This window comes from uncultured Shewanella sp. (genome assembly GCF_947497935.1).
GTDB lineage: Bacteria > Pseudomonadota > Gammaproteobacteria > Enterobacterales > Shewanellaceae > Shewanella.
This window is the reverse complement of sequence record NZ_CANMIO010000005.1, coordinates 230,686-288,356: the sequence shown is the minus strand read 5'-3', so window position 1 is coordinate 288,356 and position 57,671 is coordinate 230,686. Positions and strand designations below refer to the sequence as shown.

Here is a 57,671-nt window from a genome sequence, read left to right as displayed (position 1 = left end):
GCAGCACGACTGCAACTTTGGAAGCAAAGTTCTTGTGTGAAATAGTCTTGATATTTTGATTATTGAATAACACTTCTCCACTATCTGGACTCATGTACTTATACATGCAGCGTAAAAGTGAGGATTTTCCTACGCCATTAGGTCCCAAGATCCCAACGAACTTGCCTCTTTCGATGGTAAAACTTAAGTTGTCTAGCACCTTTTTAGTCGATGTTGACCAACTTAGTTGCTTAACTTCCATATGGGAGTTGTTTTGAGCGGTAATTTGCATTACTGGGATCCAATGTAGCGCCGATACAATCGGCGCTATCTGTTTTAATCTAAATTAAAATGCTTGGTAACTAACACTTAAGAACAGTTGACGACCTGGACTGAAGTAATTTCTGTCAGAAATGATCTCTTCATCCAGTAGGTTGTTGGCTTTGAGTCTTAGCTGCCATGCCTCAGCAATTTTGTAGCCGATGCTTAAATCGACTTGATGGTAAGGATCTAGGTAGTCATTTGATGCTTTACGTTCACCTTGATAGTGGTAGTTAAGTAAAACATCGACTGCATCCCAGCTGTAGCTCATTGCATAATCAAACTCATGTTCACTTCGACCATCAAGTTGTTCATCACCTTCTTTGTCGATCGCATCAACATAGCTATAACCCAATTGATGCTCAATTCCCCAAGTGTTGTAGTTGAGCGATAATTCGACTCCGGTGATCTCTGCGCTTTGAATATTGGCAGGCTTCCAAATTTCATAGCCGTTTTCATCTAACTCAGGTGTTGGTGCCCATTGAATAAGGTTGTTAATGGTGTTGTGGTATAGGCTGATATAACCGCGGAGGTTATCGTTTGAGTAGTGAAGGGTAATATCATAGTTTTCTGATGTTTCAGAGACTAAGTCTGGGTTACCGGTTCCTGGCCAGTATAGGTCGTTAAAGGTAGGTGCTTGAAATCCAGTACCTGTACTAACAGCAAGGCGCCATTGGTCGTTAAATTGGTAAGCTGCACTGCCGCTATAAGAGGTTTCGCTGGCGATGTTTTCAACATCGTCATAGCGAACAATACCTTCAAGCAATAACTTGCCATATTGGTAGCGTGCAAGGGCGTAAATACCTGTGATATCACGCTCATCAACGGCGTAATCACCGATAATTGACTCTTTAGTCCAGTCAATACCACCAATAAAGGTCAAGTTTGATGTGGCTAGATATTTGTTGCTCCAATTGACTTGATCCCGTGTTGTTTTATAAAGCGTTACCGGGTAGTCATCTACGTCAGAACGGAAGTTTTCATTTTTATCTTGAGACTGGGCAAGTGCTAATTTAATGGTTAGCTTTTCGTTTTCAAACTTCGCACCAAGGCTCCAAAGGTAATTGTCATAATCAGCTTCATTGGCGCGGCTGTTATCATATTCATAATGGCCTGTTTCTAGCTGTCCATTCCAGTTAAGCGACCAAAGCTCACTTAACGTTTGCTCACCGTTAATGCTTACGCCAATACGGTCATAGCCGTCATCATCATCTTCAGCGTCATTTTTAACGTTATAACCTTCGCTTTGCTCGTGGTTAACGCTGATACTGGTGTGGCCATCACCATGGCTAATGCCTGCACCTGCAGTGGCGCGCATATATTCATCGCTGCCGTATTCAGCTGATGCAAACCATTCACCGCCTTCAAGTTTACGGGTGAAAATTTGAATCACACCGCCAATTGCATCGCTACCCCATATTGCCGCTCTCGGGCCTTTAACGACTTCGATACGTTCGATGTTCTCAGGTGACAATGCGTTGAAGCTAACGGCGCCAAGCGTTGCCGACCCAACTCGTACACCATCCACTAGGACTAACACATGGCTAGAATTAGTTCCGCGCATACTAATAGAGGCAGACTGACCCGCACCGCCGTTTCGAGTCACACTCACACCTGGTAGTGTTTCTAGTAAATCTGCTACAGATTTAGGACTTAATCTGTCTATTTCTTCACGTTCAATCGTATTCACAACCGCGAGTTGTTGCTCTTGTGCGGTGTCAAAGCGATCGCCAGTGACAGTTATCGTCTCGATATCAGGATTAGCTGGGATTGCTGCCTGAGCAGAAAATGTTTGAAATATAGCAATGCTTAGTACTGATAGTCGCAGTTTAAAACTCATGATTAACCTTTTAATTATTTTTTGAGTTAGAAATTTGCGGGAAAATGCGTCGTATTAAGTCTTGAATGACTCTTTTTATCGACGAATAGAAAATATAGGTGTGCTTATTATGCGGAAACAGCAACCTGCATCGTCTATTTGCTCAAGAAACCCGCTTGAGTCAATAGTGCTTATGGGTCGGTCTCCTGGCTTACAGCATCTAGAAGCATTCCTTCCCGGTTACACCAGTGGTAATAATGCTTCGCTCTGTTTACAGTTGCAGGTACAGCCGTGGAGTCTCACCACGTTCCCGATTAAGTCGCATGACGCCCTTAAGTGGCCGAGAATATAGCGATTAAATGAGGGGGGAAACGAGGTAAAGATCACACCGAAAATGGAAAACGAAAAAGACTGTTATTTTCCACAGTCTTTTTATTAGCAGTTTGACATAAGATATCAACTGGGTTTTTTTACTTCTTATTTCAGTATGTTACTACTGACTCGGTAATTGAACATGATTTGAGCTCATGAGCTGATAGCCAAAGAGTGTTAGATTGTTGATTCTCAATCTTAGAGAAGAGGCTGTCCTGTCGGCTTAAAGATAAAGAGATTTAGATAGGGTAAGAAAGGCATAAGCTGGCTAGCATAAGGTGAGCTGAATACATTGAGTCAGGTTGTAGATATGAATAGGTGTCTTCTATCCAAAAACGAGTCCAAAGACCTTCGAAACACTGACACCGGTTTTCCTCAGTTTGTACAAAATATACTGGCTTACTAGAAGTTTGTAGGCTTTAAAATGAAAAAGGCTAACTCTTTGTGAGATAGCCTTTTTATTTCTAGCTAGGTGTTGGCATCGGATTAAATTGCTGAGTGCACTACACCTTGTTTTTGAACGTAGCGTAAGCGCGCAGCAAACAAAACCGCCGCAGTTGTTAAGCCTGCTATTAGGCCTATCCAGAAACCTTGAGCACCCATATGCGGCACGATAATATCGGTGCGTGCTAAGGTATAACCTAAGGTCATTCCCACGCCCCAGTATGAAACCAGCGTGATATAAAATGCGCTGCGAGTATCTTTATAACCACGTAGTGCACCAGCAGTAACCACCTGTACCGAATCAGATAACTGATAGATAGCGGCGAAGAACATTAGGCTGCCAGCTAAGGTGATCACGTCTGGATTATCGTTATATAGAAGCGCAATTTCATTTCTAAATAAGATGGTGATCACTGCCGTACAAGCCGCGAGTGAAAACGAGATAATCAATGCGAGCTTGGTAACTAGCGCTGCAATTTCAGGCTTGTCTTGGCCTAAGTAATAGCCGACACGAATCGATACTGCTATGCCCAAAGACAGCGGTAACATAAATACGATTGATGAAAAGTTAAGTGCAATCTGATGGCCTGCTACCACCGTTGCGCCCAAAGGGGCTAATAGTAGAGCAATGATTGCAAATAAACTCACTTCAAAAAACAGCGCCATAGCAATAGGGAAGCCATGTTTTGTCATGTCAAACATGACTTTTAGGTCAGGCATGTGAAAAGATTTGAATGGAGCAAGTTCTGTAAACTTTTTATGTAGCTGCATGTAGATGATCATGGCGATAAACATTGCCCAGAACACTAACGCCGTTGCGATACCACAGCCTGCACCTCCCATTGCTGGCATACCAAAATGACCATAAATGAAGATGTAGTTAGCCGGGATATTGACTGCGAGTCCCACAAAACCTATCACCATAGTCGGTAAGGTATAAGAAATGCCTTCGCTACAGCCTCTTAAGACTTGATAGAGTACGAATGCAGGTACGCCCCACATGAAGCCGTTTAGATAACCGACACCGAGTCTTGCCATTTCAGGTTCGAGATCCATCATGGTAAAAATATTCTCTGCAAATGAGAGGATAAGCACCACAACAATACTACCAATTATGGCAATATAACTTGCTTGAAAAGCTAATGGTTGAATTGCTTTTTGATTATCGGCACCATGATGGTGAGCAAACACTGGTGTAAAGGCCATTAATAAGCCTTGAACAAACAATAATGCTGGTAGCCAAAGACTGGCACTGATCGCAACTGCGGCCATATCGACCGCGCTAACACGGCCAGCCATAACGGTATCGATAAATCCCATCATGGTTTGTGTGACTTGGGCAATAAGCACTGGTAGCGCTAATTGGACTAAGCGTTTGGCTTGAAAGCCAGAATGGTTCATGGGTACAGCCCTTAATATACTAACGAGAGATAAGATGTTTACAGGTATAGTTCAAGCAACATGCGAAGTGTTGGCGATAGATAAGAAATCAGGCTTAAACACGCTACAAATCGCAATTGGGCCGGATTTGCGCGAGGGACTTTCACTAGGGGCAAGTGTCGCAAATAACGGTGTATGTTTAACAGTCACAAGAATAGAAGATGATAGGGTGTTTTTCGATGTAATGGAAGAGACCCTTAAGCTAACTAACCTATCAAAACTGAGAGTTAGTTCACAGGTTAACATAGAGCGTTCATTAACTTTCGGTAGTGAGATTGGTGGTCACATTTTATCGGGTCATGTTCACACTCAGGCAGAGGTAGATTTGGTGAGTGTCACTGATGAGCATTATGACATTCGTTTGAGAGTTGAGCCTAAGTGGATGAATTACATTCTGTATAAAGGTTTTGTGGGTGTAAATGGTTGCAGTTTGACGGTAGGAGAGGTGACCGCTGACTCCTTTATGCTGCATTTAATTCCTGAAACGTTAAAACTGACCAATCTAGACAGCTATGTTAAGGGCGATAAAATTAACATAGAGATAGACAGTCAAACCCAAGCCATTGTCGACACCGTTGAGCGAGTACTTGCCAAACGTTTCGACAATAACTGACGCTTGCTTCCGTATCAAAAAATGATGAGCAGATCTGCTTAATAGATTTGCTCATCGTCTGAATCAATGAAAAACTCAATTTTATGCTGCGCTTCATCCATGTGTAATCTCATATGGATTGGATTACAGCATACTCGACAGTCCTCGTAGTAATCCTGATCACCACAAGTTGCATCAATATTGATATGTTGGTGATGCCCACAATGGGGGCAACTAATCGTCTTGTTGATGAATCGCATATTTACGCTCCCATAAAACCTACAGCGCTTCGCCCTCCATCTACGGCAATTACTTGGCCTGAGATATAAGGCGCGCTCACTAAATGAGAAATAAGCCTGGCAATATCGTCAACTTGACCAAGCTTAGCCAGCGGGATAGCACTTAACACGGCTTGTTGCGATTGTTCGCCGGATTGCTCTGGCCATAAAATAGCGCCGGGTGATACGCCATTAACACGTATATTGGGAGCGAGTTCTTGAGCCAGTGACAAGGTGGCCATTTCAAGTGCAGCCTTTGATATAGAGTATAGTCCATGATCTTTTAGTGGGCGCTTGCCGTGGATGTCCAAAAGGTTAATCACACAGCCATTATTTGCTTCAAGTAACGGGCTGAGTTTTTCTGCTAACAGATAAGGTGCGATAAGGTTAGTGGCAAGCAGTTGCTGCGCTTTAATAAAAGAGGTTTTTCCTATTGGAGTCGGGTAAAAGCAAGAAGCATTATTGATAAGGACAGAGAGATTAATAGAGGATGAGTTTATTTGTGCGACGAGTCTGTCGATTGCATCGCTATTGGCTAAGTCGGCCTGCATTATCATTGCAGAGTCGGCGCGCTTAGTGTTTAGCTTGTCGCATAGTCTCTGGGCTTGATCTGTCGATTGCCCATAGTGGATCACTATATTGTAACCATCATCATGGAGTTGAGACGCAATCGCGAGTCCGATCCGTTTTGCTGCTCCAGTCACTAATACCCAAGTTGTCATATTTTGCCCATTTTCTTTACAGATAGAAGAGGTGGCTAAAATAGAACGACGAGTCAGCTATTAGCCTTTGTTAGGACATCATAGCCATAGGTGTGAGTGAATAGAAGTCGCAAGTATCATTTTCCCCATGTTACAGACGACGGGTTTCTTGCTCTAAGCGAGTCAACTTACTGCCTTGAAGTGAATTGAATTCAACAAGTTCGGCGTCTGTTTCTACTTCCTTTAGGGCTGAGCTTTCTTCTAACAAAGACAGTGTCATCTGTTCCAAGGCATTGTTGAGTTCAGTTTCTATCTGAGTAGCAATCACTTTTTTATCTATATCAGCTTGTGTTACGGGTTTAACTTGGTTTATTTCGGCTTGAAAAAGCGCCGCGGCAAACATCAATGTATTAATCATTTCGACCTCCTTATTTAGGTGAGGTCATAGTAGTTGGCTAACGTGAACAAACTGTGACGTTAAGTGACTATTTTTATTACATTAGACCCTAAATACTTTAGTGTGTTGATAAGAAAAACTAATGTATCGGAAAACTTGCATCATACAGTCCCTATCACTTAGAATTGACAGCTTGCGCGCTGGAAAACACAGACTACTGTAAGGTCTAGTCCCAGTGGCGTAAAACCATACTTAATTTTAAAGCCAAGTGGCCCTACGTAGGGGTCACCACTGGAAAAGGAATAATCATGCCTGTTATTACACTTCCTGACGGAAGCAAACGCGAGTTTGCTAACCCTGTTTCTACTTTAGATGTTGCTGCCGATATTGGTCCTGGTCTTGCTAAAGCGTGTATCGCTGGTCGCGTGAACGGCGAGCTAAAAGATGCGTGCGATATGATTGAGACCGATTCAGATCTTTCAATCATCACAGCTAAAGATGAAGAGGGTGTTGAAATCCTTCGTCACTCATGCGCTCATTTGCTTGGTCACGCTATTAAGCAACTTTTCCCTGAAACCAAAATGGCTATCGGCCCAGTTATCGATAATGGTTTCTACTATGATATCGACTTAGATCATAAGCTGACTCAGGAAGACATCGATGCGCTAGAAAAGCGCATGGCTGAACTTGCTAAAACTAACTACGCGGTAGATAAGCGTGTTGTTAGCTGGCAAGAAGCGCGTGATACGTTTGAATCACGTGGTGAAGTTTACAAGATGGCTATTTTGGATGAGAACATTCCAAAAGATTCTACGCCAGCACTTTATCACCACGAAGAATACATCGACATGTGTCGTGGTCCACACGTACCAAATATGAAGTTCTGTCAGAACTTTAAGTTGATGAGTGTAGCGGGCGCATACTGGCGCGGTAACTCTGACAACAAGATGTTGCAGCGTGTATACGGTACCGCTTGGGCAGATAAGAAAGCGCTTAAAGTTCACCTTAACCGTCTTGAAGAAGCGGCTAAGCGTGACCACCGTAAAATTGGTAAGCAGTTAGATCTGTACCATATGCAAGAAGAAGCGCCAGGTATGGTGTTCTGGCATAACGACGGTTGGAGTCTATTCCTAGAGCTTGAGAAGTTTATTCGTCAAAAGCTAGGTCAATACACTTATCAAGAGGTAAAAGGTCCATTGATGATGGACAGAGTGTTGTGGGAACGCAGTGGTCACTGGGACAAGTACTCAGAAGCCATGTTCACAACAAGCTCTGAAAACCGTGAATACGCCGTTAAGCCTATGAACTGTCCAGGTCACGTGCAGATCTTTAACCAAGGTCTTAAGTCATACCGTGACTTACCATTACGTATGGCAGAGTTTGGTTGTTGTCACCGTAACGAACCATCAGGTTCCTTACATGGCCTAATGCGCGTTCGTGGCTTCACTCAAGATGATGCACATATCTTCTGTACCGAAGAGCAAGTGCAGCAGGAAGTAAGCGCGTGTATCAAGATGGTTTACGATACATACGAAACATTCGGCTTTAACAGCATCGTAGTTAAGTTATCGACTCGTCCTGAAAAGCGTATTGGTGATGATGAGATGTGGGACAGAGCTGAAGAGGCGCTTAAGCAAGCTCTTAAAGCAAATGACATCGAATTTGAAATTTTACCGGGTGAAGGTGCGTTCTACGGTCCAAAGATTGAATTTACTTTGCATGACTGTCTAGACAGGGCGTGGCAATGTGGTACAGTGCAGCTCGATTACGCGTTACCTGGTCGTTTAGGTGCAACTTATGTTGCTGAAGATAACAGTCGTCAAACACCTGTTATGATCCACCGTGCGATTTTAGGTTCATTAGAGCGTTTCTTGGGTATTCTAATTGAAGAGTACGCAGGTAAATTCCCTGCTTGGTTGTCACCAGTTCAAGTCGTTGTAATGAATATTACCGATAAACAGTCTGATTATGTGGACGAAGTCGTTAATTTATTCAAAGAACATGGAATTCGTGCAACTAAAGACTTGAGGAATGAGAAGATAGGCTTTAAAATACGCGAACATACCTTAAGGCGTGTGCCTTATCTGTTGGTCGTTGGTGATCAAGAGATGGAAAATAAGGAAGTAGCGGTGCGTACCCGTGAAGGCGTTGACTTAGGCAAAATGCAAATCGAAGAATTTGCTTCTAAGCTCAAGAACCAGATTTCGCTCCGTAGTCTCAATTTGTTGGAGGATTAGGTCATAAAGATCAAAAAAACAGCAGGGCGCCAGGCGGCCCCAAACAGAATTAACGAACTCATCACTGGTGTGCCAGAAGTCCGTCTTAACGGCCTTGATGGTGAGCAATTGGGAATCATGAGCATTAGAGAAGCTCAAGAGATCGCTGACGAAGCCGGCGTAGATCTTGTAGAAATCAGTCCTAATGCTGAGCCGCCAGTTTGTCGTGTTATGGACTACGGTAAGTTCCTTTTTGACAAAGCCAAAGCTCAAAAAGAACAAAAGAAGAAGCAGAAAATTGTACAGGTGAAGGAAATTAAATTCCGTCCCGGTACAGACGAAAACGATTATCAGGTAAAACTACGCAACCTGACTCGTTTTCTAGAAGACGGCGACAAAGCGAAAGTAACGCTGCGTTTCCGTGGTCGCGAGATGGCTCACCAAAGCCTAGGTATGGATCTTTTGAACCGTATCAAAGCTGATTTGGAAGCAATTGCAGTCGTGGAGTCTTTCCCGAAAATGGAAGGTCGCCAAGCTGTAATGGTTCTAGCGCCGAAAAAGAAATAGTAAGGCAACCATAAAAGTAGCAGGGGCCTGTTAAGGTTTCCTGCTCGCCTTGCGTTTTATTAATTGTCCCAATGCGGAGTTTTAGCAATGCCTAAAATGAAAACAGACAAGGGTGTACAAAAGCGTTTTAAGAAAACCGCTAACGGTTTTAAGCGCAAGCAAGCCCATTTACGTCATATTTTGACCAAGAAGAGCACTAAGCGTAAACGTCACTTACGTGCAAAATGTCAAGTAGCTAAGTCTGATGTGCCAGCAATTGCACGTCAACTACCATACGCTTAATTAAAGGAGCAATGAACAATGCCTAGAGTTAAGCGTGGTGTAACCGCTCGTGCTCGTCACAAGAAAGTACTTAAATTAGCTAAAGGTTATTATGGCGCTCGTAGCCGTACTTACCGTGTTGCTGTTCAAGCAGTAACTAAAGCTGGTCAATATGCTTACCGTGACCGTCGTCAGAAGAAACGTCAATTCCGTCAACTATGGATTGCACGTATCAATGCGGCATCTCGTCAAAATGGTCTATCTTATAGCCGTTTCATTAATGGTTTGAAAAAAGCATCAATCGAAATCGACCGTAAGATCCTGGCTGACATCGCTGTTTTCGATAAAGTTGTATTTGCAACTTTAGTTGAAAAAGCAAAAGACGCTTTAGCTAAGTAATTAGTTTAGAATCTTTTGAAAAAGGGAGCCCTTAGGGCTCCCTTTTTTTGTGGATGAAAATCGAGTTTATGATGACCACTGCTGCACTTTTGAAATAACATGACTATTACCAACCAGCATAAGAAGTTGACCTCACTGAGGGCTGTTTGGCAATGAATTCAAGGCAAATAGCTAAAAGAATAGTCGTACGCTTGAGAGTGAATCTAACAGTCACAAAAAAAGCAGGCTTAATGCCTGCTTTCTTAAAAGAATAGTGTTGCTTAATGCTACTGCGCGTCTAAGAAACGCTCTGCATCTAATGCAGCCATACAACCGGTACCTGCAGAAGTAATTGCTTGACGGTAATGTTGATCCATTACGTCACCTGCAGCAAATACACCTTTAATACTAGTTTGAGTTGCATTGCCGTTTAGGCCACTTTCAACTTTGATGTAACCATTGTTCATATCAAGTTGGCCTTCAAACATAGAAGTATTTGGTTTGTGGCCAATAGCTACGAATACACCAGCAACTTCAAGGTCTTTAATCGCACCGTCTTTAGTGCTCTTCATCTTAAGACCAGTTACACCCATTTGATCGCCAACCACTTCATCGAGTGTGTTATCTAGGTGAAGGATGATGTTGCCATTAGCAACTTTATCCATAAGACGCTTGGTTAAGATTTTTTCACTGCGGAAACTATCACGACGGTGAATAAGATGAACCTCAGACGCGATGTTGCTCAGGTAAAGCGCTTCTTCAACAGCGGTATTACCACCACCGATAACGGCAACTTTTTGGTTACGATAGAAGAAACCATCACAGGTCGCACAAGCTGATACGCCGCGGCCTTTAAACGCTTCTTCTGACTCAAGGCCAAGGTACATAGCTGAAGCACCAGTAGAGATGATAAGAGAGTCACAAGTGAACTCGCCATTATCACCTTTTAGCTGAAAAGGACGTACGTTCAAGTTTACTTCGTTGATGTGATCGAAAATAATTTCAGTTTCGAACTTTTCAGCGTGCTTCTGCATACGCTCCATCAATGCAGGACCGGTTAGATCTTCAGCATCACCTGGCCAGTTTTCAACTTCAGTAGTGGTAGTTAACTGTCCACCTTGCTGGATGCCAGTGATCAATACAGGCTTCAGATTTGCGCGAGCTGCATATACTGCGGCTGTATAGCCAGCAGGGCCTGAACCCAGAATAAGTAGTTCACAATGTCTAGCTTGGGTCATTAGTTTCTCCGTTCCTTAACGAATGCGGTACTGCAAGGGGATTAACTTCCCACTTGTTTTACGAATTGCAGCGATTGTATGGAATTTCAGGTAAGGGGTAAAGCTCTGTATTCAGCTTTAGGGTCGAATGTGAATAGTCATGGCTGTGATATTTAGCGGTTTTTAGTGGGTTTTGGCTGCTCCTTATCACATTTTGGTTTATTCTATAGCGCAAAGAACGAGAGTTGGCTTGTTTGCAGCGTCAAACAGTAATAGTCATGCCGTATCAGCAAAAGTAAAAGGAAGTGTTATGCGTATTACCGCAAATTTTGATAGTGGAAATATTGAAGTTATCAATCTAGATAATAAAGATGACGTGCAGTTAGCGATCCGCCCAGATGAAGGTGGTGAATTTTTTCAGTGGTTTAACTTTAAACTCGAAGGTGTGGTGGGTAACCAATACACACTGAATATCGTTAATGCAGGCAAAGCTTCTTACACTAAAGGTTGGGAGGATTACCAAGCAGTAGCGACTTACGATAGACAAAATTGGTTTAGACTACCGACCCAATACCAAGACGGTAAGCTATCTATTGAAGTTGACTTGGACTGCGACGCGATTCAAATTGCTTATTTTGCGCCTTATAGCTATGAGCGTCACCAAGACCTCTTAGCTGCGGTTCAAGTTCACCCACAAGTTAGCCTTGAGCACTTAGGTTTGACCTTAGATGGCCGAGACATGACCTTGGTTAAGATTGGCGACGGTGATGAAGACAAAGCTAACATCTGGATCACTGCGCGTCAGCACCCAGGCGAGACGATGGCCGAGTGGTTAGTTGAAGGCTTAATGAACAACCTGCTTGATGGTGATTGCCCGACGGCTAAAGCGCTATTAGATAAGGCTAACTTCTATATCGTTCCGAACATGAACCCAGACGGCAGTGCTCGCGGCCATCTGCGTACAAACGCTGTTGGTACTAATCTTAACCGCGAATGGAAAACCCCTTCTTTAGAGAAGAGCCCTGAAGTTCTCTACGTGGTTAACAAGATGAAAGAGACTGGCGTGGATCTGTTTTATGACGTTCATGGTGATGAAGGTCTTCCATACGTATTTTTAGCAGGCTGTGAAGGCGTACCTGCGTTCACTGAAAAAGACGAGGCACGCCAGCAAGCATTCGTAGATGCATTACTGATGGCTAGCCCAGATTTTCAAGATCAATTTGGCTATGACAAAGATCAGCCTGGTCAAGCGAACTTAACGGTTGCGTCGAACTGGGTTGCCCATACCTTCGGTTGTCTCTCAAACACCCTAGAAATGCCATTTAAAGACAATGCCAATATGCCTGACTTAATGGCGGGCTGGTCACCAGAACGTTGTATTTACCTTGGTGAAGCATCATTAATTGCGATGAACGCAGTAGTTGATAAACTTAAGTAAGACCCAAGCGGTCGGCTTAAGACGTACACTAAGAGGTAGCCAATGGCTTTAGTTAATTGTCCTAGCTGTAATAAACGCATCTCAAGTATGGCTAAAGAGTGTAATCATTGTAAGGCAAGTATCTCTGCTGACAATGAAAGCCTAAAAGTGATTAGCCACATCAAGCGTTCTAATCAGTTAATGAATCAGAGCTTTTTAGCATTAACGCTGTTTATTGGTGGCGTAGTGACTTGGTTTTGGGGCGGAGAGCCTGCAGAAGGTGCAAGATCGTATATTGCGATTGGTGCGTTTTCACTGGGCTTTGTTGGCTATTTAATTACTCGAATACAGATCGTTTTGCATAAACGGAAGAAAGTATGACCGATATTAATAAAGTTATCGACGACATGCCTAGCGAAGTGTATCAGCGCCTGCTAAGCGCTGTTGAACTGGGTAAATGGGAAGATGGTAGCGTATTGACTGCCGAGCAGCGTTCATCGACTCAGCAAGTGGTGATGCTCTATCAAGCGCGAAGACTCAATCAGACCGATCACTTCACTATTAATAGTGCAGGGCAGGTTAACGAGTTATCTAAGTCAGAGCTTAAAAAGCAGTTTAAAGGCGAATCGATCGCTGAGTTTAAGCAAGACGAGCTTTAATGACTGATATCAAGAAATAAAAAAGCCCGAAACGACAAACGTTTCGGGCTTTTTGTTTGAATAATTGCTTAATCAGCAGTTAACTCACCCGCAATAGACTTCTTCATCGCAGTGCGGATCTCATCTGGGCTCATATCAGTAGATAATAAGTAGTGCAGCTTAGTCAATGCCGCTTCTGTCGTCATGTCGTAACCACTGGTTACGCCTGCTTCTGCTAGTGCATTACCTGTAGCATAGCCATCCATATTGACTCGACCTTGCATACACTGAGTTAGGTTGACTAGTACTATGCCACGTTCCTGTGCATCTTTTAGGGTTTTGAGTAACTCAGGTGTTTGTGGCGCATTACCAACACCAAAAGTCAGCAAGATCAGCGCTTTTACTGGTTGCTGAAGAATATTTGTGAAGATCTCAGTGTTTATGCCCGGATAAAGCGTAACTACGCCTATAGGTTGCGGGCTAATTTTAGCGACTTGCAGTTCAACCTTGGGATCGAATTTAGCGCGTTGGCCTGCATGCCAACGGATTTTAATGCCAGCCTCTAAGAGCAGTGGAAAGTTTGGCGATGCAAAGGCATTAAAGCCATCGGCGTGGGCCTTGGTGGTGCGGTTACCGCGAAAAAGTTTGTTATTGAAGAATAAGCAAACTTCAGCAACTGGATAGTTGGCAGCGATATAAAGTGCGTTAAGCAGATTGGTTTGACCGTCAGATCTAAGTTGAGCTAGTGGGATTTGCGAACCTGTTACGATGACAGGTTTTTGTAAGCCTTGTAGCATGAAAGAGAGAGCTGATGCGGTGAAGGCCATGGTGTCTGTACCATGGAGAATAACGAAACCATCATACTGATCGTATTTAGCTTTAATATCATCGGCAATCATCTGCCAATCGGTCGGTTTCATATTCGCTGAGTCGATAAGTGGCGAATATTCATTAATGACAAAATTTGGCATTTCGTCATGATAAAACTCGGGCATCGCCTTGACGCAGCCTGTGAGAAAATCAGCAACAGGAGCAAAGCCATGATCGGTTTTTTGCATACCGATTGTGCCACCAGTGTAGGCTACGTAGATAGATCGTTTTGTCATTGGATTTTATTTTTTAGTTTTGGATTAAATCGCGGATGCAGGGATTATATACCCAAAGCCTGTGAATATGCAGATCTCAAGGCCAAATTAGTGAAGTAGCCAAGGGCCGTGTGAGGTTGAAAGACTAAAAAGCCCGGTAATAACCGGGCTTTGAAAGTGTGTAGGAGTAATTACTGTGAAGTATTAGAAATTACAGGTATCGCAATAGAGATAAACACCATTTGGATCGTCGAAAGCTTTAAACTCTTCTATCACACCAGACCATTGGCTGAGAATAGTTTCAAGAAGACTCGATTGAGTCACACTCTGTGGTAGATGACTCGAAGCTGTGGCGAACATCTCTTGAATGAATTGCTCTTGTGGAGAAAGCTCTCTTTCAATCACTTCGGTATCGAAGGTATCGAGCGAAGCCATTTCTGCCGCTTTAGTTACCGCGTCTTGTAACTCACCTAAACCATCGACTAGTCCAAGTTCTAATGCTTTACGTCCAGTCCACACTCGGCCCTGAGCAATGCTATCAACTTCGTCTAAACTCATATCACGCTCATTAGCGACTAACGAGATAAAGTCGTAGTATCCACGTTCAATATGGCGTTGTATGACAGCTTGGATCTGAGGAGTAAGGCCTTTGGTTACAGAAAATCCTGCCCAATCAGAAGTACCCACTCCGTCAGTGTGAACCCCAATGCTTGCTAATGAGTCTTCAAAGGTAGTGATCATACCAAAGATACCAATTGAACCCGTTAGTGTTGTTGGTGTTGCATAGATATAGTCAGCACTCGCCGAGATCCAGTATCCCCCCGATGCTGCGTAGCTGCCCATGCTGACCACTACAGGTTTGTTAGCCGCTTTTAGCGCGAGGACTTCTTGCCTGATTTGCTCGGAAGCAAAGGCACTACCACCAGGGCTGTCGACTCTCAGTACAACCGCTTTTACCGAGTCGTCGAAACGGGCTTTGCGAAGTAACTCAGATGTACTGTCGCCACCGATCTGTCCTGCAGGCTGTGAACCATTTAAAATATTACCCTTAGCGACAATGATGCCAACTTGATCATTTAAAGATAATGAAGGATGAGCTTGCGTGACAGACAGGTAGTCATAAAAATCGATATGTTTGAAACTGTTACCGTCTCTCGATTTTCCGATTGAATCCACCATGGAGAGTCTAAACTCTTCTGCTGACTTAAGACCGTCGACCCATTTCATATTAAGGGCCATGTCAGCCGACTTACCCTCTGCTTTATCTAGCTGCGCGAGATATTCTTCTGCGCTAAGCGACAAATCTTGGCTATCGATACCACGGTTAGTTGCTACTGTGTCGGCATAACTTAGCCAAAGGTCGTTTAAGAGAGCGAGGTTTGCTTCTTTAGCTTCATCAGACATGTCGTCACGAATAAAAGGTTCTACCGCAGACTTGAATGTGCCGACTCTAAATACGTGAGCATTAATTTTAAGCTTCTCTAATGCGGACTTAAAATAGAGGCGATAACGGCCCAAGCCTTCAATTTCAACACTACCTTGAGGATTGAGATAGACTTTATCGGCAAAGCTGGCAAGAAAATACTGATTTTGACCATACCAGTTACCATTGGCGACAACAGTTTTGCCAGTAGCCTTGAATGATTCAATCGCGTTACCGATAGATTGTAGTTTGCTGATGCCAGTGCCGTGTAACATACCTAAATCTAACACCAACTGACTAATACGCTCATCAGATGCTGCATTATTAATAACGAATAGCACATCAGAAAGTAGAATTTCGCCACTTCCGTCGGCTTCTTTACCGCTCATCATCGCGGCTTCAATAGGATCGACTTGACGTTTTTGGTCAACAATCGTGCCAGCCAAATTTAGTACCAGAGCCGAGCCATTTTCAACTTCTACACCATCATCAACGCTCAGACTGACGATAATTACGGCGATGACACCAAAGAAGATAAGATTAAGAAATAGCTTTCTTAATCCGTTAATCGTATTCCAAATAAGGAGGAACATCCTTTTAAATATTGAGGGTTTAGTGGACATCAGCCACTCCTTTATCACTGAGTTAGCATAATGCTAACTGAATTCAGGCTGGAAAGGAAAACTCAATTGTAAAGGAATCTATTCATACATTTATTGAGGTTATTGTTTACTCAGGGTATGCTGGATTGAATCACTTGTTTAAAAAGGATGTTTGAATGTCGTTTCCGCATTTATTAGAACCCTTAGATCTGGGGTTTACCCAGTTAAAAAACCGAGTATTGATGGGCTCAATGCACACAGGTTTAGAAGAAGAAAAGGGCGGCTTTGAGAAACTGGCAGCGTTTTACAAAGAACGTGCATTAGGTGGTGTAGGCTTAATCGTAACCGGCGGGATCTCGCCGAACCTACGAGGTAGACTGGCCCCTAACGCCTGCCAACTTAGTTTTCCGTGGCAAGTTAACAAGCATACCAAAGTGACCCAAGCGGTACATGAAGCTGGCGGTAAAATTTGTATGCAACTCTTGCATGCTGGCCGTTACGGCTACCACCCATTCTCTAGTGCACCGAGTAAGATTAAATCACCTATCACTCCTTTCACTCCATCAGCTATGTCAGACAGACAGGTTAATGGAACAATCAAAGATTATGCAACCAGCGCAGCTCTAGCAAAAAAGGCGGGCTATGACGGCGTTGAGGTGATGGGAAGTGAAGGTTACTTGATTAATCAGTTTATCAGTTCTCGTACTAATAAACGTGATGATAAATGGGGGGGGGCATTTGAAAATCGTGCTCAGTTCCCAATTGAAATCGTAAAACAAATTCGCGCTAAAGTCGGTTCTGATTTTATCATTATTTTTAGATTATCTATGTTAGATCTGGTCGATAATGGTTCGACTTGGGAAGAAGTGGTACAACTGGCAAAATGGTTAGAGCAAGCTGGCGTGACCATTATCAATACAGGTATTGGCTGGCATGAGGCTCGCGTACCGACTATTGCTACTAGCGTACCGCGTGGTGCCTTTGCCTGGGTTACCGAGCGCTTGATGAAAGAGATGTCTATTCCGCTTATTGCCACTAACCGCATTAACACTCCTGAGATTGCCGAGCATATTATCTCAACGGGCCAGGCTGACATGGTGTCGATGGCACGACCATTTTTGGCTGATGCTGAGTTCGTCAATAAGGCTGCAGCGGATACGCCGGAACTTATCAATACTTGTATTGGTTGTAACCAAGCCTGTTTGGACCATAGTTTTGCCCTGAAACGCGCAACTTGTTTGGTCAATCCACGAGCTTGTTATGAAACCGAGCTCAATTTCACCCCAGTAAAAAACAAGAAGCGTATTGCTGTAATGGGTGCAGGCCCTGCCGGCATGGCTTTTTCTATCTATGCGGCTAGTCGTGGTCATGAAGTGGTGTTATTCGAGGCTAAAGCAGAAGTTGGCGGTCAGTTTAACTTGGCTCGTAAAATTCCAGGTAAAGAAGAGTTTAACGAAACGATTCGGTACTTCCTTAACCAGATCAAACTGCATAAGGTCGATTTGCGCTTAAACACGCGACTCGATGCAAGTGTGGTACGTGATGAGAGGTTCGATGAAATCGTGATGTCTAGTGGTGTTAAACCTAGACCCATAGACTTGCCTGGTTTTGATAATCCGAAGGTGGTCGATTATCAGAAAGTGCTTAATGGTGAAGCCGAAATTGGTCAGAAGGTTGCGTTAATCGGAGCAGGCGGGATCGGTTTTGATATGGCCCACTTCCTGTGTGAATCTGAGTCTTCAACACTGGATCTAAACCGCTGGTTAAAGCAGTGGGGAATCGACAAAGACTATAAAGAGCCTGGCGGATTAACTGCCCCCGTGCCTGAAGATAAACATAGAGAAGTGTATCTGTTACAGCGTAAAACCACCAAGATGGGCAAGGGCCTAGGTAAAACTACAGGTTGGATCCATCGCTCTGTGCTGAAACAACATCAAGTCGTGATGAAAACCGGCGTCAGCTACGACAAGTTTGATGAGCAAGGCTTGCATATTACCGTTGACGGTAAACCTGAGTTGTTGGATGTCGATAATGTCATCTTATGTGCAGGGCAGGTCTCTAACACAGAGCTAGTCGATGAAATGAAGTCCACAGGAATTCCAGTGCATCTCATCGGTGGCGTAGATGTTGCCGCAGAACTCGATGCTAAGCGCGCAATTCGTCAAGGTGCGGAGCTTGCTATCGCACTTTAAGAGTAAGGGAAAATCGTAAATATAAAACCTGCCGCAGTAAATAACTGGGCAGGTTTTTTATTGGATATTACAGTTCAAGGGGCCTACCACAGTGTTGTTTCCGTTCGAATCTATTTCTTAGCCATTCTTAGCTCAAGAGGCTCTGTTGAGAAAGCTCATATTTTGTGACGGAACAAGTAATTAGTTTATATTCTAAACCAGAATTCACACTCTCTTCACGGCCTGTCCGCTATGGTGTTGATATTAAATGCAGCATTAAAATTAGTATGTACTACAGTATTAATTCATAGAGGAAGTAATGACATGAAAAAAGTATTATTGGTAAGTGCATTGATATTATTATCGTCCAGTGCGTTCGCAGCTCAAGCGCATGAACAAAAAGGCGGGTTTATTGGTCCAAGTAACGTGAATGTTCAGACTGTTGCTGTGGCTTTAGACGCAAAGGATGACACTCCTGTGACATTAACGGGCTATATCGTGTCAGGCTTAGGTGATGAAGAGTATACATTTAGGGATGATACTGGTGAGATCATCATTGAGATAGACGATCATGATTGGAATGGCGTAGAGGCAACACCTGAAACCAAAGTGGTTATTCAAGGTGAAGTTGATAGCGGTTGGTCTTATTCAACGATTGATGTGGATACAGTTAAATTAGCTAAGTAACTCTGTATTAGCTACAGCAATAGGTGATGCTTCGATTTGAACTAGATCGAATGTCGCCAAGTTTTTCTTGATACCATAAAGCCCATTAAGCATTAGTGGGCTTTAACTTAAGTTGTGGACAAAAGCTTATTTACCACAGCGAATATGGTGAAGCCATATACTAATAAGCGAGAGGTAGGGACAACAGCTAACTGGCTATTAAACACGGCTGTTATTGGAACACCCTAGACACGAAGAGAGGCTGCAGTTAGCCGTTAGCTCAGATGTCGTAACTTCTGTGGAACGCTATAAAGCCGTCCCTGGCCGCTCTGCGGTTTCCTATAACCTCCCTGTTAAACAGCCAGTTCGGCATCCATGCCTCTCGTTCGAAGAGTATCTCTTTGAGATACCTCACCCTGAAACCGAAGCACACAGCCGTACCGACATCTGAATCATCATCTCTCCGAATTAGTTCTCTCAGGTGTTACAAACTCATTTCTGGACAAAAATGGGCTAGTGCAAAAGGAGATAAAAATGGGTAGTAGAATTAGGAAATGTATAGGGTTCCATTAAAGTTTACTCTGACCCCATATTTTACAAATTGGCCTAGTGAATGTCCGGAAATAGCACAGAATCACCGCCTTTAGCAACTAAATCTCTACTACGTTCTGCCCCAGATAGTGATAGAATCTCCGCATCAGAATTACCGAGAAACTTTATGTATATCCATCATGTTAACGGCATCGACTGGCTGGTGATTACAGCTTTTGAAGAACTGAAAACTTTATTTATCGAAGAAGCCGGTGCGATCCCCTTTTGCTTCTCTACCGACAGCGAATTGAACCTAATTGACCAAGCCAAGCGCACTTATGGATATTTGCCTACACTCAGCGGCGTAATTACCGATACTGGTACGTTTCAAAGCCAGAATAACGAAGAAGATTTGAACCCACAGCTTGCCTGCCTAGTTGAGGGGCGTGGTCGGGTATTTATCTATCACGGCGGCTTTGTGGCTTTTGTGGATGACGAGCAAACCTTTATTACCCAAATGGACTGAAAATTCTTCAGTAAGTTGAAAACGGCGAATTGCCATCCTTAGCCGTTCATTCGCAAGCGTTTCGTTTAATAGCAGGGGGCAAATCAAATTGTGCCAGATCCTAGCTTCAATAAGAAAAGCAATGCTGCGGTTAACTAGTGAGCTGTATCCCTAGCAAGGAATGGGGCATTTCCAAGTTAGAGCTGAAACCACTCCGCCTAAATGAAGGCACCAATTACCTCGTGTAGATACGGCTGCGGGCTTCGGTTTCAGGGATGAAACCGCAGAGCGTATAGTGACATATTCACAGCGTCTTGCAGCAGTGTCTGCACATACCCCGCTGGAGGCGATTAATAGCGACTCAGCTACAATCTCAAACGAGCTACCCCATAGCAACTATACAAATAAAAAATGTAATGAACCTTCATTCACAGGCTAACTTACTTTGGGGCATTTCCAAGTTAGATATCAAGCAACACCAACCTAAATGATTACACCAACTACCCCGTGTAGATACGGCCGTGACCGTTCATGTTTTGGTGAGAGGTAACGAAGTTACCAAGCTTTCGAACGAGAGGCTGGATGCCGAACAGGCCTTTAAACATGGATGTTGTTTGTCATCGCCTAGCTTAGAAGGAGCCTTTATTTTATAAAGCAGTGCAGCGACTGGCAGCTGTGTCTGCACATACGATCGTTCCTTCACATCTGATCCATAGGGATATGGGAAATGTCATTATTATGTAGGGAACATCACTGACCATGTGATCACGACATTCGGACTGCCTCTCCTGCACCCGCGGCAGACGATTAGTCACTCTAAAGCGATAATTTAGAGTGAGCAGTCATGTAGCAACGATAGAAGCATATATGTAACCAAGCTTCATTCGAAGGCTAATTAGCTTTGGCTGTGATTGAGCCACTTGAACTAGCTGACAACTGACAAGGTGTCAGCATAATTCATGCTGAGAAGCTTAAATTGAGTATGTAAGCTGAGGTTGAAACAGTAAGGAGTGAGGTTTAGGGCTTAGCCCTGTACTGGCAGATTGGTAGAAACAACTTCGCTATTCATAGTAGGTTTTGGACTGGCAACCCGTCCAACAACTTCAGCTCCCTCGGCTGAAAGCGCTAAATCGATATCACCATCGGGTACGCAGCAGCAGGGCAGGCATTCATCTGCTTCTAGCGTGACTAACGGCTCTTTGATATAAGTTACATTACCACTTTTGACTTTGGTCTTGCATTGACCGCAATAGCCACTGCGACATTCTGAAAAGATCTTAACTTTCTTCTGTTCGAGTGCTTCGAGCAAAGTCAGTTGTTGCTGATTAAACAGCAACACCGGCATGCCTTGAAGGCTCACGATCGGAGCCTTCTTAAAGCTTGCTTGACTATAGTTGACAGGCTTAAAGGTCAAAGTCTGAGAACTCATCGTCATCGATTGAAGAATCGATTTGGCCAACAAGGTATGAAGATACTTCCACTTCTTGCGGCGCAACCTGTACTGAGTCACTCTCTAACCAGTTCTTCATCCAAGGCAGTGGGTTACTCTTCTCTTCGTAAGGAGAAGCAAGGTTAACCGCTTTCATACGCTCGTTAGTGATGTATTCAACATACTGACAAAGAATGTGTTCGTTAAGACCTATCATTGAACCGTCTTTGAACAGGTATTTAGCCCACTCTTTTTCCTGCTCAGCTGCTTTGACAAAGATATCGATAGCAGTCTGCTCGCACTCTTTAGCGATTTCAGCCATTTCAGGATCGTCTTTACCAGCGTGCATGATCTTCAAGATATGCTGAGTGCTGTTTAGATGCAGGGCTTCGTCACGGGCGATAAGACGAATAATTTTTGCGTTACCTTCCATCACCTTACGCTCAGCAAAGGCAAATGAACATGCAAAACTCACGTAAAAGCGAATAGCTTCAAGTACGTTTACTGACACCATACATAGGTAAAGGGCTTTTTTGATTTCACGTTTAGTGACTTCAATGATTTCGCCATCGATCTCGTGACTACCTTCACCGAGTAGGTGGTATGCCTGACTTAGTTTGATCAGGTGATCGTAGTAGTTAGCAATGTCGCTTGCGCGCTTTAAGATCTCTTCGTTTTCAACGATATCGTCGAATACGATCGAAGGATCATTAACAATATTACGGATAATATGGGTATAAGAACGCGAGTGAATCGTTTCAGAGAACGACCATGTTTCAATCCAAGTTTCTAGCTCAGGTAGTGAGACCAATGGCAAGAAGGCGACGTTTGGTGAGCGGCCTTGGATTGAATCAAGCAAAGTTTGGTACTTTAGGTTTGAGATGAAGATGTGTTTTTCATGCTCAGGCAGCGCTGCGTAATCGATTTTATCTCGGCTAACGTCTACTTCTTCAGGACGCCAGAAGAATGAAAGCTGCTTTTCGATTAGCTTTTCAAATACTTCATATTTTTGTTGATCATAACGCGCTACGTTAACTGATTGCCCAAGAAACATAGGCTCTAGCATTGCGTTGTTTGGAGTTTGACAAAATGTTGAATAGGCCATTTTTCTATCTTCCGATAATGGGGGCGAGGCCCCCTTAAATTAACGTTTAATACTAATGATTAATATCTTGGGTTAGATCTTACATGCGCCGCCAGCGCAACTGTCATCTTCTTTCTCGATGGCAGTGATATCGTCATGACTATCTGAAGCTCCATCACGAGTATTGTGATAGTAAAGTGTCTTCACACCATATTTGTAAGCGGTTAATAAGTCTTTTAACAGTACCTTCATCGGTACTCGGCCACCCTCAAAACGGGTAGGGTCGTAGTTGGTGTTGGCTGAAATCGACTGATCGACGAATTTCTGCATTAAGCCAACTAATTGCAAGTAACCATCGTTATTAGGCATTTGCCATAGTAACTCATAGCTGTATTGGTACTTTTCAAAATCTGGTACCACTTGCTTTAGCTGACCATCTTTACTGGCCTTAACACTGATTAAGCCTCGTGGTGGCTCGATTCCGTTAGTTGCGTTAGAGATCTGTGAAGAGGTCTCTGATGGCATTAGCGCTGAAAGGGTTGAGTTACGTAGACCGTGAGTCTTGATCTCTTCACGTAATGTTTCCCAGTCTAGGTGCAATGGCTCATCACAAATTTTGTCTAAGTCACGCTTGTAGGTATCAATTGGCAAAATACCTTTAGCATAAGTTGTCTCGTGGAACGCAGGGCAAGCGCCTTGTTCTTGAGCAAGCTTCATTGACGCTTTCAATAGATAGTACTGAATCGCTTCAAAAGTCTTGTGGGTAATGCCGTTAGCTGAACCGTCCGAGTAACGTACGCCTTCTTTTGCTAAGTAGTTAGCAAAGTTAATTACACCTATACCGAGTGTACGGCGATTCATCGATGCTTTCTTAGCAGAGATGATTGGGTAGTCTTGATAATCCAGTAGGTTATCGAGTGCACGTACTGCTAAATCAGCTAAAGGCTCAAGCTCTTCTAACTTTTTGATTGCACCTAGGTTAAGCGCTGAAAGCGTACAAAGTGCAATTTCACCATCTGGGTCGTTAATGTTGTTTAACGGCTTAGTTGGCAATGCAATTTCTAAACACAAGTTAGACTGACGAACTGGTGCAACCTTAGAGTCAAATGGACTGTGGGTATTACAGTGATCAACGTTTTGAATGTAGATACGGCCGGTTGAGGCACGCTCTTGCATCATTAACGAGAACAGCTCAACGGCTTTGATCTGCTTCTTACGAATACTAGGGTCAGCTTCATACTTAAGATATAGACGCTCGAACTCTTCCTGATCTTCGAAGAATGCATCGTACATACCTGGTACGTCAGATGGGCTAAACAAACTAATCATGCCGCCTTGAATTAGGCGCTGATACATAACCTTGTTAATTTGAACACCGTAATCTAAGTGACGAATACGGTTATCATCAACACCACGGTTGTTTTTAAGCACTAATAGTGATTCAACTTCTAAATGCCACATTGGGTAGAATAGGGTAGCTGCACCACCACGAACTCCGCCTTGAGAGCAAGACTTAACCGCGGTTTGGAAATACTTATAAAATGGTAAACAACCTGTATGAAATGCTTCACCGCCGCGAATAGGGCTACCTAGGGCACGGATACGGCCAGCATTGACACCAATACCTGCACGCTGTGAAACATACTTCACGATTGACGATGAAGTCGCATTAATTGAATCTAGGCTGTCACCACACTCAATCAATACACATGAGCTGAACTGACGGGTAGGTGTACGTACACCTGCCATGATAGGTGTTGGTAGCGAGATCTTAAATGTAGAAGTCGCATCGTAGAAATCTTTAACGTACTGAAGACGAGTATCTTTTGGGTACTTAGCAAATAGACAAGCTGCAACCAAAATATACAGGAACTGGGCACTTTCGTAGATCTCGTGGGTAACACGGTTCTGAACCAGGTATTTGCCTTCAAGTTGCTTAACAGCAGCATAAGAGAAGTTCATATCACGCCAGTGGTCGATATAACTATCTAGGGTATCGATCTCATCTTGGGTGTAATCTTCTAAAATGTGCTGATCGTACTTACCAAGCTCTACTAACTTAACGACATGATCGTAAAGTTTAGGTGGCTCAAATTGACCAAAAGCTTTTTTACGAAGATGGAAAACAGCTAAGCGTGCAGACAGAAACTGATAATCTGGTGATTCCGGCGAGATTAAATCTGCAGCTGCTTTAATGATAGTCTCATGAATGGCCTCAGTGGCAATGCCGTCGAAAAACTGCAGGTGAGAGCGCAGTTCAACTTCAGATACAGAGACGTTGTTAAGTCCTTTTGCCGCCCATTCGATAACGCGATGGATTTTCTCGAGATCGATAGTCTCACGTTCGCCACTACGCTTTGTGACTGTCATATTGCTATTCATTAAAGATAAACCTTGGTTTTTATATTTATGAAAGTGACCTGTTTAGGTGCACCGTACGTTTCCTTGTAAACAAACAGTTTTAACCGTAAAACGGAGAGTTCCTTTTTGTTGACACAAACGACTAAATAGTGCCTGTCTTTGTCACTCACACACTATATATGGTGTTTTGAGATTCAATAGCTACAAGATAGTGAGGTTATTGATTTTTTGCAAGTGGGAATTTAGGGGACAAGTTGTGGATATCTTGAGGATAATCTGGCCTGTTAGTAATGGCTAACCGTTAAAGCTTGTTTTGGTTTGATTTCCTTTTAAAAGGTTAACAAATATACAAATGAAAATGATCTGTCGGATCGCCACTTAGTTGAGCGATCCAAGCAGATCATTTTGACGACTTTAGTATGAAGTGCAAAAGCCTAATTCATCATGACTAAAATCTGTTCGCTTAGAAGATTAACCTCGCTGCACAATAGTAAAAAAGTCTGCTAAATGATCGCCTGTTTCAAAACTGAGATCGGCGGGCCATAGCGAAACATCATCATTCACGCCAATATAACCCCAGAGGGCGAGACCTGAGATCATATTTGCCGCTTTTGCTGCGACAAGATCGCGCTCAGCATCTCCTAAATAAAGGATATGCTCAGGTAAAACCTCAAGTTGCTGCGCGGCTAAGTGCATTGGAGCGGTATGAGGCTTAGCATAAAGCGTGGTGTCTCCGCTTATCACTGCTGGCATTTTTGCTGTGAGACCGAGTCGATTGAGCAGCGGTCTTGAAAAGCGAGCGGGTTTATTGGTTACCACACCATAGGGAATACAAAGTCCGTTAAGTGTTTCGAGCAATCTGTCTAAGCCTTCAAATAAACGGCAGTCGTCACCGTTTATTCGCTCATAATTGTCGAAAAGTGCTTGCTGTAATTGGGCTATGTACTGCTCATCAATAGCCGGAAGCGCCGCTTTGATCATCGCAATGCTGCCATGGGACGCACTGTCGCGGATCTGCTCAAAGGGCACCCGAGAATGGCCATGGGCCTCTAAGCTTATGTTAAGTGCCTCAATCATATCTGGCGCGGTATCGGCCAGAGTACCATCGAGATCAAACAGTACGCCTTTGATCCTCAGTGCTTCTGCCTTAGTCATTTTTAACCGTGGCAATCATGTAGTTCACTTCAAGACTCTTGGTATATCTAAAAATATCAGTAATAGGGTTATAGGTGATCCCCACTGCATCTTTACAGAACAGTTCTGCATTGTCGGCTAAATCGATTAGCTCAGATGGCCTGATAAATTTATTATGGTCGTGAGTGCCAACAGGTAACATTTTTAGTAAGTACTCAGCACCTAAGATGGTTTCAACATAGGCGCGAAGGTTACGGTTAATGGTAGAGAAGAACACATAACCGCCGGGTTTAACCATATCGGCGCAGGCTTGGATAACTGAACTTGGATTAGGAACGTGTTCAAGCATTTCCATGCAGGTAACAACATCGTACTGGCCACGATGCTCATCTCTATGGGCTTCTGCTGTGTTTTTGATGTAATTGATCTCAACACCTGTTTCTAATGCGTGCAGTCTTGCAACATCCAGAGGTTCTTCACCCATATCAAGGCCAGTAACATTCGCGCCAATTCTTGCCATGCTTTCAGACAGAATACCGCCACCACAACCTACATCTAGCACTTGTTTACCAAAAATACCGCCTGCGGTTTGGTCTATATAGTTAAGGCGCAATGGGTTTAGATTGTGTAGTGGCTTAAATTCGCCTTTAGGATCCCACCAAGTGGCGGCCATTTTTTCAAATTTAGCGATTTCTTGTGGATCAACATTTTTATGTGTTTGCACTTTAATTACCTCACAGTGACAAAACTGTCTTTAGCGCCAGATTATAATGAATAGTGGCAATAAACAAACAAGTTATGATTTTGCCGAACAATGTGGTGAAAAATTGCGCCTATGCCTTGATTTTAATCAAGTGAATTGACTTTATCTGGTTATTTAAAATGAATCGATGTTTGGGTCTAGCGCCATCAAATAACTGTGTTAGAATGCCAAATCACGTTTTCAAGCATAGCTATTTTAGGAAATAGAAATAGCGCGCTAATTTTCAGGGGATCGAGCAGTTTATGACTGATCTGGCTTCATCTATAACACCAATTAATATTGAAGACGAATTAAAGAATTCATACTTAGATTACGCCATGAGTGTAATCGTTGGCCGTGCACTGCCTGACGTTCGTGACGGATTAAAACCGGTACATCGCCGCGTTTTATTCGCGATGAATGAATTGAAGAACGACTGGAACAAGCCTTATAAAAAGTCTGCCCGTGTCGTTGGTGACGTAATCGGTAAATACCACCCACATGGTGATACTGCTGTTTATGACACTATCGTTCGTTTGGCTCAGCCTTTTTCGATGCGCTATCCGCTAATCGATGGTCAAGGTAACTTTGGTTCTGTCGATGGCGACGCCGCGGCGGCAATGCGTTATACCGAAATCCGTATGGATAAGTTGGCGCACCAGCTATTGGCTGACTTAGATAAAGAGACGGTTGATTTCGTCCCTAACTACGACGGTACTGAATTTATTCCTGCGGTATTACCGACCCGAATTCCTGCACTATTAGTTAATGGTTCATCAGGTATTGCGGTAGGTATGGCGACGAACATTCCGCCGCACAACCTAAACGAAGTGATCAGCGGTTGTTTAGCATTAATCGAAGATCCTGCTTTATCTATCGAACAGTTGATGGAGCACATCCCAGGTCCTGACTTCCCAACGGCTGCGATTATTAACGGTCGTAAAGGCATTATCGATGCTTACAAGACGGGTCGTGGGCGTGCGGTTATGCGTGCTCGTGCCGATATCGAAGAAGAGAATGGCCGTGAGCGTATTATCGTTCATGAAATTCCTTATCAAGTTAACAAAGCTCGCCTGATTGAGAAAATCGCTGAGCTTGTAAAAGATAAGAAGATCGAAGGCATTAGCGGTCTACGTGACGAGTCTGATAAAGACGGTATGCGTATTGTAATCGAAATCAAGCGTGGCGAAGTGGGTGAGGTTGTTCTAAATAATCTTTATGCTCAAACGCAAATGCAGTGCTCTTTTGGTATTAACATGGTTGCTCTGACCAATGGTCAGCCAAAACTATTTAACCTAAAAGAGATGCTTGAGTGCTTTATTCTTCACCGCCGTGAAGTGGTTACTCGCCGTACCGTATTTGAATTACGTAAAGCTCGTGAACGCGCACATATTCTTGAAGCGTTAGCGGTAGCACTAGCAAACATCGATCCAATTATTGCGCTTATTAAAGCATCTCCAACTCCTGCAGAAGCGAAAGTTAAGCTTGTTGCACAGGGCTGGGAACTTGGCCATGTTAAAGGCATGCTAGAAAAAGCAGGTGATGATGCGGCTCGTCCAGAGTGGCTTGAACCTGAGTACGGTATTCGCGACGATAAGTACTACCTGACAGAGCAACAAGCTCAAGCGATCCTTGAACTGCGTCTACACCGTCTAACGGGTCTAGAGCATGACAAGATCATCGCTGAGTACGAAGAGCTTCTAGAGATTATCGCAGCACTATTGTTAATCCTGAGCAGCCCACAGCGCTTGATGGAAGTAATCAAAGAGGAACTTGAAGAAGTTCTTACTAACTTTGGTGATGAGCGTCGCACTGTGATCAACGCTAACGAAGTTGATATGAGTCTTGAAGACCTAATCAATGAAGAAGACGTTGTCGTAACACTGTCGCATCTTGGTTACGCGAAGTACCAAGCTCTGACTGACTACCAAGCACAGCGCCGTGGCGGTAAGGGTAAAGCAGCAACTAAAGTGAAAGACGAAGATTTCGTTGAGAAACTTTTGGTTGCCAATACGCACGATACGATTTTGTGTTTCTCTGATTTTGGTAAGATGTACTGGCTGAAAGTATACCAGTTACCATTGGCTAGCCGTACAGCTCGTGGTCGTCCTATTGTTAACTTGTTACCACTAGCTGAAGGTGAGCGTATTACTGCGATTCTTCCTGTTCGTGAATATGCTGAAGACAAGTTCATTATCATGGCAACTTCTCATGGTACCGTTAAGAAGACTGCACTAACGGCTTATAGCAACCCGCGTGCAAACGGTATTATCGCTGTTAACCTGAAAGATGGTGACCAGTTAATTGGTGTTGATATTACCGATGGTAATGACGATATCATGCTGTTCTCCAACGAAGGTAAAGTGGTTCGATTTAACGAGAAAGCCCGTAGCTCTGAAACTGGTGAAGTTAAAATTGACCCAGAAACAGGCGAAGAAGTGATTGCACTACGTGCTATGGGACGTACTGCTACGGGTGTTCGTGGTATTAAGCTTGAAGATGGCCAAACGGTTGTATCGCTAATTGTACCTAAGGGTGAGGGCGACATCTTAACTGTGACTGAGAACGGTTATGGTAAGCGTACCGATTTAGCCGAATATCCAGCGAAAAGCCGTGGTACTAAAGGTGTTGTTTCAATCAAGGTTAGCGAACGTAACGGCGCCGTAGTTGGTGCAGTACAAGTTGGCGAAAATGATGAGATAATGCTGATCAGTAACAAGGGTACCTTAGTACGTACTCCAGCTACTGGCGTATCAAGTATTGGTCGTAACACTCAAGGTGTGACCATTATCCGTACGGCTGAAGATGAAAAAGTTGTTGGTCTACAGCGTATCGACGAAATTCAGGTGCCTGAAGTGGAGCTTGATGAAGAGGGTAACCCTATCATCAATGAAGGCGCTGCGGAAACTGAAGTTGCAGCAGAAGCTGTCAATGCCGAAGCTGAAGCAACTGAAACACCAAAAACTGAAGATTAATATTCATCAAACTCGATGAACGATTGATTTGAATAAAAAGGATGCCATTGGCATCCTTTTTTGTTATCGGTTCCCCATCCTAAATAACGTTGGTTCCATAGGGGCTGTATCGTGCATCAGGCGGCCCATGAAATAAAACCATTAAAAATTGAGACCTCAGCTATTCCTGACCATTTGGCTATGCGCTGATTTACTTAAGCGCTGACTTGCTAAAGAGATAATATGATGCAAGATCACCACCGAGATTGGTTGTAAGGCTTATTAAGTGAGTTTTAGCACAGTTTGAATGTAACCGTGAAGCCTCTATAACAGTAGGGCAAGCTTATAAATTCATACTTAATCTATGCATTTACATGCAGAGCAGGGGGATGACTTTACGAGATCTTGAAACACAGATTAGATAACTTGTGTTTTAGAGCGTAAACATCGCAATAGGTAAATAATGCCAGTTTCTACAGAAGCTGGCATTTTATAATCTGAGTTTTAAATGAGCATTTATTCGAAGAGAGCGACTATTGGGGGGGAGCTGGCGTAACTCAGCCTGTGACGATTTCGGCCATTAAGTATTAGCATAAGCCTCAGTTCCCAAGCTTGTCGGCGCGTTTAAAGGCATCTCGCCAAAATTCCGCACTTAACTTAGCGATGACTCTGGATTCGCCATTTAATAACATTGCCATACCAATATTAAGCTCAGGTGAGTAGGATATTTCAGCGACATAACCTGCAACCCAACCAGCATGATAGATAAGCGGCCGGCCGTTAAATTCATAGACGCGCCAACCTTTACCGTAATGAGCGCTATCTAGGAAAGGGCGCCAATCTCGGCGACGTAATTCTTTTGTTGTCTTAACGCCTGGCGTGGTTAAATCTTCGATCATACTTGTGGAGATGACTTCGGGGTTTTGGCCTAAATTCGCCATAAGCCATTTAGAAAGATCGGTAATACTGGCATTGACGCCAGCTGCCGGTGCCAGCTGATAATAGTTTGGTTTGACTTTTACCCGTTTAAAGCCTGTTTTAGTTTTAACATGAGGTTCTGCGCGGTTGCTGGTATTTAGAAAGGCATCGTAACCAACAGATGCAGAACTCATACTTAATGGAGAGAATATGCGTTTCTGTATAAAGTTCGCATAGCTGAAAGTCGATTGTTGTTCTATGGCTTCTTTGATAAAAGAAAACGCCACATTTTGATAGCCATAACAGACACCCGGTTGGCAGATTGGTGTCAGCTCATCGAACTTGCTGACAATCTTGCTGAGATTAACATTGGCGTTGACTAAATTATCATAACTATTAGGCATTAAACCTGTGCTATGACCAATGATATGACCAAGGTTGATGAGCTCTGCGTTTTGCTGCTTAGCTAACGTAAACTCCGGAAAATAATCAATAATAGGTTGTTGCCAGTCTAGTTTACCTTCCTCTACTAACATTGAAGCCAGGGTACCAGCAAACGTTTTTGACACTGATGCGAGTCTAAAAACGGTGTGGGGGTTAATCCTTTGATTGCCACCTTTTATTCTTTTGCCGTAGGTGCCTAGCTTTAAAACGGTATCAGCCTCAACGACAACAAAAGCACCGCCAGGTATTTTGTTGTCTTTTAATTCATGGTTAAAACGTTTATTGAAAGTATTTGATAGCTCGGAATATTGAGAGTCAGCAGCATAAACGTGCAGAGATGGTAAGAAAGATCCGATAGATAAAGAGCCAAGCAGGAATATCGATTTTAAACGCATGTACAAATCCAATGTGCCGTTAAAACGGTCTGTTTAGTATATTTTTAAGAGTTCCTGTACTGACAATGCTATCTATGTCAGTCCTGTCCACTAAGATTAGCTTCCTAGTTTAGATCAAGGTAGGCGCGGTGTTTTAAATATGGCTAGTTACAATTTATCGCGACAGGTTCCAACCCGACTCGTATTTTAACCATAACGCTAACAGAAACAGATATAAAAATTAAAAAATAGTGAATTGATATTGTTTAATCTATGACGCGTTACTTGATTTTTTAATGTTAGCCGCCAAGTAGTTGGGATATACTGACTGGTATAAATACCCATACTCTAATGTTTTTGCAGATAATAATAGAAGGACAATACTGTGAGCGCGATTTTCAACTTCTGTGCAGGCCCAGCCATGCTCCCACCTGCTGTCATGCAAAAGGCTCAGCAAGAACTGTTAAACTGGAATGGCTTAGGCATTTCCGTTATGGAGATAAGTCATCGTAGTAAGGAGTTCATCGCGTTAACTGAGCAAGCGGAAGCGGATTTACGCGCCTTGATGGAGATCCCATCAAATTACCACGTTCTGTTTATGCATGGTGGTGGTCGCGGTCAATTCTCTGCTGTTGTGAATAATTTTCTTGGCAACAATGGTAAAGCCCTCTATTTAATCGATGGCAGTTGGTCAAAGGCCGCGGTTGAAGAAGCAGAAAGACTCGCTGGTAAAGAGAATGTCGATACCATTGAGCTTGTTAGCGCAGTCAATGGTTTGAATAAAGTTACTCTGCCTGACTTAAGCAAAATTGATAAAGATTATCGCTATGTTCATTACTGTCCAAATGAGACTGTTGATGGTATCGAAATATTTGATGACATTAATAGCCCTTGGCCTGTTATTGCCGATATGTCTTCTAATATTTTGTCACGCAAGATTGACGTAAGCCAATTTGGTTTAATATATGCTGGTGCGCAGAAGAACATTGGGCCATCAGGTTTAAGTATCGTCATCGTCCGCGATGATATGTTGGCTCTGCCAAGTTTGCCGCAATCAGCCATCATGGATTATCGATTAGCAGTGGCAAACGATTCTATGTATAACACACCGCCGACTTTTGCATGGTACTTAGCCGCCGAGGTGTTTAGCTGGCTATCACATGTTGGTGGAGTAGCCGAGATAGAAAAACTCAATATCGAGAAGGCCAAACGTCTGTATGAGTGCATCGATGAGCTAGATTTCTATGTTAGTGGCGTAGCAAAAGAAAATCGTAGCCGTATGAATGTGACATTCCAACTAACCAATCCTCAGCTAGATAGTCAATTTTTAGCAGAGGCTCAAGCGGCTGGACTCGTCGCGTTGAAAGGACATCGTAGTGTTGGCGGAATGCGTGCGAGCTTATATAACGCAATGCCATTAGCTGGCGTCGATGCCTTAGTTGAGTTTATGAAGGCGTTTGCAGCTAAAAATGGTTAAACGCTTGTACTACAAGCAGGTGCTAGTGCGAAATGAGCCCTAAAATTAAAGCCGACACTGATAAGTGTCGGCTTTTTTGTTTAGTTGAAATACAAATTGTTAGCAGATGACTTTGGCAATCGACTCGGCTAAGTAATCAACATTTCCAGTACCAATGCCCGCAATACTAATACGGCTAGAGTCGACCATGTATACGCTGTAATGTTCTTGAAGTTCAGTAACTTGAGCTGGGGTGATCCCAAGGAAAGAAAACATACCTTTTTGCTCTGCGATAAATTCGAAATTACGTTGAACACCTTTCTCTTTAAGCTTGTTAACCAACATTGCCCGATTACCATTAATGCGTTCACGCATCACTTTAAGCTCATCTAGCCACTCTTGCTTGAGCTCATCTGAGCCTAGAATGGTTTCAACGATTGCTGCACCGTGAGCTGGCGGCATAGAGTAGATACAGCGGACAACGTACAAAAGCACCGAGAATGCAATATCGGCCCGATTAGCATCGTTGCCTATGATTGTGCAGGCGCCGATCCGCTCTCGATACAAACCAAAATTCTTCGAGCATGAACTGCATAGGATCATATTGTTAACTGTCGCAGCCATTTTACGTACGCCGTAAGCATCTTCATCAACGCCGTCACCGAAACCTTGGTAGGCCATATCGATAAGCGGAGTAAAACCTTTGTCGGTAGTTAATGCGATGATTTCATCCCATTGAGCGATAGTTAAATCCATGCCACTCGGGTTATGACAACATGCATGCAGCAGTACAACATCATCTGAGCTTACTTGTGATAGAGCGGTTTTCATTTCATCGAATTTTAATGATTTAGCGTCATAGTCATAGTATGGGTAAGTCTTGACTGTAATACCCGCAGCTTCAAATAATCCAGTGTGATTAGCCCAAGTAGGGTCGCTGACCCACAAAACAGCGTTTGGATTACAACGTTTTATAAAGTCGGCAGCGACTCTTAGGGCCCCCGTACCTCCAGGGGTTGATACTGTGCGGACTCGATTGGCGATAATTGCTGGATTATCCTTGCCAAATGCAAGTTCAGACATAAGGCGATTAAAGTCAGCTGAACCGGTCGGGCCGATGTAAACTTTTGTTGACTCCGTCTCTAATCGGAATTTCTCAGCCTTTTTTACACACGAGAGGATCGGTGTGTGACCAGACTCATCCTTGTAGACACCGACACCCAAATCTACTTTTTGTGCATGAGAGTCCTCACGGTATTTAGTAAGCAAACCTAAGATGGGATCGGCAGGCATAGCGGTCAATTTGTTGAACATGTCTGAGATTACCTCTTCTGTTATCGGCAAGTTTTGAGCCGTAGTCATTATGAACTTAGAGTAACTTAATAATTGTAAAAATGAATAGGGTTTGTGAAAATTTTCATCATCATTCGAACTGGCAATTATTGGTTCCACTCAAAAAAATGGCATAAAAAATCGACCTTAAACAACTAGGTTAAAGTGTTACTTATCGATACTTGAGAAGATTTCGTCTATTAACGGTCGATTTTAATAAAAAAGTGTTGAATCCTTCGGCGCAATGAGTAACTTTATAAATACGAAGTTCAAACAAACGCTCAGTGGACGGTCATTTTGTCGTGGTGACCGCATAATGTCTTCTAGCATGAACATCTACTGTTAACCCGCGGGCGAGTTTGAGCCCCGCAGCAATAATAAGAAGTATGCAATGAATCAATTACGATTAGAGCCGATCAAAAAAGTGTCAGGTACCATTAATATTCCTGGTTCGAAAAGTATTTCAAATCGTGCTTTATTATTGGCAACTCTTGCCGAAGGAACCACGACACTCACCAATTTGCTGGACTCCGATGATATTCGCTATATGTTGGCATCTCTGAAGCAGTTAGGCGTCAATTACCGTTTGTCTGAGAACAATACCGTTTGTGAATTAGACGGATTAGCGGGGCCATTAAATGCGAGTGAAGACCAAACCTTGTTTTTAGGTAATGCCGGAACGGCAATGCGCCCTTTGTGCGCAGCGTTAACACTAGGGCAAGGTAATTTCACATTAACGGGCGAGCCACGTATGGAAGAGCGCCCTATTGGCGATCTTGTGGATGCATTACGTCAACTTGGTGCAGAGGTGAGCTATTTAAAGAATGATGGTTTCCCACCTTTAAGTATCGCATCTACCGGACTAAACGGCGGAAACGTTGAAATTGCGGGTGATTTGTCTAGCCAGTTCCTCACAGCACTGCTCATGGTTGCACCTTTAGCCAAAGGCGATGTGAACATTCAGATTAAGGGCGAGTTAGTCTCTAAACCCTATATCGATATTACACTTGCTTTAATGGCGCAGTTTGGCGTCGAAGTTCAAAACAATGATTACGCCTCGTTTGTCATAAAAGCGGGTCAGCGTTATGTTTCTCCAGGCAAAGTGCTTGTTGAAGGCGATGCATCTTCAGCATCATATTTCCTCGCAGCGGGTGCGATTCAAGGCGGCGAAGTCAAGGTGACTGGTGTGGGGAAGCTGAGTATTCAAGGGGATGTAAAGTTTGCTGATGTGCTCGAACAGATGGGTGCAGAGATAGAGTGGGGTGATGACTATATCATCGCGCGCCAAGCTCAACTCAAGGCTGTCGATCTTGATATGAATCATATCCCTGATGCCGCGATGACCATAGCAACATCAGCATTGTTTGCTAGTGGCACAACTCATATCCGTAATATTTATAACTGGCGTATTAAAGAGACTGACCGCTTAGCAGCCATGGCAGCAGAGCTTAGAAAAGTTGGCGCGATTGTAGATGAAGGGCATGACTATATTAGTGTGACGCCACCTGCGGTTATCAATACCGCTGCAATCGATACCTATAACGATCACCGTATGGCGATGTGTTTTTCGATGCTGGCCTTTGCAGATTGCGGCATTACCATCAATGAACCAGAATGCACGTCTAAAACTTTCCCCGATTATTTCAATCAATTTAAAGCGCTTGCTAAATAAGCGCACCGTCCTATAAGCAACGAATAGATTCAGGTTAGTCGTGGTTAACCTGAATCTTTGCTGAACCAAGTTCCCGAATATTTGAAGTTTTTGCCGCTTTCTAAACTTACATGGTTTATAATGCGCGCGCTCATTTTTCGGTTATATCAAGGAAGATGGAATTTCTTGTGGAGGATTTTATGTCAGAAAGGGCGCCTGTTGTCACTGTTGACGGCCCAAGCGGAGCGGGAAAAGGTACTATTAGTCAGTTACTTGCTGAGCGATTAGGCTACAAGTTACTCGACAGTGGTGCAATTTACCGTGTGTTAGCGTTAGCTGCTATTCATCACAATGTAGAACTAGATAATGAAGAAGCGTTAACATTACTTGCTGCGCACTTGGACGTGCAGTTCGTTACGGGTAATGAAAGTAAAGGAATAAAGGTTGTATTAGAGGGTGAGGATGTATCGACGACGATACGGAGTCAAGAGTGTTCTAATGCGGCATCTAAAGTCGCTGCGTTCCCTCGCGTTAGGGAAGCATTATTACGTCGCCAGCGTGCTTTTGCTGAAGCACCAGGTCTTATTGCTGACGGACGTGACATGGGAACTATCGTATTCCCTGCGACACCAGCAAAATTGTATTTGACTGCGTCAGCGGAAGAAAGGGCGCAAAGACGCTATAATCAGTTGCAGGACAAGGGCTTCGATGTTAATATCGATCAACTTTTGTCTGAGATTAAAGAGCGTGACGACCGCGATATGAATCGTAGTGTCGCTCCTTTGGTGCCTGCCGAAGACGCGCTGGTTATCGATACGACGAACATAAACATTGAAGATGTGTTGGACTTAGCGTTAACCCATATTCATCAAAAGCTCCAAGTACCTGCGTAAGTAGGTACTTAACTATTCGTGACAAGGATGTCGCGAATTATTAATCTGACTCCACGTCCAGGAAGGTCCGTGGTTTATTAAAGAAAGTAACTTAAACATGACTGAATCTTTTGCTGATCTATTTGAACAATCCCTTAATGAACTTGAATTCCGTCCTGGTTCTATCGTACGTGGTGTAGTTGTAGCCATCGAAAACGGTATGGTACTAGTTGACGCAGGTCTTAAGTCTGAAAGCCCAATCCCTGCTGAACAATTCAAGAACGCTCAAGGCGCTCTAGAAGTTGCAGTTGGTGATGAAGTTGATGTTGCGCTTGACTCTGTTGAAGATGGTTTCGGTGAAACCCAACTTTCTCGTGAGAAAGCTAAGCGTCACGAAGCTTGGATCGTTCTAGAAAAAGCGTACGAAGATGCTGAAACTGTAATCGGTATCATCAATGGTAAGGTTAAAGGCGGTTTCACTGTTGAATTAAACGGTATCCGTGCATTCCTACCAGGTTCTCTAGTTGACGTTCGCCCTGTTCGCGACACAGCTCACCTAGAAAACAAAGAATTAGAATTCAAAGTTATCAAGCTTGACCAGAAGCGTAACAACGTTGTTGTTTCTCGTCGTGCAGTTATCGAATCTGAAAGCAGCGCAGAGCGTGATGCTCTTCTTGAGAACCTTCAAGAAGGTCAATCAGTTAAGGGTATCGTTAAGAACCTTACTGACTACGGTGCATTCGTTGATCTTGGTGGTGTTGACGGTCTTCTACATATCACTGATATGGCTTGGAAGCGTGTTAAGCACCCATCTGAAATCGTTAATGTTGGTGACGAAATCAACGTTAAAGTTCTTAAGTATGACCGTGAGCGTACACGCGTATCACTAGGTCTTAAGCAACTTGGCGAAGATCCATGGTTAGAAATCAGCAAGCGCTACCCAGAAAACACACGTTTAACTGGTCGCGTAACTAACCTAACTGACTACGGTTGTTTCGTTGAAATCGAAGAAGGCGTTGAAGGTCTTGTTCACGTTTCTGAAATGGATTGGACTAACAAGAACATCCACCCATCTAAGGTTGTTAACCTAGGTGATGAAGTTGAAGTTCTAGTTCTAGACATCGATGAAGAGCGTCGTCGTATTTCTCTAGGTCTTAAGCAATGTAAGACTAACCCATGGGATGATTTCGCAGAGCGTTTCAACAAGGGCGACAAGGTTTCTGGTAAGATCAAGTCAATCACTGACTTCGGTATCTTTATCGGTCTTGACGGCGGCATCGACGGTCTAGTTCACCTTTCTGATATCTCTTGGAACGGTACTGGCGAAGACGCAGTTGCTGAATACAAGAAAGGCGACGAAATCCACGCTGTAGTTCTTTCTGTTGACCCAGAGCGTGAGCGTATCAGCTTAGGCGTTAAGCAAACTGAAGACGATCCATTCAATGCATACCTTGCTGACAAGAAGAAAGGTGTTGTAGTAAATGGTGTTGTTACTGCAGTTGACGCAAAAGGTGTTACAATTGAACTAGCTGAGACTGTTGAAGGTTACCTTCGCGTTTCAGATATCTCTCGTGAGCGTATCGAAGATGCATCAACAGTTTACTCTGTAGGTGACAAAGTTGAATCTAAGTTCATGGGTGTAGATCGTAAGAACCGCACCATCAGCCTATCTATCCGTGCTAAGGATGAAGCTGAAGAGAAAGAAGCAATGGCTAGCTTGAACAGTCAAGATGACGCTGTAATGAGCAGCGCTATGGCTGAAGCATTCAAAGCAGCTCGTAAATAATCGCCTTGAAGTTCAGGGGTGCTTGCACCCCTAAAAGGTGACTGTGTTTGGCTTGATAATAGAGGGTATAGGATGACTAAATCCGAACTAATCGAAAAACTTGCCACTAGGCAGTCGCAGCTGTCTGCGAAAGAAGTGGAAGCCGCTATCAAAGAGATGTTGGAGCAAATGGCCGAAACATTGGAAACTGGTGATCGTATTGAGATCCGTGGTTTTGGTAGTTTCTCACTTCACTATCGTGCACCACGCACTGGCCGTAATCCTAAGACTGGTACATCAGTCGAATTGGAAGGCAAGTATGTACCGCACTTTAAGCCAGGCAAAGAACTGCGCGAACGTGTTGATGCTATTAACGCGTAATTTACATTGTATTAAAAGCCTCCATTAGGAGGCTTTTTTATACCTAAAACTTAGGTATCGCTAGCTAGTTCTCTCTTTTTCTTAGATAATTAAAGCTCACATACGCGTTCATGGAGCAAAACGTGAAGTCATTTATCATTGCTTTTATAGTCGCTGCGTTTTTTTTCTTAGCGCTTATCTTTGGTGCCCGAAACGAGCAGATTGTAACTATCAGTTATTTTGTTGCTCAGGGTGAATTTAGATTACCTGTTGTTTTAGCCTTTGTTTTTATGGCTGGCTTTTTGGTGAGCTGGATATTTGCCATGTATCATATCGCAGGACTTAAATTGTCTTTACGGCGTGCAAACAAAAAACTTACTGTATATGAAGACAAGCAAGCAGCACAAGAGCAGTCAAAATTAGCGGCAGTGAAAAGCGCTGACAAAGAAGTAGACGCTTAATATGTTAGAAATTCTCTTTCTGCTTCTTCCAATCGCAGCCGGTTACGGTTGGTATATGGGACGCAGAAGTGTCAGACAAAAACAAACAAATCAACGAAAGCAGCTAAGCCGAGACTATTTTACTGGGCTGAATTTTCTATTGTCTAATGAGTCAGATAAAGCAGTAGACTTGTTTATTAGTATGCTCGATGTCGATGACGATACTATCGATACCCATCTCTCCTTAGGCTCGCTATTTCGTAAGCGCGGCGAAGTAGACCGTTCTATCCGCATTCATCAAAACCTCATCGCCAGACCGAGTTTAACCACAGAGCAAAGAGACATTGCTATGATGGAACTTGGTAAAGATTACCTCGCTGCAGGCTTTTATGATCGTGCAGAAGAAATTTTTATCAATTTGGTCAGTCAAGACGATCACAGCGAAGAAGCTGAGACCCAACTGATCGCTATCTATCAAGTAACCAAAGATTGGCAAAAAGCGATTGATATTATTAAGAAGTTGAAGCGTAAACGCCAACAAGAACTCAAGCATGACAGTGCACATTTTTATTGTGAATTAGCTGATGAAGCCAAAGAAGATGCACTTAAACTTAAAAATCTACAGTCTGCGATTAAACAAGATAGTCAATGTGCTAGAGCCTTATTAACACTGGCAGAGCAATACTTGAAGCAAGAAGAATTTAAGTCTTGCAAACAAACTATCGAAAAGCTGTTAACGACAGACATAGATCTATTACCTGATGCCTTGGCCATTGCCAAAGAAGCTTACCTGTTAACAAACGATGGCGTAGGTTATCAAGAGCTCCTTAGAGAGGCGATTGAAAAAGGGGCAGGTGCAAGTATTACCATTACACTGGCTCAATACATGATTGAGCAAGGGCAATCTAAAGATGCTGAGAAATTGATTATGGAGGGGCTAATTAGACACCCAACCATGAAAAGCTTCCAGCACCTTATGAAGATGCAATTACTGCAAGCTGAAGAAGGTCAGGCAAAGAAAAGTTTGTCGATGTTAGAGCAGCTTGTTGAGCAACAAATTAAATATCGACCTGGTTATCGTTGCCGAGAATGCGGCTTCCCATCACACAGATTATATTGGCATTGCCCCTCCTGTAAGCATTGGGGCAGCATTAAAAGGATCAGAGGCCTAGACGGAGAGTAACCGTTAATACTTCTGGTTCATCAACAAAAACAGTAAAACCTACACCGCAAAGCGATTGGAGAAAGAATGACTGACAAGCCTATTTTAGTTGCCCTAGACTATGATAATAAAAATGATGCTTTGCAGCTTATTGATCAATTAGACCCTGATATGTGTCGATTAAAAGTCGGCAAAGAGATGTTCACTCTGTTCGGGCCGCAATTAGTTACCGATATCCACGACCGTGGATTTGAATTGTTTCTCGACCTTAAATTCCACGATATCCCAAATACGGTTGCTAAAGCAGTTACTGCAGCAGCTGAACTTGGCGTATGGATGACTAATATCCATGCGACAGGAGGCTTAGCTATGATGGAAGCTGCTAAGCGTGCTCTTGAACCTTATGGTGATAAAGCCCCGTTACTGATTGCAGTCACTGTGTTGACATCAATGAGTGACGACGAGCTAAAGTTACTTGGTATAAACGTACCAGCCTCTGAACATGTATTACGTTTAGCTGCGCTGACTAAACAAGCAGGCCTAGATGGTGTGGTATGTTCTGCTCAGGAATCAAGCTTACTAAAAGCTCAGTTTGGTCAAGATTTCAAATTAATCACACCTGGTATTCGCCCTGTGGGCAGCGATAAAGGGGATCAACATCGTGTGATGACGCCGCCAGAAGCGTTAGCTGCAGGTTCAGATTATCTAGTGATTGGCCGACCAATTACCAAAGCTGCAGATCCATTAAAAGCATTGCAGGCAATTCATCAAACAATTGCTTAATCGTTTGATGCCTAGTAGGTTGGTTTAAATTGTAGTGAATGATTTAGATTAACCTTTGGGAGAGAAGTGACGATGTTTAGCTATCAAGGAAAGAATGTAGTCGTAGTTGGCGGTACTAGTGGGATCAATCTAGGTATCGCTATTCGCTTCTCTCAAGCAGGCGCCAATGTTGCCGTCGCCAGTCGTAGTGAAGATAAAGTGACTGCAGCGGTAGAGCAACTCAAGCAAGCCAATCCAGCTGGAAGCCATTTCGGTGTGTGTTTTGACGTTAGAGAGCTAGAGGCGTTAAAGCAAGGTTTCAAAGTCATTGAAAACAGCTTTTCACATATAGATGTCTTAGTCAGTGGCGCAGCGGGTAACTTTCCATCGACAGCTGAGAACCTATCTGAAAACGGTTTTAAATCTGTTATGGATATTGACTTATTAGGCAGTTTTCAGGTGTTAAAGCAAGCGTATCCGCTGATAAAGGAGCAAGGCGGCGCGATCATTCAGATCTCAGCGCCTCAAGCATATGTACCAATGCCTATGCAAGTACATGTTTGTGCAGCCAAAGCTGGCGTCGATATGTTAACTAAAACATTGGCTATTGAATGGGGCTGCAAAGGGATCCGCATCAATTCAATTGTCCCTGGCCCTATCGCAGGTACAGAAGGCTTTGATAGACTAGCGCCCACAGCAGAATTACAAGCACATGTGGCAAAAGGCGTCCCTTTAAGACGCAATGGCCAATGTGATGACATTGCCAATGCAGCACTGTTTTTAGCGTCAGATATGGCTTCATATATCACAGGTACAGTATTACCTGTTGATGGCGGTTGGTCATTAGGCGGTGCAGGCGCCGCGATTGCCGAGATCGGCCAATTAGCTAGACGTAACTGAGAAAAGACAAGTAAAATTAGAGTAATCGTTAAATAGAGATTTATAGATATGGCAAACCCGTTTCAAGAGCAGCTTTTAAAAGCAGGCTTAGTCAGTAAACAGAAAGTACGTGACACTAAAACCCAAAAGCGTCGCGATAGAAAAGCTAAGGTCGATGATGGCTCTGAGGCGCTTAAGAAAGAGATTGCCGCTAAGAAACAAGCACAGATCGAAAAAGATAAGCAGTTAAATGAACAGCGTTTTGCTGAAGCAACTGAGAAAGGTTTAGTTCGTGGATTGGTAACAGAATTTAAAAATTCTGTTATTACGCCGCCAAAAGATGCTGAAATTAAGTTTAACTTCACTTTTGAGAATAAAATCTACTCGCTTTATGTGAATGATAAAATGCAAAGTGAATTGCTCAATGGTCATTTAGGTATTATCCGACACGAAGAGGTGAGTTATTTAGTGCCTCACAAGTTGGCTGAACGAGTTAACCTTCTCGTGCCTGCCTGGGTTGGTTATTTATGGACTCAAGAAGATAGAACAGAGGCTGTGGAAGAAGATGATCCATATGCAGATTATGTTATCCCTGACGATCTAATGTGGTAACCACTATCTGTTGAAATAGTTAGACTGTGAAGTCTTAAAGCCATAATGAAGTATTCATTATGGCTTTTTTGTTTTTTCCTCGTACTGAATGAGATTGAGCCCAAGCGTAAGTGATTAGTCTTATTTTTTGGATTATTTATACGCTTAGCGAAGTTCATAAGTTCAACGAATTGGCTGGCTAGTGAGCTATAAAAACTCATTAAAACCACTCCTGCATCAAAACGTACCCAACTGTATTTGCATCTCAAAATTAGAATTTTAATCTAGTTTGCACATATTTTAGAAAGCGCTGCTTTGCCATATAAAGCGTAAATAACTAATTTTTTATCCTAGCATGTTAAACATTACGGGCTATTTAAGTTAACCGCGTTGCTATGCGATTGAATTAAATTCACTTTGCATATTGTATATCAATTGTTACATTTTTGTTTCGTTGTGGCTGGATACATTTGTTCCAGCCTGATTTACCGTTTGATAATAACGAAAGTGGAGAATTGAATTGATATGTCTAACAATAAAAATTTGTTCAAGCCTTTATATCTAAGCCTAGCAATAGCTTTATCTCTGTCGGCCTGTGGCGGAAGTAGTGATGATACATCAGCAGATGTCATCACACCTGACCCAGCACCCGTACCAGAAATTGATAACGCAGGTGATAAGTTGGTACTTGATACAGTAAAACAGCATATCAATACGAGTGACCCTATCTCATTTTATGTGGATGTCGAAGAGCAAGCTGCAAGTTTAGTTGTAAGCTTGTTTTCGGGTACAGAAAATAAAGCACTTGGCGATCCAGACGTTTACGTTCGATATGAGAGTACAGCTACGTCCGGTGAGGCTGGTGAGTATGATTGTGTGTCCTTTAATCAGAGTAATGCTAACGAAACCTGCATCATTGATGATGTTGAGCCTGGACGTTTCCATATTCTAGTCGACGCTAATAGCGATAGCCCGACAGTCGATGCTTCTATCCTAGCGACAACATCGCTATTTAATCAAAGTCTATTATGTGAAGAGCCGGTTAGAATTCGAGCTCAAGATCTCACAAGTGAGCAAATGATTCATGCCTGTGATGTGATCAGCAAAACAAAACAGCGTTTTGATAGTGTATTGGGAGCCAATATTGCTCCTGAGTTTGGTGTTTCAGTTCCCAAAGACTTAAACGAAGTCACTAATATCAATATTTTTAGTAGTTTATCAAATCATGCTGCGTGGGCAGAGCACCTTTATGATACTGGAAATACTAGCGGTATTTATTTCGAAACGTCACCTACCGACTGGTGGCATGACTCGACGATTCTAACCTTTAATGCTTTGGAATGGAGTGGTGGAAGAAATGTTATTCGCTCTCTCAGTCATGAATATGTCCACGCTTTAGATGGTCGCTACAACAAGGAGGGCGCTTACAAGTCTGAAATGTCTTGGTGGAGTGAAGGTCTAGCTGAATATATAGGCACTTTTTATCAAAAACAGTACCAGAGCATTATTACAGCCAATGAAGAGACTACCTACAGTTTGCAGCAGATTTTTGCAGGTGAGAGTGATAACTATGCTTGGGGAAAATTAGCGGTTGCTTTTCTGATTGAAACGCAGCCTGAACGTGTCACTTCTATGTTGACTGAAATGCGAGCCGGCAACTGGGATGCTTTTGATATCTTAATGCAAGATATCGCCACCAGCCATCAACAAGAATTTGTCAATTGGTATCAGCAGACACTGCCTGAACAATTTAAATCAAATGATACGGCGTTAGCATTAGGTGATTATACACAGGTGAGTGGTCGCGGAGGCTGGGTCTATTCAGTGGATGTACCTAGTGGAAGTGAGCCACTGACAATTGCCACTCAAGGTGGATCGGGAAATGTAGATTTATGGGTGAACCAGGATTCTGCTGCTCACCCAAGTTTAACGTCACAGTTCACATGTCACTCTGAGACAGATAATAGTAATCAAGAAACCTGTGTTATTGATTCTGCCGAACTAGGTAAATATTACATTACCATCGCTTCAGATTTTGTTGGAGCCGATATTGTTGATCTGTATCTTTCAGCGTGTTTAGGAAAAGATTGTAGTGTCTCTGTGCCTGAACAAGCGCCACTAAACTCCATAAATGAGCCTTATTTGCCTCATTGGCCAGAAAAGGGAGAGCTCGGCAGCTGTAGCTTGGCAGAAACCTACCGTACTTCTTATGATTACGCTAAAGATGTTTCGATCACTAATACCACGGATACTGAAATTAAAGTTTATTGGTTAAGTAGCAGGAATGGTGATAAATCTGGTGGTTCGTATATGACGTTGGCACAAGGTGATAGCTTTACTCCTGATAATTGGTATATAGGTGAACGTGTCATGCTAACGGATAAAACGGATAATTGTCTCAGCGTAGCCATATTCAATAATGAGAACAATGAGTTCGAAATACTAGCTGAACATGTGGTGGGTGCAATAGATGAAGTCGCAATCCCTGAAGCTACAGCGGAAATGGGCAGTTGTGATCTTGCCGCTCCCTACAGCCGTGCATTAGATTATGCACCAGAGTTCATCGTAGCTAATTCTTCTACAACGCCATATAACTTATATTGGATAGACTTTAATTCTGGTGAGCCCAATTTAGATAATCTTTATGCGACCTTGGATGAGAATGAAATATATACTGCAGACTTTTGGACGGTTGGTGATCGTATGATGATTACCGATAGTGACAATCAATGCATCGGAGTACTGGACTTGAATAATACGAGTAATATTTTTGTCTTAGATTAGCTGAACACAGGTACCTAAACTAAAAAGCTTGATGCTCTGTATCGGGCTTTTTTATTTTAACACCTAAAATTCTACTTCAGTAGAAGCTTACCATTGAAGAGAGTAGCTTTGTTTGTAACGACTGATAAAGGTGGTTAAGTCGCGTAGGATGTTAATTGTCAACGACACACTAGATTTTGACTTCAACATCACATAGCTCGGACTCTAACCTATCGACATATAGTTTTAAAAATAGAGAGTAAGTAAAACCACCTCAAAAGTGTTGTCTGTACGATGCATGAGTAGATGCTAATGTTTTTAGCTAAATGTGAAAGTCAGCCACCAAATCTGCACTATAACAACAAGGACATTAAAAATTGAAAAAGGTCGTTATTTTTGGAAATTCAGGCTCTGGTAAGTCAACGCTTGCAAGGCTATTGAGTGAGCAGCATGGACTGGCGCATCTTGATTTGGATTCAATTGCCTGGTTGGTGCAATTAACACCTCAGCGAAAACCCTTGCAACAAGCTGCAGTTGAAATTGAACGTTTTACACACAAAAATGACTCGTGGGTGATAGAAGGCTGTTATTCGGATCTGCTGCAATTGGTGATACCTCAAGCAAGTGAAATCATCTTCTTAAACTTAACTATAAATGCTTGTATAGCCAACGCAAGAGCACGCCCATGGGAGCCACATAAGTACCAGAGCAAAGAGGCTCAAGACAAAAACTTAGACATGCTAATCGACTGGATTGGTCAATATGAGAAAAGACAAGATACTTTCTCGTTAATGGCACATGAATTGTTGTTCACTCAATTTAATGGCAAGAAAACTCGAATTAGCAGTAATCAAAGCTAAGAAATAGTTGTTTACGCCAAATAGGGCTATCAGTAAAATGCGCCAACATTTTCGGTCCCATTCATCAACAAAGTCGTTGATGGCATTTTGCGTGAGTTTAGTTAGCAATGAACCCCATTTTTATCAGTATCTCTTTGCTCGTTTGCAGCAATATCTTCATGACCTTTGCTTGGTATGCGCATTTGAAAGAGCTCAATAATAAGCCTTGGATCATTGCTGCGCTAATTAGCTGGGGAATTGCCCTATTTGAATACTTACTACAAGTACCAGCCAATCGAATTGGCTATACAGAGTTAAATGTAGGCCAGCTAAAAATCCTGCAAGAAGTGATCACCCTGATGGTATTCGTTCCATTTTCAGTATTCTACTTAAGAGAGCCGTTGAAGTTAGACTATTTATGGGCGGGGCTGTGCTTAGTCGGTGCGGTGTACTTTGCCTTTAGAAGTAAATTTGCATAACCATCGTCAAATAAAGCGAGTCATAATGGCCCATCTGAACGTTTTTCTCTAACGCTTATACAAGCGGTAGCCTTGATCTGCAAATTGTAACGCCACTGAAAATGTGGCGTTATTGTCTTCAGTAGCCTCATCCCTATATCTAATCAAGTTAGTAAACCAGTAGCTATTAGTTAGAGCGACTACAACCACCGCTTTATTTTGAAAAAACCAAATGCAGCCGCAGCACTGGCAAACATAAGTCCTATGGACCATGGATAACCATATTGCCAATGTACTTCAGGAATATTGGTAAAGTTCATACCATAGGTACTGGCTATTAATGTTGGCGGGAGAAACACAATCGCGGTGACAGAAAAAATTTTGCTGATTTTATTTTGCTGTAAACCGGTAAAGCCCATGGCTGCATCCATTAAAAAGTTAATTTTTTCAAAAATAAACTGAGTATGTGGTATTAACGACGCGATATCAGACAACATATTATTAATATCTTTTGTTTCATCGTTATCCAGTTTCATTTGATTATCACGCAGTATGTAGTTCAGCGCGCGTTGGGTATCGAGAAGGTTCAGGCGGATCTTACCATTGGTGTCCTCTCTGATTGTGATTAATTTAAACACCTCATCAATATGATCATTTTCATAAATCTCATGACCTACATTTTCCAAAGTACTATAGATCTCTTCAATAAGGTCAGCTAGATGGTCAACTTTCATTTTGAAAAGCTGAATGAACAATTGCAGTGATGTCAGTGGTTCGTGGGCTTGTTGCAACTTGGTTAGTAATGAGCCTATTAATTGTTCATCATCATCTCGGATGGTGATCAATAGCTGCTCTCTAAGGTTAAAGTAAATATTAACCGATTTCAGAGTCTGTCCTGACTTTTGGCTAAATAAAGAGTTAACGTGTAAACCATCTTTGTTTTGGTAAAAGCGAGAAGAGGCCTCAATTTCGTTTCTATCTTCTCTATCGGGCACTTCTTCACAGAATACCTCGGATAACCATAATCTTTCAGCCTCAATAGGTTGATAGATATCTAGCCATATCGCTGTTTCTGGTAAAGGCTCATCAATATTTATAGCAGTAGCATTGACTTGGCGTTGTTCGTAGCAATACGCAGTGATCATGTTGGCCCCATAGTAAATTAATCCAAACGGATAATTAAATATTAGCCAATGATTGCAAAGGTATAGTCAATTAATAGTGTGATAGTGAGCTTTAGGACGTGCAAGCTGATCTGTACTAGTGCTGTGCTGTGCAAGTTAAGAAAAACTTGTCATATTTTATGTGTCGAATTAAGTAGTCAATAAAGTGATACGACAAAAATAACTTAAATGCAGATGTCGATTTTAGCAAAAGATTTAACGCGAAAGGGGTGTCATTTGTTGTTACTTCTGATAGATTTGAAACAACTGTTTAAATCCACTGTTTAAGAGCCCTATATGAACCCATATAACGCCCCATTAGCTGAGATGCGCTTCTTACTTGAAAAAGTCTTTGATGCACCAAAAACTTGGTCTGAAATGCCTGCAATGGCAGAAACTGTAGATATGGATACTGCAGCCGCTATTTTAGATGAAGCTGACAAGATCAGCCGAGAGCTTATCCATCCTATTAATCGTAGTGGTGATGAGCAAGGTGTTCGTCATGAAGCTGATAAGGTGATCACACCTGATGGTTATAAAGCGGTATATGACCAATATGCAGAAGGTGGCTGGGTAGGCTTGTGTGGCGATCCAGAGTTTGGCGGGATGGGAATGCCGAAGATGCTTGGCGTGCTCGTCGATGAGATGGCATATAGCGCCTGTAACGCGTTTACGCTGTACGGTTCATTAACTGCAGGTGCAGCGCTCGCTATTCATGCCCATGGCAGTGAGGAGATCAAAGAGCAGTATCTACCTATGATGTATAGCGGCGAGTGGGCTGGTGCCATGGATATGACTGAACCACAAGCGGGTTCAGATCTGCGTAATATCCGCACCAAAGCGGTGCCTAATGAAGATGGTAGCTACAAGATCACAGGTAGCAAGATTTTTATCACTGGTGGCGATCATGATTTAACAGAAAATGTGATTCACTTGGTGCTAGCTAAATTGCCAAACACCAGTGGCATTTCATTGTTCTTAGTGCCAAAGATTAAGGTTAACGCTGATAACAGTCTAGGTGACACGAATGGTGTAACTGTTGGCTCTATTGAGCACAAGATGGGGCTTAAGGGTTCGGCAACTTGTGTGATGAACTTCGATGATGCTGAGGGTTACCTGATTGGTAAACCAAACCGCGGCCTAGTCTGTATGTTTACCATGATGAACTACGAACGTTTAGCTATTGGTATTCAGGGACTCGGGACTTCACAAGCTGCATATCAAATGGCAGCAGACTACGCGAAAGAACGAGTCCAGGGCGTGGCAGCGGGTGGCTCTCCAACGGGGGCTAGCTGCGATCCAATCATAGTCCATGGTGATGTTAGGCGTATGCTGCTGACAATTAGAACCTTAACTGACGCCGGACGCGCACTATCTGTCTATACCGGGCAACAATTAGACTTAGCTAAGTACTCAGAAGATCCCGATGTTAAAGCTAAGGCTAGTCGCTTTATGGGGCTACTTACACCTGTTTCAAAAGCGTTTTTAAGTGACCGCGGGCTTGATGCGGCTATCATGGCCCAGCAAGTGTTTGGTGGTCATGGTTATATTCGCGAAACCGGAATTGAACAGCTAGTACGTGATACCCGTATAGCGCAGATCTATGAAGGCACTAACGGCATTCAAGCGATTGATTTTCTTGGGCGCAAAGTTACTGGTGACAATGTTGCTGCACTGGCAGAGTTTATTGCTGAGCAAGTGGCTAATATCAACGGTTATCAACATGTTAATGACGCCGACAAAACTCGGGTACTCGCTTTATTAGAGCAACTGTTAGACGTTGCAAAACAGGTGAACGAAAACAAACTATCACAACCTGCTTTGATTAACGCTTGTGCCGTCGATTATTTGGATGCCTTTGGTTATAGCCTCTATGGTTGTTTCTGGCTGGCTATGCTTGATGCGTCAAACGATCACGAAGACAATAACTTTAAGCAGCAAAAAGCACACTTGAGTCGCTTCTATTTTGACAAGTTACTCGCTAAAGCAGATTTCCACTTATCACTGGTGAGTATGGGTGACGCTTCAATTATGCAGATGAATGCCGATCTATTCTAACCGTAAATTGCGATAAGCTCATGTCGTAAAATCAAACGCCACTTTAATAGTGGCGTTTTTCTTTGCAGTTGATACCTGTTGCTAATAATCTCGCTTAAATAGATTTTGGCGCAGACGCATCAAATTTTTTGCATATATTAGGGCTGACTATTTTTGACCATAGACTGTAGAAACAGTACGTTAAATGGTGCTATTTCGGCTTTTTTGACAGACGGGCTATGTCCATTTTCTAAGATCACAAACGCTTGAGTTAATTGTCCATCCTCTTTAATGAAGCCTGCTAAGTTTGCGACCCCCATCATTGAGCCTGTTTTGGCGAGCACTGCACCTTTAAGGGGCAAGGCTGTGTAACCACTTCGGTATGCTAAGGTTCCAGTTTTACCAGCGATGGGCAGTTGATCTATTAAAAAGTTAAGCTCTTTACGTTGTTTGATCAGTAATAGCACTTGGCTCAACTGTTCAGCGCTCAGTAGGTTGTAACGAGATAAGCCAGAACCATCGACAATATTGGCACTCGCCAGATCGACGCCTTGCTCAGTTAGGATTTGTTTCATTGCCGTGCTACCGTTAATAAATGAACCTGGCACGCCATAAATATGTTGTCCTAGACGCTTTAACAGGCTGTCTGCGATTAAATTGTCTGATTTTAACAACATGATATCAGTCAGCTCGGAAAGAGGCTTAGATTTGTGCTGCGCTAGCAACAAGGTATTTGCGGGTCTTTTGCTGGTTAGCAGAACACGGCCTTTGATGCTGATCCCTAAGTTTTCCAGCATATTAGTCAGACTATTTTGAGCATAAAGGGCTGGGTCGGATACGGCAATCGCTAGCTTCAAGGGCTTTTGGCCAGCGTAGCAACCCGATAACGAAAATTGATTGTTAGAATGGCGCTGCAAGCTTAATTCGCAAAAAGGAATGTCGGCGACTTTATCGAAAACTGCGGTATTAGTGATGGAAATGGGTTCAAATTGGCTGAACGTTAATTTTGACTTGTTATTGGCAAGGGTCGGTGCGAGCTTGGCTTTCACACAGTTCTGATTAAGGATATAGCGAGAAACTGGCGCGGCGTAACAAATCCCTAAGTCATCCCACACCCAACCTGGAGCCTGGAGGGTTTCTTGCTGATCGCCAACTAAATAGAGATTGCCGTCGATATGTTTTAAGCCTTGTTTTTGAAGTTGTTTAAATAACTGTCTTAGATCGTTTGTAGTCAGTGTTGGATCGCCATCGAACCTTAAGAATAAGTCACCCTCAATACGATTGTTTTTTATACCGACAAAAGAATCTATCTGGGTTGTAAAGTTAAAGTCCCTACCTAGTGCCGAAGTTGCCGCTACGGCTGTTAGCAACTTCATTGTACTCGCAGGAACAAACAAGCGCTCAGCGTCCTTACGAAACTCCACTTCAGCCTTTCGATCTTTGCTACTGCTATCAAGCGGGCTGACAACAATGGCAGTTTGAGAGGTTTTAGGCTCTATGACTTTAACTATGTTCGCTAAGTAATCATTAGCTAACACGGGAACTGCAAACAGTACTAGGCTGAGCGTGGAGACAATAACACGTTTATGCAAAAGTGAGCCCTTGTTCTATGTGTGAAAATATGTGCCGAAAGCTAAATGAAAAAAGCTTAACTGCTAGTCTTGGCCATTAGGTTCGTCTTTCTCCATCAGGCGATAAAGCCTAAAAGTGACAAATAAAACCAGACCAAAAAAGAGAGGTAATACTAAGATCCCCAGCTGGGCTTTAAAATGAAATATACCCCATGAGCCTAGCAGCACGACCAATAGAGTTACCAGTGTCTTAATGTTCATCATGTTGTCCAAAGCGTAAAAACAAACACCATTTTAGCAAAATACCTTCTCTTTATCAGTGATGCTTTTGGCAAACTAAGCCTGTTTCATGATAAAAATCGACATGGAGCGAGTCAGGGTTTTCTGACTATTATTTTGGCTAACCGCGCAAGAACCCATCTAAAACTGGCCCTAGAGAGGGTTATTAACAGAAAAACCTTGCTCAAAGTGACTTAAATCGGTAATTTCTATGCCCTTATCTAGGAGGATCTTTATGCCACATATAAGAGTTAGCGGAATACCTGAAGCGGCTGTTGCCACACTGAGTATCGACTTACTTGAGGCATTAGCCGATATCTGTCAGGCAAAACCAGAGTCTTTCATTCTCGATTGGAACAATAGCAATAGTTACCGTGATGGTGAACAGATCAAAGATATTGCTCAGGTCGAGGTGTTATGGTTTCCAAAAGATCCCGAAACACACCATCGTGCACAGTCGGTTATCCGTGAAGCCTTACTAAAGGTTTATCCGGGGCTAAAGCATGTAATTGTCATGTTTAGAGAGCTTGAACCGAGCACTTATTATAAAGATGGTCAGCATTATTAAGGAGAGAGCCTTGCTGAATAAGCTAGGTGGCATACCGCTACAACCAGATTCGCTTTCATGGCTCTTGACGCCTAAAGCGTTAAAAGCTGAATTGTTATCTCGAATTGCAACTGCAAAGCATTCTATTTATATCGCAGCACTCTATTTAGAAGATGACGAAGCAGGTAGAGAAATTATTGCTGCTTTAATAGAGGCTAAAAACCAGAACCCTGAACTCGATGTCAAAGTCCTTGTAGATTTTCATCGCGCCCGTCGTGGTCTTATCGGCCATAAAGGTGACAGTGGTAATTACTTCATGTATCGCAAGGTCATTGAGGCCGCAGAGCACCCAATTGACATCTTAGGTGTGCCGGTTAAGTCCCGTGAGTTTATGGGTGTGCTGCATCTTAAGGGCTTCATTATTGATGACACCGTTATCTTTAGCGGTGCAAGCTTAAATAATATCTATCTTCATCAGGATGATAAGTATCGTTTCGACCGTTATCACGTCATTGCATCTGCAGAGCTTGCTCGCAGCATGCGTGAAATGATCCAAACTTATTTGGTTAACGATGTTGCCGTTAGCTCATTGACTCAACCTAAAGAAACTGAGCAGCTACCGACTAAAGCTGAAGTTAGTAGTCTTAAGCATCGTCTATCTAAAGCTGAGTATAAGTTCAGTGAGACTCGGATCGGCAATCGTGTTACGCCATTAGTGGGTCTTGGACGAAAGAAGAACAAGTTAAATAAGGTGATTGTTGCCATGGTAGAGGAGTCACAAGACTCACTCTTTATTTGCACTCCCTATTTTAATCCGCCCTATATTTTAGTGCGAGCGTTAGCTAAGCATCTGCGTAAAGGTAAAAAGATAGATATCGTTGTGGGTGATAAAACCTCAAACGATTTTTATATTCCGCCTGAGGAAGAGTTCTCTACCATCGGTGCACTGCCTTATATGTATGAGCAGTCGCTGAGAAAGTTCGCAAAACGCCAGCAATGGGCGATTGAGAATGGGCAATTGAACATTCACCTTTGGAAAGATGGCCGTAACAGCTTCCATTTGAAGGGGATCAGCGCCGACAGTAATCGTCATATGATCACTGGCAGTAACTTGAACCCAAGAGCCTGGGCGTTAGACCTAGAAAACGGCTTATTATTACAAGATGATAATGAATGCTGGAAAGATAAGTTTGAACAAGAGCAAGCACACATTCTTGAGCATACTGAGCGTTTGTTCCATTACAGCCAGATTGAAACGCTACACAATTATCCTGCTCCAGTACGTAAGATTATGAAGCGTATTAAGCGTTTGAAAGCAGATTTTCTGTTAAGACGTATACTTTAAGTACGTCGATTGATTAACGATTAAAAGCCTGCCGATGAGTAGGCTTTTTTATTAAGGTTTTAGCTAAAATGACTTTGCCAAAGCATGCTATTCATCGTCTGTATGAATATAGAAAAGCAATCTCTTCCCGGCCTTTTACCGCCAGAGGCAAGAATATTGTACGTTGCCAATCTTGCTTGTTAGCAGAAAAGCTCTGCACCTGTCGTTATCGAAAGCAGGTCGAAAGTGAATTGGCTTTTATGCTTATCATGTATGATGACGAGGTACTAAAACCGAGTAATAGTGGTCGTTTAATCGCAGATATTATCCCAGATACCCATGCTTTTATTTGGTCTCGTAGTGAACCTAACCGTAAAATGCTTGAGATTATCAATGACCCAAATTATCAGCCTTATGTGATTTTTCCGTCTGAATATGCCGTTGAGGGGCAGGCGGTGGTAGAGCGTGTTGAACCTGCTATGTTGCCAGCGGGCAAGAAGCCTTTGCTTATCTTACTTGATGGTAGCTGGCGTGAAGCGATTAAAATGTTCAGAAAGAGTGAGTATTTGCATCAATTTCCACTTTTTTCATTTTCACCAGAGTCAACCGCGTCTTATGCACTTAGAAAAGGGGCGCGAGACTTTCAACTCGGTACCGCTGAGGTTGCCTCATTAGCCTTGTCGGCGGCGGGTGAAGCACATAATGCTGCGGTATTAGAGTCCTGGTTTGCATTTTTCGTCGAGTCTTCTTTACACGGTCGTAGTCGTAACAACCGAGAAGAATCGGCATTAACCCAGCTTAAGCAAGAATTCATTCATGCCTATCAAAAACTGACTTCGGACAAGAACTAGCATCTGATAAGTTTTAATCTAAAGAAATAGAGAATAGTTAATCTAGCAAATCAATGCGTTGAATCTGTTGTTATATGCGTTATGCTTAATGTTTAATAGCAAATAGATGAGGGCAATGGATGGCTTCAATTAAGGTTTTGGTTTGCTCGTTTATAACTGTCTTTATTATGCTAATAGCCTTATTCTCTGTTGCGATTAATTCGGTCAATATCAAAGAAAAGGCCACGGCTAAGCTTAGTGTTACGCCGAATTACAAGTCAATTTTTAGGTCTGCAAATAGGCCTTCTTCTAATTCTATGGCTACTAAGGTTGTAGCTCCCTATCTCAAGAATAAGCCCTACAGTGAACTCTTGGCCAGAAGCCGTTATAGTGCCGGGCTAGTCTGCCAAGACAAAGGTTGGGAGTTCTGTGCGCGCTGGGCTCAGTCGAGACGTAGCCCTAGAAGTCGTATCGCTTAAGCCAGAATATTGATTAGAGACAAGGGCACCGATTGAGTACACGGTCACCCGTGTTGCTATCCTCGGAAAACGTTTACTCGGTGCTCTTTCCCATTAAATACGCCAGTTCGGCAACATTATTGACCTGCATTTTTTGCATCACTTTCTGACGGTGCAGCTCTATGGTTCGCTGTGCAATATTAAGCTCTGCAGCAATTACTTTATTGAGTTTTCCTTCTAGTACCTTTTCCATCACTTCATACTCTCTAGGAGTCAGCGCTTCAAGCTTATCGCTTAATTCTTTACGTGCCACTTTACGCTGCATGTTAAGTTTTGTTTGGGCTTTAGCTTGGTCAAGTAATGCGACAAGCTTATCTCCATCAACAGGCTTTTCTAGAAAGTCTAAAGCCCCTTTTTGAATCGCTTGTACCGCCATCGCAATATTGCCATGGCCGCTTAACATTATCACAGCGATAGGACTTTGAGACTTAGTTAGGTGGGTTAGCAATGCACTCCCATCCATGCCTGGCATCTGTACATCTAAGATCGCAATGGCTTCACTTTGAAGATCCACTTGGTTTAAAAAGCTATCGGCAGACAGGAAGCCTTGGGGCTTGAAGCCAAGGCCATTTAACATCCAAGTCAAAGAGTCTAAAACGTCTTGGTCATCATCGACCAAATATAAGTTACACAATGTGAGGCGCCTTAATTGGTAGAGTTATTGTTATGGTTAAACCAGGAGCAGGTGATCCTTCGACAATATTATTGGCCGCATTGATCTCACCGTTATGTTCTTCGATGATTCGTTTACAGATAATCATTCCAAGTCCTAAACCGTTCTCTTTCGATGTTTCAAATGGGAAAAATAACCGCTCTAGCGCCATTTCGCTTAAACCTGTGCCATTATCCTTAAATACAATTGAAACGTGCTCAGCTTGGTTAGAGAGCGTTATAGAAAGACAAGGCTCCTTAGTTTGCACCATGGCATCGAGTGCATTACGAATGATATTAACGAATACCTGTTGTAGAAGACTCGGGTCGGCCTTTAAGCTAACGACTAGGCTATTAAAGTTTGGAGTCAGCTTTATACGAGCAAACTCGACCGCCATTAAGCTAAGCGTATCTTCTAAAATTTGATTTAAACAGCACTCACTCATGACACTCGGTTGTTGGCAGAAATGCCTAAAACGTTTAATTGTTGTTTGAGCCCTATCAACCTGCTGAATGGCTTTAGTCATGGCCTCTTTAAGCTCTACTTGCTCGGCAGTCAGGCGATAAATACAGCCCTGAGTCAGATAGCGGATCCCAGCTAAGGGTTGATTAAGCTCATGGGCTATACCGGACGCCATCTCACCAGTTAACAAGACGCGCTGAGCCTTATAAAACTGCTTTGTTTGTTCAAGTAGGGCTTTTTGTGTTTGAGTGTGTAACTCAACTTCCGCCTTGAGATCTCTTGTGCGCAGCACTACAAGTCGTTTTACTCGAAGATGATGAATATAACCAAATAAAAGAAATATCGCAGCAACAACGGCCCAGGGGAGCGCACTCTTAAAAATTGAGGTCCAGTTAGTTACAAATGGCCATTGCTGTAACTGTTTTAGTAACTTAAAGACATGGCTATCATTAACAGTTGCAGACCAAGAGTCATAGCGACCTTGGGTCGCTGCAATCTCATTGGGCTGTATCGAAAGCAATGAGCGGATGACTTCAGTAGCTAGGCGATGGTCTGTTTTACCCAGCTTAGAAAAAGAGTAATAGGGATATAACTCGCTTGAGGTCTGGCAGTGAAAGCTAGGTTCATCTTTAGTGAGGACAACCTGCAAGGTATTTGCGGCAATTTCTCCTTTGACTATCGCGTTTTCAAGTACACAAGTGGGTAAAATCGCTATGTCGGCTTCACCGTTAGCAACGAGTGTTAATAGCTTTTGCTGAGGAAATCCAACAAATTTTAGCTGTTTAAAGTCATTGAAAGGATTAAGGCCGTTATGCGCCATCTCACCTGCAAATATTTGAAAGCCGCCGAATGCTTGTTTATCTGTCGAAATGGCTTTGTGGCTCTTTAAATCCTCTAGACTATCGACTTGTTGGTCTGCTCGCATGATCAATGCTGAGCCAACCGATTGAGTAGGGTGCATATTATCTCGAGGTATCAGCGTGAGTAGACTGCTGGTTCCATAGTCTTTCTTATAACTCACACCGGTTAACGCATTGGTGATTAAAAAATCTAATTTTCCTTGGGCAACGTCGGCATCCAACTCATTAGGTGTTAATGCGACCAATTCAAAAGGAGTGCTTAAGTCGGCTGCGATTCTATCTATGGTCGGTTGCCAGCGCTTTGCAACGTTTTCTGGATGTGTAAATGCCAACACACCGACACGAATAGGGGAGGTGTCTTCTGCAAAACAATAACTCGCCTGAAAACAAGATAGAGTAAAGCAACTTAGGACTAATAGTGGGCGAAATTTAATTATCATCATTAGGTATGGCAAAGAAACACCTGACTATTATGACTAATTTAGAATTAAATGTAGTGGTAAAAACCGACGCCTAGTGAGCTCTATCACATCTTTTACTCGGCTGCGGAAAACCACTACATATACAACTTAATTAACTATATATAATAAATAGGTTGATGAACTATATTTCATTTATTAGTTAGTGTTAGCTGGATT

Annotated in this window: 49 protein-coding genes and 1 riboswitch (1 of these 50 running past the window's edge); of the genes, 29 read left to right on the top strand and 20 right to left on the bottom strand. The window is 42.9% G+C overall.

The features are described 5' to 3' along the window. The 3 genes from Q1A86_RS08255 to Q1A86_RS08245 all read right to left on the bottom strand — a co-directional run. On the bottom strand, positions 1–271 hold the 5' end (the start) of the coding sequence (locus Q1A86_RS08255) for an ABC transporter ATP-binding protein (RefSeq protein ID WP_299805238.1). It extends 542 nt beyond the left edge of the window; only the first 271 of its 813 coding nucleotides appear in the window; the start codon lies at positions 269–271; its stop codon lies off the left edge, out of view. Positions 272–325: 54 nt separating this feature from the next. Continuing rightward, complete coding sequence (locus Q1A86_RS08250; protein WP_299805235.1) at positions 326–2,140, bottom strand: TonB-dependent receptor; 1,815 nt, start codon at positions 2,138–2,140, stop codon at positions 326–328. 157 nt (positions 2,141–2,297) lie between these two features. Continuing rightward, positions 2,298–2,468, bottom strand: a riboswitch (cobalamin riboswitch). 509 nt (positions 2,469–2,977) lie between these two features. After that, complete coding sequence (locus tag Q1A86_RS08245) at positions 2,978–4,336, bottom strand: MATE family efflux transporter (protein WP_299805233.1); 1,359 nt, start codon at positions 4,334–4,336, stop codon at positions 2,978–2,980. Between the two features lie 34 nt (positions 4,337–4,370). Here Q1A86_RS08245 and Q1A86_RS08240 point away from each other — a divergent pair, with 34 nt between their 5' ends. Next, positions 4,371–4,988, top strand: coding sequence for a riboflavin synthase subunit alpha (locus Q1A86_RS08240; protein WP_299805231.1), 618 nt, complete (start codon positions 4,371–4,373; stop codon positions 4,986–4,988). A 38-nt stretch (positions 4,989–5,026) separates the two neighbouring features. On the opposite strand, the gene Q1A86_RS08235 is transcribed toward Q1A86_RS08240, so the two are convergent. From Q1A86_RS08235 to Q1A86_RS08225, 3 genes are all read right to left on the bottom strand, one after another. Beyond that, a complete protein-coding gene (locus Q1A86_RS08235) occupies positions 5,027–5,227 on the bottom strand; it encodes a CPXCG motif-containing cysteine-rich protein (RefSeq protein WP_012277111.1) in 201 nt (66 codons plus the stop codon). 2 nt (positions 5,228–5,229) lie between these two features. Beyond that, complete coding sequence (locus Q1A86_RS08230) at positions 5,230–5,967, bottom strand: pteridine reductase (protein WP_299805224.1); 738 nt, start codon at positions 5,965–5,967, stop codon at positions 5,230–5,232. A gap of 130 nt (positions 5,968–6,097) precedes the next feature. Then, on the bottom strand, positions 6,098–6,364 hold the full coding sequence (locus tag Q1A86_RS08225) for a hypothetical protein (protein ID WP_299805221.1): 267 nt from the start codon (positions 6,362–6,364) through the stop codon (positions 6,098–6,100). A gap of 287 nt (positions 6,365–6,651) precedes the next feature. Between Q1A86_RS08225 and thrS the strand changes: the two genes are divergently transcribed. The 4 genes from thrS to rplT all read left to right on the top strand — a co-directional run bounded on the left by thrS (position 6,652) and on the right by rplT (position 9,786). After that, positions 6,652–8,580, top strand: coding sequence for a threonine--tRNA ligase (thrS, locus tag Q1A86_RS08220; protein WP_299805219.1), 1,929 nt, complete (start codon positions 6,652–6,654; stop codon positions 8,578–8,580). Positions 8,581–8,583: 3 nt separating this feature from the next. Next, positions 8,584–9,126, top strand: a complete 543-nt coding sequence (gene infC, locus Q1A86_RS08215) for a translation initiation factor IF-3 (protein WP_299805337.1) — start codon at positions 8,584–8,586, stop codon at positions 9,124–9,126. An 87-nt stretch (positions 9,127–9,213) separates the two neighbouring features. Further along, on the top strand, positions 9,214–9,408 hold the full coding sequence (rpmI, locus tag Q1A86_RS08210) for a 50S ribosomal protein L35 (RefSeq protein WP_012155497.1): 195 nt from the start codon (positions 9,214–9,216) through the stop codon (positions 9,406–9,408). A gap of 18 nt (positions 9,409–9,426) precedes the next feature. Continuing rightward, positions 9,427–9,786, top strand: a complete 360-nt coding sequence (rplT, locus tag Q1A86_RS08205; protein ID WP_012155496.1) for a 50S ribosomal protein L20 — start codon at positions 9,427–9,429, stop codon at positions 9,784–9,786. A gap of 266 nt (positions 9,787–10,052) precedes the next feature. Here rplT and trxB read toward each other — a convergent pair whose 3' ends face one another. Next, positions 10,053–11,003, bottom strand: a complete 951-nt coding sequence (gene trxB / locus Q1A86_RS08200) for a thioredoxin-disulfide reductase (protein WP_299805214.1) — start codon at positions 11,001–11,003, stop codon at positions 10,053–10,055. A 289-nt stretch (positions 11,004–11,292) separates the two neighbouring features. Between trxB and Q1A86_RS08195 the strand changes: the two genes are divergently transcribed. From Q1A86_RS08195 to Q1A86_RS08185, 3 genes are read left to right on the top strand one after another with little or no spacing between them, the layout of a single operon-like run. Then, entirely contained in the window at positions 11,293–12,420 is a 1,128-nt protein-coding gene (locus tag Q1A86_RS08195) for a M14-type cytosolic carboxypeptidase (RefSeq protein WP_299805211.1), read from the top strand. Positions 12,421–12,462: 42 nt separating this feature from the next. Then, complete coding sequence (locus Q1A86_RS08190) at positions 12,463–12,780, top strand: zinc ribbon domain-containing protein (protein ID WP_220763881.1); 318 nt, start codon at positions 12,463–12,465, stop codon at positions 12,778–12,780. Next, a complete protein-coding gene (locus tag Q1A86_RS08185; RefSeq protein ID WP_299805205.1) occupies positions 12,777–13,058 on the top strand; it encodes a DUF1315 family protein in 282 nt (93 codons plus the stop codon). The genes Q1A86_RS08190 and Q1A86_RS08185 overlap by 4 nt, the downstream gene beginning before the upstream one ends. A 68-nt stretch (positions 13,059–13,126) precedes the next feature. Here Q1A86_RS08185 and ansA read toward each other — a convergent pair whose 3' ends face one another. Together ansA and sppA are read right to left on the bottom strand one after the other, a co-directional pair. Beyond that, a complete protein-coding gene (ansA, locus tag Q1A86_RS08180) occupies positions 13,127–14,143 on the bottom strand; it encodes an asparaginase (RefSeq protein ID WP_299805203.1) in 1,017 nt (338 codons plus the stop codon). Between the two features lie 183 nt (positions 14,144–14,326). Then, entirely contained in the window at positions 14,327–16,168 is a 1,842-nt protein-coding gene (gene sppA, locus Q1A86_RS08175) for a signal peptide peptidase SppA (RefSeq protein WP_299805201.1), read from the bottom strand. Between the two features lie 155 nt (positions 16,169–16,323). On the opposite strand from sppA, the gene Q1A86_RS08170 reads away from it, so the two are divergent. The 3 genes from Q1A86_RS08170 to Q1A86_RS08160 all read left to right on the top strand — a co-directional run bounded on the left by Q1A86_RS08170 (position 16,324) and on the right by Q1A86_RS08160 (position 20,041). After that, a complete protein-coding gene (locus Q1A86_RS08170; RefSeq protein ID WP_299805198.1) occupies positions 16,324–18,339 on the top strand; it encodes an FAD-dependent oxidoreductase in 2,016 nt (671 codons plus the stop codon). A gap of 303 nt (positions 18,340–18,642) precedes the next feature. Beyond that, positions 18,643–19,005 carry a YgiW/YdeI family stress tolerance OB fold protein gene (locus Q1A86_RS08165; protein WP_299805196.1) on the top strand — a complete coding sequence of 121 codons (363 nt, stop codon included), beginning with the start codon at positions 18,643–18,645 and terminating at the stop codon, positions 19,003–19,005. Between the two features lie 697 nt (positions 19,006–19,702). Continuing rightward, complete coding sequence (locus Q1A86_RS08160) at positions 19,703–20,041, top strand: cytosolic protein (protein ID WP_299805334.1); 339 nt, start codon at positions 19,703–19,705, stop codon at positions 20,039–20,041. Between the two features lie 1,003 nt (positions 20,042–21,044). On the opposite strand, the gene yfaE is transcribed toward Q1A86_RS08160, so the two are convergent. From yfaE to ubiG, 5 genes are all read right to left on the bottom strand, one after another. Then, complete coding sequence (yfaE, locus tag Q1A86_RS08155; protein ID WP_299805193.1) at positions 21,045–21,455, bottom strand: class I ribonucleotide reductase maintenance protein YfaE; 411 nt, start codon at positions 21,453–21,455, stop codon at positions 21,045–21,047. After that, positions 21,424–22,554, bottom strand: coding sequence for a class Ia ribonucleoside-diphosphate reductase subunit beta (gene nrdB, locus Q1A86_RS08150; RefSeq protein ID WP_299805191.1), 1,131 nt, complete (start codon positions 22,552–22,554; stop codon positions 21,424–21,426). The genes yfaE and nrdB overlap by 32 nt, the downstream gene beginning before the upstream one ends. A 72-nt stretch (positions 22,555–22,626) precedes the next feature. Then, positions 22,627–24,915, bottom strand: coding sequence for a class 1a ribonucleoside-diphosphate reductase subunit alpha (nrdA, locus tag Q1A86_RS08145; protein WP_299805189.1), 2,289 nt, complete (start codon positions 24,913–24,915; stop codon positions 22,627–22,629). A gap of 450 nt (positions 24,916–25,365) precedes the next feature. Next, the gene (locus Q1A86_RS08140) at positions 25,366–26,049 is read right to left on the bottom strand and encodes an HAD family hydrolase (RefSeq protein ID WP_299805186.1); all 684 of its coding nucleotides are present in this window, start codon (positions 26,047–26,049) and stop codon (positions 25,366–25,368) included. Continuing rightward, positions 26,042–26,752 carry a bifunctional 2-polyprenyl-6-hydroxyphenol methylase/3-demethylubiquinol 3-O-methyltransferase UbiG gene (gene ubiG, locus Q1A86_RS08135; RefSeq protein ID WP_299805183.1) on the bottom strand — a complete coding sequence of 237 codons (711 nt, stop codon included), beginning with the start codon at positions 26,750–26,752 and terminating at the stop codon, positions 26,042–26,044. Before ubiG ends, Q1A86_RS08140 begins: the two co-directional genes overlap by 8 nt. 281 nt (positions 26,753–27,033) lie before the next feature. Between ubiG and gyrA the strand changes: the two genes are divergently transcribed. Next, positions 27,034–29,745 (top strand): DNA gyrase subunit A, encoded by a 2,712-nt coding sequence (gene gyrA, locus Q1A86_RS08130; RefSeq protein ID WP_299805180.1) that lies wholly within the window; start codon positions 27,034–27,036, stop codon positions 29,743–29,745. Between the two features lie 578 nt (positions 29,746–30,323). Here the strand turns inward: gyrA and Q1A86_RS08125 are convergent. Continuing rightward, positions 30,324–31,481, bottom strand: coding sequence for a serine hydrolase (locus tag Q1A86_RS08125; RefSeq protein ID WP_299805177.1), 1,158 nt, complete (start codon positions 31,479–31,481; stop codon positions 30,324–30,326). Positions 31,482–31,845: 364 nt separating this feature from the next. On the opposite strand from Q1A86_RS08125, the gene serC reads away from it, so the two are divergent. Beyond that, complete coding sequence (gene serC / locus Q1A86_RS08120) at positions 31,846–32,937, top strand: 3-phosphoserine/phosphohydroxythreonine transaminase (protein ID WP_299805175.1); 1,092 nt, start codon at positions 31,846–31,848, stop codon at positions 32,935–32,937. 99 nt (positions 32,938–33,036) lie between these two features. Here the strand turns inward: serC and Q1A86_RS08115 are convergent, their stop codons facing one another. After that, complete coding sequence (locus Q1A86_RS08115) at positions 33,037–34,230, bottom strand: amino acid aminotransferase (RefSeq protein WP_299805173.1); 1,194 nt, start codon at positions 34,228–34,230, stop codon at positions 33,037–33,039. Positions 34,231–34,639: 409 nt separating this feature from the next. Here Q1A86_RS08115 and aroA point away from each other — a divergent pair, with 409 nt between their 5' ends. The 12 genes from aroA (at position 34,640) to Q1A86_RS08055 (ending at position 46,811) form a co-directional block, all read left to right on the top strand. Then, positions 34,640–35,920 carry a 3-phosphoshikimate 1-carboxyvinyltransferase gene (gene aroA / locus Q1A86_RS08110; RefSeq protein ID WP_299805171.1) on the top strand — a complete coding sequence of 427 codons (1,281 nt, stop codon included), beginning with the start codon at positions 34,640–34,642 and terminating at the stop codon, positions 35,918–35,920. A gap of 179 nt (positions 35,921–36,099) precedes the next feature. Further along, positions 36,100–36,792 (top strand): (d)CMP kinase, encoded by a 693-nt coding sequence (cmk, locus tag Q1A86_RS08105; RefSeq protein WP_299805169.1) that lies wholly within the window; start codon positions 36,100–36,102, stop codon positions 36,790–36,792. 97 nt (positions 36,793–36,889) lie between these two features. Then, positions 36,890–38,557, top strand: a complete 1,668-nt coding sequence (gene rpsA / locus Q1A86_RS08100) for a 30S ribosomal protein S1 (RefSeq protein WP_299805167.1) — start codon at positions 36,890–36,892, stop codon at positions 38,555–38,557. A gap of 72 nt (positions 38,558–38,629) precedes the next feature. After that, positions 38,630–38,917: an integration host factor subunit beta gene (gene ihfB, locus Q1A86_RS08095; RefSeq protein WP_299805165.1), complete on the top strand. Its 288-nt coding sequence runs from the start codon at positions 38,630–38,632 to the stop codon at positions 38,915–38,917. A 122-nt stretch (positions 38,918–39,039) separates the two neighbouring features. After that, positions 39,040–39,357, top strand: coding sequence for a LapA family protein (locus Q1A86_RS08090; RefSeq protein ID WP_299805162.1), 318 nt, complete (start codon positions 39,040–39,042; stop codon positions 39,355–39,357). 1 nt (position 39,358) lies between these two features. Next, positions 39,359–40,519, top strand: coding sequence for a lipopolysaccharide assembly protein LapB (lapB, locus tag Q1A86_RS08085; RefSeq protein WP_299805160.1), 1,161 nt, complete (start codon positions 39,359–39,361; stop codon positions 40,517–40,519). Positions 40,520–40,585: 66 nt separating this feature from the next. Further along, positions 40,586–41,281 carry an orotidine-5'-phosphate decarboxylase gene (gene pyrF, locus Q1A86_RS08080; protein WP_299805158.1) on the top strand — a complete coding sequence of 232 codons (696 nt, stop codon included), beginning with the start codon at positions 40,586–40,588 and terminating at the stop codon, positions 41,279–41,281. A 72-nt stretch (positions 41,282–41,353) separates the two neighbouring features. Then, positions 41,354–42,160, top strand: a complete 807-nt coding sequence (locus tag Q1A86_RS08075) for an SDR family oxidoreductase (protein WP_299805156.1) — start codon at positions 41,354–41,356, stop codon at positions 42,158–42,160. A 48-nt stretch (positions 42,161–42,208) separates the two neighbouring features. Further along, complete coding sequence (locus Q1A86_RS08070; RefSeq protein WP_299805153.1) at positions 42,209–42,751, top strand: DUF2058 domain-containing protein; 543 nt, start codon at positions 42,209–42,211, stop codon at positions 42,749–42,751. A 504-nt stretch (positions 42,752–43,255) separates the two neighbouring features. Next, the gene (locus Q1A86_RS08065; protein WP_299805151.1) at positions 43,256–45,514 is read left to right on the top strand and encodes a collagenase; all 2,259 of its coding nucleotides are present in this window, start codon (positions 43,256–43,258) and stop codon (positions 45,512–45,514) included. Positions 45,515–45,870: 356 nt separating this feature from the next. Beyond that, positions 45,871–46,353: an AAA family ATPase gene (locus tag Q1A86_RS08060; protein ID WP_299805148.1), complete on the top strand. Its 483-nt coding sequence runs from the start codon at positions 45,871–45,873 to the stop codon at positions 46,351–46,353. Between the two features lie 107 nt (positions 46,354–46,460). Then, on the top strand, positions 46,461–46,811 hold the full coding sequence (locus tag Q1A86_RS08055) for a DMT family protein (RefSeq protein WP_202722221.1): 351 nt from the start codon (positions 46,461–46,463) through the stop codon (positions 46,809–46,811). Positions 46,812–46,990: 179 nt separating this feature from the next. Here the strand turns inward: Q1A86_RS08055 and corA are convergent, their stop codons facing one another. Further along, positions 46,991–47,935 carry a magnesium/cobalt transporter CorA gene (gene corA / locus Q1A86_RS08050; RefSeq protein WP_299805143.1) on the bottom strand — a complete coding sequence of 315 codons (945 nt, stop codon included), beginning with the start codon at positions 47,933–47,935 and terminating at the stop codon, positions 46,991–46,993. A 315-nt stretch (positions 47,936–48,250) separates the two neighbouring features. Between corA and Q1A86_RS08045 the strand changes: the two genes are divergently transcribed. Then, the gene (locus tag Q1A86_RS08045) at positions 48,251–50,011 is read left to right on the top strand and encodes an acyl-CoA dehydrogenase family protein (RefSeq protein WP_299805140.1); all 1,761 of its coding nucleotides are present in this window, start codon (positions 48,251–48,253) and stop codon (positions 50,009–50,011) included. Between the two features lie 137 nt (positions 50,012–50,148). Here Q1A86_RS08045 and dacB read toward each other — a convergent pair whose 3' ends face one another. After that, entirely contained in the window at positions 50,149–51,582 is a 1,434-nt protein-coding gene (gene dacB, locus Q1A86_RS08040; RefSeq protein WP_299805138.1) for a D-alanyl-D-alanine carboxypeptidase/D-alanyl-D-alanine-endopeptidase, read from the bottom strand. 493 nt (positions 51,583–52,075) lie between these two features. On the opposite strand from dacB, the gene Q1A86_RS08035 reads away from it, so the two are divergent. From Q1A86_RS08035 to Q1A86_RS08025, 3 genes are all read left to right on the top strand, one after another. After that, positions 52,076–52,408: a DUF1904 family protein gene (locus tag Q1A86_RS08035; RefSeq protein WP_299805135.1), complete on the top strand. Its 333-nt coding sequence runs from the start codon at positions 52,076–52,078 to the stop codon at positions 52,406–52,408. 10 nt (positions 52,409–52,418) lie between these two features. Next, positions 52,419–53,732 (top strand): CDP-diacylglycerol--serine O-phosphatidyltransferase, encoded by a 1,314-nt coding sequence (pssA, locus tag Q1A86_RS08030; RefSeq protein ID WP_299805132.1) that lies wholly within the window; start codon positions 52,419–52,421, stop codon positions 53,730–53,732. 68 nt (positions 53,733–53,800) lie between these two features. Then, positions 53,801–54,562, top strand: coding sequence for a tRNA-uridine aminocarboxypropyltransferase (locus tag Q1A86_RS08025; RefSeq protein WP_299805130.1), 762 nt, complete (start codon positions 53,801–53,803; stop codon positions 54,560–54,562). Between the two features lie 531 nt (positions 54,563–55,093). Here the strand turns inward: Q1A86_RS08025 and Q1A86_RS08020 are convergent. Further along, positions 55,094–55,693 (bottom strand): response regulator, encoded by a 600-nt coding sequence (locus Q1A86_RS08020; RefSeq protein WP_299805127.1) that lies wholly within the window; start codon positions 55,691–55,693, stop codon positions 55,094–55,096. Beyond that, positions 55,686–57,476, bottom strand: a complete 1,791-nt coding sequence (locus Q1A86_RS08015; RefSeq protein ID WP_299805125.1) for a PhnD/SsuA/transferrin family substrate-binding protein — start codon at positions 57,474–57,476, stop codon at positions 55,686–55,688. The genes Q1A86_RS08020 and Q1A86_RS08015 overlap by 8 nt, the downstream gene beginning before the upstream one ends. Positions 57,477–57,671: the final 195 nt, after the last annotated feature.

Coding starts and splice junctions, on each gene's coding strand:
- Q1A86_RS08250 (WP_299805235.1), bottom strand. CDS start 2,140: ATGAGTTTTAAACTGCGACTATCAGTACTAAGCATTGCTATATTTCAA.
- Q1A86_RS08245 (WP_299805233.1), bottom strand. CDS start 4,336: ATGAACCATTCTGGCTTTCAAGCCAAACGCTTAGTCCAATTAGCGCTA.
- Q1A86_RS08240 (WP_299805231.1), top strand. CDS start 4,371: ATGTTTACAGGTATAGTTCAAGCAACATGCGAAGTGTTGGCGATAGAT.
- Q1A86_RS08235 (WP_012277111.1), bottom strand. CDS start 5,227: ATGCGATTCATCAACAAGACGATTAGTTGCCCCCATTGTGGGCATCAC.
- Q1A86_RS08230 (WP_299805224.1), bottom strand. CDS start 5,967: ATGACAACTTGGGTATTAGTGACTGGAGCAGCAAAACGGATCGGACTC.
- Q1A86_RS08225 (WP_299805221.1), bottom strand. CDS start 6,364: ATGATTAATACATTGATGTTTGCCGCGGCGCTTTTTCAAGCCGAAATA.
- thrS (WP_299805219.1), top strand. CDS start 6,652: ATGCCTGTTATTACACTTCCTGACGGAAGCAAACGCGAGTTTGCTAAC.
- rpmI (WP_012155497.1), top strand. CDS start 9,214: ATGCCTAAAATGAAAACAGACAAGGGTGTACAAAAGCGTTTTAAGAAA.
- rplT (WP_012155496.1), top strand. CDS start 9,427: ATGCCTAGAGTTAAGCGTGGTGTAACCGCTCGTGCTCGTCACAAGAAA.
- trxB (WP_299805214.1), bottom strand. CDS start 11,003: ATGACCCAAGCTAGACATTGTGAACTACTTATTCTGGGTTCAGGCCCT.
- Q1A86_RS08195 (WP_299805211.1), top strand. CDS start 11,293: ATGCGTATTACCGCAAATTTTGATAGTGGAAATATTGAAGTTATCAAT.
- Q1A86_RS08190 (WP_220763881.1), top strand. CDS start 12,463: ATGGCTTTAGTTAATTGTCCTAGCTGTAATAAACGCATCTCAAGTATG.
- Q1A86_RS08185 (WP_299805205.1), top strand. CDS start 12,777: ATGACCGATATTAATAAAGTTATCGACGACATGCCTAGCGAAGTGTAT.
- ansA (WP_299805203.1), bottom strand. CDS start 14,143: ATGACAAAACGATCTATCTACGTAGCCTACACTGGTGGCACAATCGGT.
- sppA (WP_299805201.1), bottom strand. CDS start 16,168: ATGTCCACTAAACCCTCAATATTTAAAAGGATGTTCCTCCTTATTTGG.
- Q1A86_RS08170 (WP_299805198.1), top strand. CDS start 16,324: ATGTCGTTTCCGCATTTATTAGAACCCTTAGATCTGGGGTTTACCCAG.
- Q1A86_RS08165 (WP_299805196.1), top strand. CDS start 18,643: ATGAAAAAAGTATTATTGGTAAGTGCATTGATATTATTATCGTCCAGT.
- Q1A86_RS08160 (WP_299805334.1), top strand. CDS start 19,703: ATGTATATCCATCATGTTAACGGCATCGACTGGCTGGTGATTACAGCT.
- yfaE (WP_299805193.1), bottom strand. CDS start 21,455: ATGACGATGAGTTCTCAGACTTTGACCTTTAAGCCTGTCAACTATAGT.
- nrdB (WP_299805191.1), bottom strand. CDS start 22,554: ATGGCCTATTCAACATTTTGTCAAACTCCAAACAACGCAATGCTAGAG.
- nrdA (WP_299805189.1), bottom strand. CDS start 24,915: ATGAATAGCAATATGACAGTCACAAAGCGTAGTGGCGAACGTGAGACT.
- Q1A86_RS08140 (WP_299805186.1), bottom strand. CDS start 26,049: ATGACTAAGGCAGAAGCACTGAGGATCAAAGGCGTACTGTTTGATCTC.
- gyrA (WP_299805180.1), top strand. CDS start 27,034: ATGACTGATCTGGCTTCATCTATAACACCAATTAATATTGAAGACGAA.
- Q1A86_RS08125 (WP_299805177.1), bottom strand. CDS start 31,481: ATGCGTTTAAAATCGATATTCCTGCTTGGCTCTTTATCTATCGGATCT.
- Q1A86_RS08115 (WP_299805173.1), bottom strand. CDS start 34,230: ATGTTCAACAAATTGACCGCTATGCCTGCCGATCCCATCTTAGGTTTG.
- aroA (WP_299805171.1), top strand. CDS start 34,640: ATGAATCAATTACGATTAGAGCCGATCAAAAAAGTGTCAGGTACCATT.
- cmk (WP_299805169.1), top strand. CDS start 36,100: ATGTCAGAAAGGGCGCCTGTTGTCACTGTTGACGGCCCAAGCGGAGCG.
- rpsA (WP_299805167.1), top strand. CDS start 36,890: ATGACTGAATCTTTTGCTGATCTATTTGAACAATCCCTTAATGAACTT.
- ihfB (WP_299805165.1), top strand. CDS start 38,630: ATGACTAAATCCGAACTAATCGAAAAACTTGCCACTAGGCAGTCGCAG.
- lapB (WP_299805160.1), top strand. CDS start 39,359: ATGTTAGAAATTCTCTTTCTGCTTCTTCCAATCGCAGCCGGTTACGGT.
- pyrF (WP_299805158.1), top strand. CDS start 40,586: ATGACTGACAAGCCTATTTTAGTTGCCCTAGACTATGATAATAAAAAT.
- Q1A86_RS08075 (WP_299805156.1), top strand. CDS start 41,354: ATGTTTAGCTATCAAGGAAAGAATGTAGTCGTAGTTGGCGGTACTAGT.
- Q1A86_RS08070 (WP_299805153.1), top strand. CDS start 42,209: ATGGCAAACCCGTTTCAAGAGCAGCTTTTAAAAGCAGGCTTAGTCAGT.
- Q1A86_RS08065 (WP_299805151.1), top strand. CDS start 43,256: ATGTCTAACAATAAAAATTTGTTCAAGCCTTTATATCTAAGCCTAGCA.
- Q1A86_RS08055 (WP_202722221.1), top strand. CDS start 46,461: ATGAACCCCATTTTTATCAGTATCTCTTTGCTCGTTTGCAGCAATATC.
- corA (WP_299805143.1), bottom strand. CDS start 47,935: ATGATCACTGCGTATTGCTACGAACAACGCCAAGTCAATGCTACTGCT.
- Q1A86_RS08045 (WP_299805140.1), top strand. CDS start 48,251: ATGAACCCATATAACGCCCCATTAGCTGAGATGCGCTTCTTACTTGAA.
- Q1A86_RS08035 (WP_299805135.1), top strand. CDS start 52,076: ATGCCACATATAAGAGTTAGCGGAATACCTGAAGCGGCTGTTGCCACA.
- Q1A86_RS08025 (WP_299805130.1), top strand. CDS start 53,801: ATGACTTTGCCAAAGCATGCTATTCATCGTCTGTATGAATATAGAAAA.
- Q1A86_RS08015 (WP_299805125.1), bottom strand. CDS start 57,476: ATGATGATAATTAAATTTCGCCCACTATTAGTCCTAAGTTGCTTTACT.